Annotated in this window: 52 protein-coding genes (2 of these 52 running past the window's edge); 25 read left to right on the forward strand and 27 right to left on the reverse strand. The window is 72.1% G+C overall.

Translation table 11 applies throughout. The features are described 5' to 3' along the window. A protein-coding gene (locus AC29IT_RS12020) for an HAD-IIA family hydrolase (RefSeq protein ID WP_488218881.1) crosses the window boundary here: on the forward strand, positions 1-274 show its end. The gene continues 491 nt to the left of window position 1, outside the view; 274 of the gene's 765 nt are visible here — the last part of the coding sequence; its start codon lies off the left edge, out of view; its stop codon occupies positions 272-274. Positions 275-328: 54 nt separating this feature from the next. Here AC29IT_RS12020 and AC29IT_RS12025 read toward each other — a convergent pair whose 3' ends face one another. Continuing rightward, entirely contained in the window at positions 329-724 is a 396-nt protein-coding gene (locus tag AC29IT_RS12025; protein ID WP_488218742.1) for a YccF domain-containing protein, read from the reverse strand. Between the two features lie 63 nt (positions 725-787). After that, entirely contained in the window at positions 788-1564 is a 777-nt protein-coding gene (locus AC29IT_RS12030; RefSeq protein WP_358433951.1) for a PhzF family phenazine biosynthesis protein, read from the reverse strand. A 124-nt stretch (positions 1565-1688) separates the two neighbouring features. Here AC29IT_RS12030 and AC29IT_RS12035 point away from each other — a divergent pair, with 124 nt between their 5' ends. Further along, positions 1689-3368 carry an AMP-binding protein gene (locus AC29IT_RS12035; RefSeq protein WP_488218743.1) on the forward strand — a complete coding sequence of 560 codons (1680 nt, stop codon included), beginning with the start codon at positions 1689-1691 and terminating at the stop codon, positions 3366-3368. Positions 3369-3402: 34 nt separating this feature from the next. Here the strand turns inward: AC29IT_RS12035 and AC29IT_RS12040 are convergent, their stop codons facing one another. Beyond that, a complete protein-coding gene (locus tag AC29IT_RS12040; protein WP_488218744.1) occupies positions 3403-4365 on the reverse strand; it encodes a R2-like ligand-binding oxidase in 963 nt (320 codons plus the stop codon). A gap of 117 nt (positions 4366-4482) precedes the next feature. On the opposite strand from AC29IT_RS12040, the gene AC29IT_RS12045 reads away from it, so the two are divergent. Continuing rightward, positions 4483-5094 carry an HAD family hydrolase gene (locus tag AC29IT_RS12045; RefSeq protein ID WP_488218745.1) on the forward strand — a complete coding sequence of 204 codons (612 nt, stop codon included), beginning with the start codon at positions 4483-4485 and terminating at the stop codon, positions 5092-5094. 1 nt (position 5095) lies between these two features. Here the strand turns inward: AC29IT_RS12045 and AC29IT_RS12050 are convergent, their stop codons facing one another. Then, positions 5096-5302 (reverse strand): hypothetical protein, encoded by a 207-nt coding sequence (locus tag AC29IT_RS12050; RefSeq protein WP_358433962.1) that lies wholly within the window; start codon positions 5300-5302, stop codon positions 5096-5098. A 324-nt stretch (positions 5303-5626) separates the two neighbouring features. Here AC29IT_RS12050 and AC29IT_RS12055 point away from each other — a divergent pair, with 324 nt between their 5' ends. Continuing rightward, positions 5627-6019, forward strand: coding sequence for a cold-shock protein (locus AC29IT_RS12055; protein ID WP_358433965.1), 393 nt, complete (start codon positions 5627-5629; stop codon positions 6017-6019). Between the two features lie 61 nt (positions 6020-6080). Here AC29IT_RS12055 and AC29IT_RS12060 read toward each other — a convergent pair whose 3' ends face one another. From AC29IT_RS12060 to AC29IT_RS12070, 3 genes are all read right to left on the reverse strand, one after another. Next, positions 6081-6560: a DUF2771 family protein gene (locus tag AC29IT_RS12060; RefSeq protein WP_358433967.1), complete on the reverse strand. Its 480-nt coding sequence runs from the start codon at positions 6558-6560 to the stop codon at positions 6081-6083. 554 nt (positions 6561-7114) lie between these two features. Further along, the gene (locus AC29IT_RS12065) at positions 7115-8992 is read right to left on the reverse strand and encodes an MFS transporter (RefSeq protein WP_488218746.1); all 1878 of its coding nucleotides are present in this window, start codon (positions 8990-8992) and stop codon (positions 7115-7117) included. A gap of 163 nt (positions 8993-9155) precedes the next feature. Then, positions 9156-9866: a glutaminyl-peptide cyclotransferase gene (locus tag AC29IT_RS12070; RefSeq protein WP_488218882.1), complete on the reverse strand. Its 711-nt coding sequence runs from the start codon at positions 9864-9866 to the stop codon at positions 9156-9158. Positions 9867-10094: 228 nt separating this feature from the next. Here AC29IT_RS12070 and AC29IT_RS12075 point away from each other — a divergent pair, with 228 nt between their 5' ends. Next, positions 10095-10979, forward strand: a complete 885-nt coding sequence (locus AC29IT_RS12075) for a DUF3027 domain-containing protein (protein ID WP_358433975.1) — start codon at positions 10095-10097, stop codon at positions 10977-10979. Continuing rightward, positions 10976-13954, forward strand: a complete 2979-nt coding sequence (locus AC29IT_RS12080; protein ID WP_488218747.1) for a sacsin N-terminal ATP-binding-like domain-containing protein — start codon at positions 10976-10978, stop codon at positions 13952-13954. The genes AC29IT_RS12075 and AC29IT_RS12080 overlap by 4 nt, the downstream gene beginning before the upstream one ends. Before the next feature lie 56 nt (positions 13955-14010). Here the strand turns inward: AC29IT_RS12080 and AC29IT_RS12085 are convergent, their stop codons facing one another. From AC29IT_RS12085 to AC29IT_RS12095, 3 genes are all read right to left on the reverse strand, one after another. After that, positions 14011-14181: a DUF397 domain-containing protein gene (locus tag AC29IT_RS12085; protein WP_358434352.1), complete on the reverse strand. Its 171-nt coding sequence runs from the start codon at positions 14179-14181 to the stop codon at positions 14011-14013. 133 nt (positions 14182-14314) lie between these two features. After that, positions 14315-14500, reverse strand: a complete 186-nt coding sequence (locus AC29IT_RS12090; protein WP_358433981.1) for a DUF397 domain-containing protein — start codon at positions 14498-14500, stop codon at positions 14315-14317. After that, positions 14500-15348, reverse strand: a complete 849-nt coding sequence (locus AC29IT_RS12095; protein WP_358433984.1) for a helix-turn-helix domain-containing protein — start codon at positions 15346-15348, stop codon at positions 14500-14502. Before AC29IT_RS12095 ends, AC29IT_RS12090 begins: the two co-directional genes overlap by 1 nt. A gap of 111 nt (positions 15349-15459) precedes the next feature. Here AC29IT_RS12095 and AC29IT_RS12100 point away from each other — a divergent pair, with 111 nt between their 5' ends. From AC29IT_RS12100 to AC29IT_RS12110, 3 genes are all read left to right on the forward strand, one after another. Continuing rightward, positions 15460-15684: an HC3 family zinc finger protein gene (locus AC29IT_RS12100; protein WP_358433987.1), complete on the forward strand. Its 225-nt coding sequence runs from the start codon at positions 15460-15462 to the stop codon at positions 15682-15684. Between the two features lie 123 nt (positions 15685-15807). Continuing rightward, positions 15808-16029, forward strand: a complete 222-nt coding sequence (locus tag AC29IT_RS12105) for a hypothetical protein (RefSeq protein WP_358433990.1) — start codon at positions 15808-15810, stop codon at positions 16027-16029. Between the two features lie 118 nt (positions 16030-16147). Next, positions 16148-17416 (forward strand): hypothetical protein, encoded by a 1269-nt coding sequence (locus AC29IT_RS12110; RefSeq protein WP_488218748.1) that lies wholly within the window; start codon positions 16148-16150, stop codon positions 17414-17416. A gap of 42 nt (positions 17417-17458) precedes the next feature. Here the strand turns inward: AC29IT_RS12110 and AC29IT_RS12115 are convergent, their stop codons facing one another. From AC29IT_RS12115 to AC29IT_RS12140, 6 genes are all read right to left on the reverse strand, one after another. Beyond that, positions 17459-18025, reverse strand: a complete 567-nt coding sequence (locus AC29IT_RS12115; RefSeq protein ID WP_488218749.1) for a DUF3558 domain-containing protein — start codon at positions 18023-18025, stop codon at positions 17459-17461. A gap of 364 nt (positions 18026-18389) precedes the next feature. After that, positions 18390-19586, reverse strand: coding sequence for a PPE domain-containing protein (locus tag AC29IT_RS12120; RefSeq protein WP_488218750.1), 1197 nt, complete (start codon positions 19584-19586; stop codon positions 18390-18392). A gap of 76 nt (positions 19587-19662) precedes the next feature. Beyond that, a complete protein-coding gene (locus tag AC29IT_RS12125) occupies positions 19663-20238 on the reverse strand; it encodes a DUF3558 domain-containing protein (RefSeq protein WP_488218751.1) in 576 nt (191 codons plus the stop codon). Positions 20239-20250: 12 nt separating this feature from the next. Continuing rightward, entirely contained in the window at positions 20251-20601 is a 351-nt protein-coding gene (locus AC29IT_RS12130) for a hypothetical protein (protein ID WP_488218752.1), read from the reverse strand. 149 nt (positions 20602-20750) lie between these two features. Further along, positions 20751-21542 carry an ESX secretion-associated protein EspG gene (locus tag AC29IT_RS12135; protein WP_488218753.1) on the reverse strand — a complete coding sequence of 264 codons (792 nt, stop codon included), beginning with the start codon at positions 21540-21542 and terminating at the stop codon, positions 20751-20753. Positions 21543-21626: 84 nt separating this feature from the next. Further along, on the reverse strand, positions 21627-21932 hold the full coding sequence (locus AC29IT_RS12140) for a DUF2530 domain-containing protein (protein ID WP_358434010.1): 306 nt from the start codon (positions 21930-21932) through the stop codon (positions 21627-21629). Between the two features lie 236 nt (positions 21933-22168). Between AC29IT_RS12140 and AC29IT_RS12145 the strand changes: the two genes are divergently transcribed. The 3 genes from AC29IT_RS12145 to AC29IT_RS12155 all read left to right on the forward strand — a co-directional run bounded on the left by AC29IT_RS12145 (position 22169) and on the right by AC29IT_RS12155 (position 25933). After that, entirely contained in the window at positions 22169-23599 is a 1431-nt protein-coding gene (locus AC29IT_RS12145) for an NCS2 family permease (protein ID WP_488218883.1), read from the forward strand. A 404-nt stretch (positions 23600-24003) separates the two neighbouring features. Beyond that, a complete protein-coding gene (locus tag AC29IT_RS12150; RefSeq protein WP_358434013.1) occupies positions 24004-24438 on the forward strand; it encodes a MarR family winged helix-turn-helix transcriptional regulator in 435 nt (144 codons plus the stop codon). A 118-nt stretch (positions 24439-24556) separates the two neighbouring features. Then, on the forward strand, positions 24557-25933 hold the full coding sequence (locus tag AC29IT_RS12155) for an MFS transporter (protein WP_488218754.1): 1377 nt from the start codon (positions 24557-24559) through the stop codon (positions 25931-25933). Positions 25934-26242: 309 nt separating this feature from the next. On the opposite strand, the gene AC29IT_RS12160 is transcribed toward AC29IT_RS12155, so the two are convergent. From AC29IT_RS12160 to AC29IT_RS12170, 3 genes are all read right to left on the reverse strand, one after another. Continuing rightward, positions 26243-26872 (reverse strand): superoxide dismutase, encoded by a 630-nt coding sequence (locus AC29IT_RS12160; protein WP_224962331.1) that lies wholly within the window; start codon positions 26870-26872, stop codon positions 26243-26245. Between the two features lie 120 nt (positions 26873-26992). After that, positions 26993-28489, reverse strand: coding sequence for a glutamate-cysteine ligase family protein (locus tag AC29IT_RS12165; RefSeq protein WP_358434020.1), 1497 nt, complete (start codon positions 28487-28489; stop codon positions 26993-26995). 415 nt (positions 28490-28904) lie between these two features. Then, the gene (locus tag AC29IT_RS12170; RefSeq protein WP_488218755.1) at positions 28905-30212 is read right to left on the reverse strand and encodes a multidrug effflux MFS transporter; all 1308 of its coding nucleotides are present in this window, start codon (positions 30210-30212) and stop codon (positions 28905-28907) included. A gap of 343 nt (positions 30213-30555) precedes the next feature. Between AC29IT_RS12170 and AC29IT_RS12175 the strand changes: the two genes are divergently transcribed. Next, on the forward strand, positions 30556-31371 hold the full coding sequence (locus AC29IT_RS12175) for a TrmH family RNA methyltransferase (protein ID WP_488218756.1): 816 nt from the start codon (positions 30556-30558) through the stop codon (positions 31369-31371). Beyond that, on the forward strand, positions 31368-31976 hold the full coding sequence (locus AC29IT_RS12180) for a DUF2537 domain-containing protein (RefSeq protein ID WP_488218757.1): 609 nt from the start codon (positions 31368-31370) through the stop codon (positions 31974-31976). Before AC29IT_RS12175 ends, AC29IT_RS12180 begins: the two co-directional genes overlap by 4 nt. Before the next feature lie 67 nt (positions 31977-32043). On the opposite strand, the gene sepH is transcribed toward AC29IT_RS12180, so the two are convergent. The 3 genes from sepH to AC29IT_RS12195 all read right to left on the reverse strand — a co-directional run bounded on the left by sepH (position 32044) and on the right by AC29IT_RS12195 (position 35983). Then, positions 32044-32973, reverse strand: coding sequence for a septation protein SepH (gene sepH, locus AC29IT_RS12185; protein WP_358434031.1), 930 nt, complete (start codon positions 32971-32973; stop codon positions 32044-32046). A 263-nt stretch (positions 32974-33236) separates the two neighbouring features. Beyond that, positions 33237-34376 (reverse strand): phosphoserine transaminase, encoded by a 1140-nt coding sequence (gene serC / locus AC29IT_RS12190; protein ID WP_358434034.1) that lies wholly within the window; start codon positions 34374-34376, stop codon positions 33237-33239. A 470-nt stretch (positions 34377-34846) separates the two neighbouring features. Beyond that, positions 34847-35983 (reverse strand): citrate synthase 2, encoded by a 1137-nt coding sequence (locus AC29IT_RS12195; RefSeq protein ID WP_358434037.1) that lies wholly within the window; start codon positions 35981-35983, stop codon positions 34847-34849. A 661-nt stretch (positions 35984-36644) separates the two neighbouring features. Between AC29IT_RS12195 and pdxH the strand changes: the two genes are divergently transcribed. The 4 genes from pdxH (at position 36645) to AC29IT_RS12215 (ending at position 41528) form a co-directional block, all read left to right on the forward strand. Next, positions 36645-37304 carry a pyridoxamine 5'-phosphate oxidase gene (gene pdxH, locus AC29IT_RS12200; protein ID WP_358434040.1) on the forward strand — a complete coding sequence of 220 codons (660 nt, stop codon included), beginning with the start codon at positions 36645-36647 and terminating at the stop codon, positions 37302-37304. A 263-nt stretch (positions 37305-37567) separates the two neighbouring features. After that, a complete protein-coding gene (locus tag AC29IT_RS12205) occupies positions 37568-38863 on the forward strand; it encodes an MFS transporter (protein ID WP_358434043.1) in 1296 nt (431 codons plus the stop codon). Between the two features lie 247 nt (positions 38864-39110). Continuing rightward, a complete protein-coding gene (locus tag AC29IT_RS12210; protein WP_358434045.1) occupies positions 39111-40505 on the forward strand; it encodes an APC family permease in 1395 nt (464 codons plus the stop codon). Positions 40506-40607: 102 nt separating this feature from the next. After that, positions 40608-41528 carry an aldose 1-epimerase family protein gene (locus AC29IT_RS12215; RefSeq protein WP_225044309.1) on the forward strand — a complete coding sequence of 307 codons (921 nt, stop codon included), beginning with the start codon at positions 40608-40610 and terminating at the stop codon, positions 41526-41528. A gap of 39 nt (positions 41529-41567) precedes the next feature. Here the strand turns inward: AC29IT_RS12215 and AC29IT_RS12220 are convergent, their stop codons facing one another. Beyond that, the gene (locus AC29IT_RS12220; protein WP_488218758.1) at positions 41568-42713 is read right to left on the reverse strand and encodes an acyl-CoA dehydrogenase family protein; all 1146 of its coding nucleotides are present in this window, start codon (positions 42711-42713) and stop codon (positions 41568-41570) included. A gap of 163 nt (positions 42714-42876) precedes the next feature. Here AC29IT_RS12220 and AC29IT_RS12225 point away from each other — a divergent pair, with 163 nt between their 5' ends. From AC29IT_RS12225 to AC29IT_RS12240, 4 genes are all read left to right on the forward strand, one after another. Further along, positions 42877-43578, forward strand: coding sequence for a TetR/AcrR family transcriptional regulator (locus AC29IT_RS12225; RefSeq protein ID WP_488218759.1), 702 nt, complete (start codon positions 42877-42879; stop codon positions 43576-43578). Positions 43579-43669: 91 nt separating this feature from the next. Further along, positions 43670-44602: a carbohydrate kinase family protein gene (locus tag AC29IT_RS12230; RefSeq protein WP_358434054.1), complete on the forward strand. Its 933-nt coding sequence runs from the start codon at positions 43670-43672 to the stop codon at positions 44600-44602. 365 nt (positions 44603-44967) lie between these two features. Then, positions 44968-46272, forward strand: a complete 1305-nt coding sequence (locus AC29IT_RS12235) for a citrate synthase (RefSeq protein WP_358434057.1) — start codon at positions 44968-44970, stop codon at positions 46270-46272. A gap of 419 nt (positions 46273-46691) precedes the next feature. Continuing rightward, complete coding sequence (locus tag AC29IT_RS12240; protein WP_488218760.1) at positions 46692-48059, forward strand: cryptochrome/photolyase family protein; 1368 nt, start codon at positions 46692-46694, stop codon at positions 48057-48059. Positions 48060-48439: 380 nt separating this feature from the next. Here AC29IT_RS12240 and AC29IT_RS12245 read toward each other — a convergent pair whose 3' ends face one another. After that, entirely contained in the window at positions 48440-49174 is a 735-nt protein-coding gene (locus AC29IT_RS12245; protein WP_358434063.1) for a hypothetical protein, read from the reverse strand. Beyond that, a complete protein-coding gene (gene eccE, locus AC29IT_RS12250; protein ID WP_358434065.1) occupies positions 49171-50361 on the reverse strand; it encodes a type VII secretion protein EccE in 1191 nt (396 codons plus the stop codon). The genes AC29IT_RS12245 and eccE overlap by 4 nt, the downstream gene beginning before the upstream one ends. Before the next feature lie 279 nt (positions 50362-50640). Between eccE and eccB the strand changes: the two genes are divergently transcribed. The 3 genes from eccB to AC29IT_RS12265 all read left to right on the forward strand — a co-directional run bounded on the left by eccB (position 50641) and on the right by AC29IT_RS12265 (position 54021). Beyond that, entirely contained in the window at positions 50641-52227 is a 1587-nt protein-coding gene (gene eccB, locus AC29IT_RS12255; RefSeq protein ID WP_488218761.1) for a type VII secretion protein EccB, read from the forward strand. Positions 52228-52420: 193 nt separating this feature from the next. Then, complete coding sequence (locus tag AC29IT_RS12260; RefSeq protein WP_488218762.1) at positions 52421-52726, forward strand: hypothetical protein; 306 nt, start codon at positions 52421-52423, stop codon at positions 52724-52726. Further along, a complete protein-coding gene (locus AC29IT_RS12265; RefSeq protein WP_488218763.1) occupies positions 52726-54021 on the forward strand; it encodes a WXG100 family type VII secretion target in 1296 nt (431 codons plus the stop codon). The genes AC29IT_RS12260 and AC29IT_RS12265 overlap by 1 nt, the downstream gene beginning before the upstream one ends. 75 nt (positions 54022-54096) lie before the next feature. On the opposite strand, the gene mycP is transcribed toward AC29IT_RS12265, so the two are convergent. After that, positions 54097-55488 carry a type VII secretion-associated serine protease mycosin gene (mycP, locus tag AC29IT_RS12270; protein ID WP_488218764.1) on the reverse strand — a complete coding sequence of 464 codons (1392 nt, stop codon included), beginning with the start codon at positions 55486-55488 and terminating at the stop codon, positions 54097-54099. An 11-nt stretch (positions 55489-55499) separates the two neighbouring features. After that, positions 55500-56109: the final stretch of a type VII secretion integral membrane protein EccD gene (gene eccD / locus AC29IT_RS12275; protein WP_488218765.1), read on the reverse strand. 809 nt of this gene lie beyond the right edge of the window; the window shows 610 of its 1419 coding nt (coding positions 810-1419); its start codon lies beyond the right edge, outside the window; the stop codon is at positions 55500-55502.

The following is a 56109-nucleotide window of genomic DNA, read 5'->3' on the forward strand; positions in this document are numbered from 1 at the left end:
CGGGCGGGCGCCGTACTACGTGGGCAAGCCGAACCCGCTGATGATGCGGTCGGCGCTGCGGACGCTGGGTTCGCACTCGGAGAACACGCTGATGATCGGTGACCGGATGGACACCGACGTGCGCTCCGGGTTGGAGTCGGGCCTGCAGACGATCCTGGTGCTGACCGGGATCTCGGACGAGAACACCGCGGAGCTGTTCCCGTACCGCCCCACCAAGGTGATCAACTCGGTGGCGGACCTGGTAGGGCACACCGCGGACCCCTTCGGCGCCTGACGCCCCGGTGAGCGGCCTCTCCCACGGCGGGTGGGCCGCTCACCTCGGCGCGGGTCAGCCCCGGGTGGGCAGCCGGTCGTCGGAGTCGACGATCCGCTTGCCCAGCGGGAACAGCGAGACGGGCAGCAGCTTGAAGTTCGCGATGCCCAACGGGATCCCGATGATGGTGATGCACTGCAGGATGCCGGTGACGATGTGCCCGATGGCCAGCCACCAGCCGGCGAGCAGCAGCCACAGCACGTTCCCGATCGCGGAGAACGCGCCCGCGCCGGGCTCGTCGACGAGCCGCCGCCCGAACGGCCACAGCGCGAAGTTGGCCATCCGGAACGAGGCGATGGCGAACGGGATTCCGATGATCGTGATGCCCAGGACGATGCCGGCCACGGCGTAGCCCAGGGCCAGCCACAGCCCACCGAAGATCAACCAGATCACGTTCAGCAGCAATTGCATGTCTTCAGCGTGGCACGGCCGCTCGGGCGGGTGGTCAGGTGGTGACCCTGAGTTCTCCCCGAGCTAGACCCGCAGTTCGCCTTCGAGGACCGTGACGGCCCGCCCGCGCAGCGCCACCCGGTCGCCCAGCGGGGTGGCGCGGACGAACCCGCCGCGCGGCGACGCCTGCTCGCCGACCAGTTCCACGCCGGAACGCCCCAGCTCGGCGGCCCAGTAGGGGGCGAGCTGGCAGTGCGCCGACCCGGTCACCGGGTCCTCCGGGATGCCGGACGCGGGGGCGAAGAACCGGCTCACGAAGTCCACCCCGTCCCGGTCGCCCGAGGCGGTGACGACGACGCCCCGGTAGGGCCAGGCGGCGATCCGCGCCAGGTCCGGTTCGAGGGCGCGCACCTCGGCGGCCGTGGCGACCCGGACGAGCAGCCGCTGCGGAGTCTCGCGCACCGCTTCGACGGTGGTGCCGGGCAGCGCGGCGGCCAGGTCCGCGGGCGGCTCGGCGGGGCTGAGCGCGCTCGCCGGGAAGTCCATGCCGATCCAGCCGTCGCCGGAGCCGGTGCAGGTCAGCTCGCCGCTGCGGGTGGCGAACCGCTGGTCGCCGCCGAGGACGTGCGCGGCGGCGAGGGTCGCGTGCCCGCACAGGTCGACCTCGGTGGTGGGGGTGAACCAGCGCAGCGGCTTCGGCTCGGTGCCGTCCAGCACCACGAACGCGGTCTCGGCGTGCCGCATCTCGGCGGCGACCGACCGCATCCAGGGTTCGGGGGCGGGTGCGTCGAGCAGCACCACCCCGGCGGGGTTGCCGGTGAACGGGTTCTCGGTGAAGGAGTCCACGACGTAGATGCGCACCCCCGGAGCCTACGGCCGGACGCGGGGGCACGGTCCGGTGCCGAAAAGGGGTGGGGCCGAAAAGGGCCGGTGCCGAAAAGGAGTGGGGCCGAGCACTCGACTTTTCGCCGCGACGGGCGGAATCATGAGTGCCCTGCGTCACGTCGGCGTCGGGGAGGGCACTGTGGACACGGCAGGAACACCAGCACTCAGCTACGACTCCGGCACCTCCGGGGTGCCGCTGCTCGGCGACACCATCGGCGCCGACCTGGACCGCACCGCCGCCCGCGTCCCCGACTCGGACGCGCTCGTCGAGCACGCGGGCGGCCGCCGCTGGACCTACCGGGAGTTCGTGGCCGACGTGGACGCGCTGGCCCTCGGCCTGCTGGACGCGGGCATCGACAAGGGCGACCGGGTGGGCGTGTGGGCGCCGAACCGCGCCGAGTGGACGCTCACCCAGTACGCCACCGCGAAGATCGGCGCGGTCCTGGTCAACATCAACCCGTCGTACCGGCTGCACGAGCTGGAGTTCGTGCTCGGCCAGGCGGGGGTGCGGATGCTCGTCTCCGCGCAGCGGTTCAAGACCAGCGACTACACCGCGATGATCGAGCAGGTGCGGCCGAAGTGCCCCGGCCTGGAGCAGGTCGTGCTGCTCGACGACCCGAGCTGGGAGGAGCTGGTGGCGCGCGGCCGCGCGGGCGATCCGGCGCGGCTCGCGGCGGCGCAGGCGCGGCTCAGCGCCGATGATCCGATCAACATCCAGTACACCTCGGGCACCACCGGTTTCCCGAAGGGCGCGACGCTGTCGCACCACAACATCCTCAACAACGGGTTCTTCGTCGGCGAGCTGTGCGGGTATTCCGAAGTGGACCGGGTCGCGATCGTGCCGCCCTTCTACCACTGCTTCGGGATGGTGATGGGCAACCTGGCCTGCACCAGCCACGGCGCGGCGATGGTCATCCCGTCCGAGGGCTTCGACCCGGGCACCGCGCTGGCCGCGGTCGCCGCGGAGCGCTGCACCGCGCTGTACGGGGTGCCGACGATGTTCATCGCCGAGCTGGACCACCCGGACTTCGAGGGCTTCGACCTGGGCTCGCTGCGCACCGGCATCATGGCCGGATCGCCGTGCCCGGCGGAGGTGATGAAGCAGGTCATCGATCGGATGGGCATGGCCGAGGTCGCCATCTGCTACGGCATGACCGAGACCAGTCCCGTCTCCACCCAGACCCGCGCCGACGATTCGCTGGAGCGCCGGGTGTCCACCGTGGGCCGCGTCGGACCGCACCTGGAGGTGAAGGTCGTCGACCCCGCCACCGGGTTGACCGTGCCGCGCGGCGAGGCGGGCGAGCTGTGCACCCGCGGCTATTCGGTGATGCTCGGCTACTGGGACCAGCCGGACAAGACCGCGGAGGTCATCGACGCCGCCCGCTGGATGCACACCGGCGACCTCGCGGTGATGGACGAATCCGGGTACGTGAGCATCACCGGGCGGATCAAGGACATGGTGATCCGCGGCGGCGAGAACGTGTACCCGCGGGAGATCGAGGAATTCCTCTACACCCACCCCGACATCGTGGACGCGCAGGTCATCGGGGTCCCGGACGAGCGCTTCGGGGAGGAGCTGATGGTGTGGGCCCGGCTGCGCTCCGGAGCGCCCGAGCTCACCGCCGAGGCGCTGCGCGAGTTCTGCGCCGGGAAGCTCGCGCACTACAAGATCCCGCGCTACGTGCACGTCGTGGACGACTTCCCGATGACCGTCACCGGCAAGATCCGCAAGGTCGAGATGCGCCGCCAGGCCAAGGAGATCCTCGACCTGGGCGACTGAGGCGGGTGCCCCGGGCGGGCACCCGCCCGGGGCGTCAGGCCTTGGCGAGTTCGGCTGCGTCCTCCTCGCCGAACTGGTCCTCCAGGCGTTCGGGGGAGGCGTCCACGTCGATCTGCTCCAGCGGGGTGCCGCGGGCCGAGGAGATCGCGCCGAGGCGGCGTCCGGCGCGGTCGCTCGCGTAGCTCAGCAGTTCGTCGGTGTCGAGTTCGAACGGCCGCACCTCGGGCGCGTCGGCGGGTTGCCACTGGATGAGCTCCATGGCGGGCGGCAGCAGCTCCTGCATCATCTCCTCGACGTGGCCCCAGTTCGCCTCGTCGGCGGCGACGTGCCTGCGGCAGGTGAACGTGCCCCAGGCCATGTGCCTGCGCTCGTCGTCGCCGATGTGGCCGATGATCCGCTGCATGCCGGGGAACAGCCCGCGGCTGCGGCAGATCTTGTTCCACGCGTAGTAGCCGGTGAGCGCGAGCGAGCCCTCCACCACGTGGTTGTAGGTGACCGACGCCCGGATCTGGTTGCGCGGCCCCGGATCGGCGTCCAGCGCGTGCAGCACGGTCGGCAGGACGTCGTAGAAGATCGTGCGGTAGCCGGGGTTGTCCTCGACGAACTCGTTGAGGTTCTCGGTGAGGCCGACCGCGTCCATCCACAGCCGGAACGCCTGGGTGTGCTTGGCCTCTTCGTACATGAACTGGGTCAGGTACATCTCATCGCCGAAGCGGCCTTCGGCGGCCATGGCGGACAGGAACGGGCGCAGGTCCTGGGCGACGGCTTCCTCACCCGCGATGAATTCGGCGCACAGCCCCGCCACGCTGCGGCGTTCCTCGGCGGTGAGCCCGGCCATGTCGCGGGCGTCCTGCTCGAAGTCGATGTCGGCGGGGTTCCAGAACTTCGCGTTGCCCTTGCTGAACAGCCGCAGCGGCAGCGAGTCCCAGTTGAGGCCGCCGGGGCGCAGGGAGTGGAAGTCGTCGCGGTGCTTGCTGCTGTCCGTGGTGGTCGTCATCGGCCTGCTCCAGCTCGCCCGGGAGTGTGAGTCGCGTTACACCGACGATTTTCGGTACTGAAAAGTTCCGCGTCAAGGGCGGTCACTCGGCCGCGCGCGGCGGTTAGCCTCCAGGCCGTGACACCTGCGACCGTCGGCTTCGACCTGGACCTCACGCTCATCGACCCCCGGCCCGGCATGATCGACGTGTTCGAGCGGTTGCGCGAGGAGTTCCGCGTGCCGCTCGACGGCGAGCACTTCGCCGCCAACCTCGGCCCGCCGCTGCCCGACGTGCTGCGCACCTACGGGTTCGACGAACCGCTCGTCGCCCGCCTCGTGGACCGGTTCCGGGAGCTCTACCCCGAACTCGTCGTGCCGGTCACCCGGGCCATGCCCGGTGCCGCGGACGCGCTCGCGGCGGTGCGCGACCTCGGCGGCCGGGCGCTCGTCGTCACCGGGAAGTTCGAGCTCAACGCCCAGCGGCACCTCGACGCGCTGGACTGGAAGGTCGACCGGCTCGCCGGTGACGTGTTCGCCGCCGCCAAGGGCGACGTGCTGCTCGCCGAGGACGCCGCCATCTACGTCGGCGATCACCTCGGCGACGTGGTCGGCGCCAAGACCGCGGGCGCCGTCGCCGTCGGCGTCGCCACCGGTTCCTACCGGGCCGACGAACTACTGGAAGCGGGCGCCGACGTCGTCTTCGCGGACCTCACCGAGTTCCCCGCCTGGCTCGCCGCCCGCGGCGGGTGACTCAGCCGCGGCGGGTGCGCAGCACCGCGCCGACCACCCCGACGATCAGTCCGGCCGGCGCCAGCAGCGTCGCCAGGTTCAGCCACAGCGGCAGGTTCTCCACGCCCGCGGCGAACGACGCGAACACCGCGAGCACGGCGAGCAGGCCCGCGGCGAACAGCCCCACCGCGAGCGGGAGCACGGCGGAACGACGAGAAGCGGTGTCCATGTCGGCAGGGTAGGCGCCGCGCTCGCCGGGCCGGCCCCGATGTGGCCGGAACCTCCGCCGCGGAGGTGGGAAGCGCAGGTCAACGCGATGTCGGCACATCCCTCGCGAAAGGGGCGAAGGTGTTCCACCGCGGACGGGTACCCTTAAACTGACGCGTCCTGGGAACGCTCTGACAGCGTGGCGTTCCGGGGCGTTTTTGTTGTGCCAGGGCCGGAACGCTCCAGCACGACGGACGATGACGACAAGAAGGACCCGCTCGCTCCCGGCCTGACCAGGGTTGCGCGAGGAGTGCGGGCCGGGCATCGACAGGGAACGGTGAGGACAGTGCCGACCGGCAGGGTCAAGTGGTACGACGCGGACAAGGGCTTCGGCTTCGTGACCCAGGACGGTGGGGAGGACGTGTACGTGCGCTCCTCCGCGCTGCCGTCCGACGTCGACTCGCTCAAGACCGGCCAGCGCGTCGACTTCGACATGGCCCAGGGCCGCCGCGGCCCGCAGGCGCTGCGGATCCAGCTGCTGGACCCGCCGCCCTCCGTCGTCGAAGCGCGCCGCCGCCCCGCCGACGAACTGCACGGCATGGTCGACGACATGATCAAGCTGCTGGAGCTGAAGGTGCAGCCCGACCTGCGCCGCGGCAGGTATCCGGACCGCAAGGTGTCCAAGCGGATCGGCGAGGTCGTCCGCGCGGTCGCCCGGGAGCTCGACCCCGGCGCCTGATCCTTCCCGACGCCGGACGAGGGCGGGTGGCGGATCCTCCGCCGCCCGCCCTCGTCGCACGTCAGGTCGGGTCGATGACCCAGGTCGCGGCGATGGGGAAGTCCACGCCGCCGTCCTCGCCGAGGACGAGGAGGCCGGAGTACTGCTGGACCTCGACGTGCTCCAGGCGGGTGCCGTCCGGCGGGACGCGCAAGGTGTACGAGTGGCGCTCGTCCGGCCGGATCACGCCGGTGCGTCCCTCGATCTCCTGGCCGTCCACGCCCCGGTAGATGTACGAGACCTGCCACGGCGTCGCCGACACGTCGCCGGGCACCGAGATCTGCAGCGGTGACTTCTCCGGCACCCGCAGCTTCCCCACCGGGTCCTCGGCGGGCGGCGCGCAGTTCTCCCCGGTCGCGTCGCAGAACCGCGCGGGGGCGACCTCGATGGCCTCGCCGTGCGAGTAGAAGGTGACCTGCGGGGCGGAGGGTGCCGAGCACCCGGCCAGCGCGATGACGCCCAGCGGAGCCGCGAGCAGCAGCGACTTCAGTCCACGATGCACGACCGCGAGCCTACGACGCGGTGTCACCCGTCGGACCCACGGGCCGGGGTCGCCGGTCGGGCTGCGGTCCGGCGAGTCCGCCGGGTCTGCCGCTCGGGATCGCCGGTCGGCCTCGCGGTTCGGCGTTCGCCGGTCCGGCCCGGATCGGGTCTGCGGTCGGGTGTCGTCCACGGGACCTGCGATCCGGTGTCGTCCGCCGGACCTGCGGTCGGGGTCGCCGTCGGACCTGCGATCCGGCGCCGTCCGCTGGACCTGCGGTCGGGTGGCGCCGGTGGACCTGAGGTCCGGTGTCGTCCGGTGCGCCTCCGGTCGGGTGTCGTCCGGCGGACCTGGGAGCCGACGGACGTCCGTCGAATCTGCGGCCCGGGATCGCCGGTCGGGCCGACGGGCCGGTGGGACCTGCGGTCCGGCGCCGGTCGTCGGACGTGCGGTCCGGTGCCGCCGGTGGGTCTGCGGTCGGGTGTCGTCCGGCGGACCTGCGGTCGGGTGTCGTCCGGTGGACCTGCGGTCGGGTGTCGTCCAGTGGACCTGCGGTCGGGTGTCGTCCGGCGGACCTACGGTCCGGTGGCGACGCGCTCGGTGCCCGGTTCGGCCTCGCTCCGGCGGCGCGGCCGGGGGAGGAGCCCGCCGCCGCGTCCGACCAGGACGGTCTGCACCAGCACCAGGGCCAGCAGCGCGGCCGTCGTGGTGAACCCGATCCACCACACCGGCGGCAGCAGCACCCCCAGCGCCCCGCCGAACACCCAGCTCAGCTGCAACACCGTCTCGGAGCGGCCGAACGCGGAGGCCCGCGACTCCTCGGCCACGTCCCGCTGCACCACCGCGTCCAGGCACACCTTCGCGAGCGCGCTCGCGGTCGCGCCCACGAGTCCGACCGCGACCGCCACCGGCACCCCGGCCAGCACGGCCGCGCAGGCGGTGATCGCCAGCGCGGCGCCCAGGCAGCTCGCGATCAGCCGGTCCGGGTTGCCGAACCGCATCCGCGCGCCCGCCGCGTTGCCGAGGAAGCTGCCGAGCCCCGCGGCGCCGCCCACCGCGCCGAGCAGCACGACCTGCATCGCCGGGTCCTGCCGGGTGCTCTCCTTGATCACGAACGCGGCGAACAGCGTCAGGAACCCGGTCAGCACCCGGATTCCGGCGTTGCCCCACAGCGCGACGACCACGTGCGAGCTCAGCGGAGCCCGCCGCCGCTTCCCGGCCACGGCCCGCGCCTCGCCCGCCGAGCTCTCCACCCGCCGCGTGATGCGCAGGCACAGCCACGCCCCGCCTGCCGCGAGCGCCGCCATGAACCACAGCGCTCCCGGCGACCCCAGCAGCCACGCGAACCCGGAGGCCACCGCCCCGAACACGCCCCCGGCGGCCAGGCCGAACGTGGTCAGCCGGGAGTTGGCCCTGGTCAGGTCGATCGCCGCGGGCAGCACCCGCGGGGTCATCGCCGCCTTGAGCACGCCGAACGACTTGGACAGCACCATGCAGCCCAGCGCGGCCGGGTACAGCAGCCAGCCGTCGAAGTTCACCGCCATCACCGCCGCCAGCAGCACCCGGACGCCGAAGGAGACGGCGAGCGCGGTGCGCCTGCCCTGCCGCAGCCGGTCCAGCGCCGGGCCGATCACCGGGGCGATCACGGCGAACGGGGCGACGGTGATCAGCAGGTACAGCGCCACCTTGTCCCGGCTCTCGCCGGTGGCGGCGGAGAAGAACAGCGTGTTCGCGAGCGCCACGGCCATCGCCGCGTCGACCGCGTAGTTGAGCATCACCGCGTAGCTGAACCGGGCCAGTCCGGATTCGGCGGCGCCGTCGGCGTGCGCGGCGGAGAAGAACAGCCGCATCGCGCCACGGGTGAGCTGCCTGCCGCGCCAGGCGGCGACGCGGGTGACGGTGAGCTTGCGCGGGGGAGCGGTGGGGTCCCAGCGGCCGCGCGGGGTGTCCTCGGGAGCGTCGCCGGGTGCTCGGTCGTCCGGGGTGGAGTCCCGGTCCTGTTCGCGCCCGGCGTCGGTGTCGTGCCCCCGGTCGGGGTCGGGGCCGCGGCGGTGCTCGCCGTCCGAACCGGAGTCGCGGCGGGTCCCGGTGCTGCGGGGTGGTGCGGTGGCCGCGGCGTGCTCGTGCCCCGCGTGCTCGGTGCCCACCTGCTCGCCCGCCGCCGGCCCTGCCGTGCGGCCCTGCTCGCTCGCCGCGGGTCCGGCTGCGCGGTCTTGCTCGCCTGCCGCCGGCCTTGCCGTGCGGCTCCGTTCGCTCGCCGCGGGTCCGGCTGCGCGGCCCTGCTCGTCCGCCGTCGGTCCGGCAGCGCGGCCGGACCCGCCGTCGCGCTCCCGGTCGTCCCGCCGTTCGCCGAAGCCCTGCGGGATCCGCCCGCGCCTGCCGCGTCGACCGGCTCCCCAGCCGGGGCGGCCGGTCGGTTCCTGGTCGGTGCGCTGGTCGCGTCGGAGCCCCATGTGTTCATCCTGCCCCAGCCTCGGGCGCGGCCGCGTCCGCTCCGCCGCTGCTCAGCCGGGCGTGCCGCGGAGTTGTCCACAGTCGAGCCCCAGCTGTGGACAACTTGTGGAAATTTGCGAGATCAGGAGCGAGTTCTCCACAGCCGGGTGCGGCCGCTGTGGATCACTGCGGTGCGAACCGCACCCGGTACGCGTGCGGCCACAGCTTCCCGGTGAGCAGGAATTCGTCGGTCCCGGGCACCGCGGCGATCCCGTTCAGCACGTCCGCCCCCGCCTTCTCCCCGGCGGGCAGCAGCCCGGACGCGTCGACGACCGCGCCGACCACGCCGGTCGCCGGGTCGATGCGCACGATCTGATCGCTGCCCCACACGTTCGCCCACACCTGCCCGCCCGCGCATTCGAGCTCGTTGAGCTCCGGGACCGGCTTGCCCTCCAAGGTGACCTGGACGGAGCCGGTGGGCGCGAACGTCGCCGGGTCGCGGAAGGTGAGCTGCGCGCTGCCGTCGCTCATGACCAGCCGGGAGCCGTCGTGGCAGAGCCCCCAGCCCTCGCCGTCGTAGTCCACTCGGCGCAGTTCCCGCAGGCTCGTCCGATCACGTTCCAGCGCAACCCCTTCCTGCCAGGTGAGCTGCCAGATACGGTCACCGACGACGGTGATGCCTTCGCCGAAGAGGTCGGCGGGGAGACGTTCCTCCCCGAGCACGCGGCCGGTGTCCGGGTCCAGCGCCCGCAGCAGCGAGCGCCCGTACCGCCCGGTTCCTTCGTAGAGGGTTCCACCGGACAGTTCGAAGCCCTGGGTGAACGAGGAGCGGTCGTGCGGGAGCACGCGGGTCACCATCGCTCGAAGGTGTGGCACGCTGCCCGCGTGCCCAATGCTCTGATCGGTGTGCTCGCGATCCTCCTGGCCTTCGTGCTGAGCTGGTATGTACGACGAGCACGCGCCCAACGCCAGTCCGGACAGCAGGCTCGTGATGATCACGCCTGCGGACAGACGGTTGCCCAGCGCAGTTCGCCTGGGGAGATCTCCGGTTCGCACCCCGAAAGCCTGACACGGGCGGCGACCGCATCGACCGCGTACGGCACAATCGAGCACGTGACGCCTATGCCTGCTCCGACCACCGACCCGGACGCTCCGCTCGGAGTTCCCGGCGAGCCGAGCGGCGAGTCCACGGGGACCCAGCCTGAACCGGCCCAGTCCGAACCGGCCCGGCTCGACCCGACGCTGGCAGCGGCCGTGGAGACGGCCCGCGCCGCCGCCGAGGGCGAAGCGGGTCCGGCAGCCGACCCGATCGGTTCGCCGGTGCTCACGGTCGATGCGGCGGACGCCCCGGTCGGCGCGCACGTCGGGGTGGAGGCCGAGGGGCCGGACGCGGCGACGCACTACTTCGAATCGAACTACCCCGGGTACGTGGGCTGGCGCTGGGCGGTGACCGTCGCGATCGCCGGTCCGGGTGAGCCGGTCACGGTCAGCGAGGTCGTGCTGCTGCCGGGCCAGGACGCGCTGACCGCGCCGGCCTGGGTGCCGTGGAGCGAGCGCCTGCGTCCGGGCGACCTGGGTGCCGGTGATCTGCTGCCGAGCGCCCCGGGCGATCCGCGGCTGGCCGAGGGCTACCTGTCCGGTGCGGACCAGGGCGTGGAGTCGCTGGCGCACGAGGTGGGCCTGGGCCGCAAGCGGGTGCTGAGCCACGAGGGCCGGCTGGCGGCCGCGGAGCGCTGGCACCAGGGCGAGTTCGGCCCGGGCAGCGACATCGCGAAGCTGGCGCCCGGCGCGTGCGGCACCTGCGGTTTCTTCCTGCAGCTGGCGGGGTCGATGCAGGCCGCGTTCGGCGTGTGCGGCAACGAGATCGCCCCGGCGGACGGCCGCGTGGTGCACGTGGAGTTCGGTTGCGGCGCGCATTCGGAGGCCGAGGTGGACACGTCCTCGACGGTCCCGGTCGCCGAAGTCGTCTACGACGACACCACGCTGGACTTCGAGTCGCGCGGGTGACCGCGCAGGACGTGTTCGGCACGGCCGAGCTGCGGCGGGCCGTGCTGGAGTCCTGGGATTCCTCGCCGACGAGGTTCCGCGAGGACGCGAACGCCGAGGAGGATCTGCGCCTCGGCGGCTACCGGGACCGGCTGCTGGTGGAGCTGGCGCAGAACGCCGCGGACGCGGCGGGTGCGGACGGCGTGCTGCGGGTCCGGTTCGAGGACGGTGAGCTGCGGCTGGCGAACACCGGCGCGCCGCTGACCTCGGAGGGCGTGGCGGCGCTGGCCTCGCTGCGGGCGTCGGCGAAGCGCGAGGGCGCGACGGTCGGCCGGTTCGGCGTGGGTTTCGCCGCGGTGCTGGCGGTGACGGACGCGCCGCGCGTGGTGTCGACCTCGGGCGGGGTGGAGTTCTCCGCGGAGCGCACCCGGGCCGAGGCGGCGGCGCTGCCGGGCCCGGCGAAGGAACTCGAATCCCGCGACGGCGGCGTGCCGGTGCTGCGGCTCGCGTGGCCGTCGGACGAGCGGCCGCCGGAGGGCTTCAGCACTGAGGTGCGGCTGCCCGTCCGGTCCGATGTGGACGGTGATGCGCTGCTGGCGGGCTTCGCCGAGCGCGCCGCGGACCTGCTGCTGGCGCTGCCCGCGCTGCGCGAGGTCCAGGTCGGCCCGCGGTCGTGGCGCCGCGAGGACCAGGGTTCCTCCCGCGCGGTGGTGCACGGCCCGCAGCGCAGCGACCGCTGGCTGCTGCACCGGGTGTCCGGTGAGCTGGGCGAGTCGGCGTTGGAAGGCCTGGGTTCGGAGGCGAAGCGCGGCGCGAGCTGGTGGGCGTGCTGGGCGGTGCCGCTGGGCCCCGACGACGTGCCGATCCCGCTCGCCGAGGACGTGCTGCACGCCCCGACGCCCACCGAGGAGCGGCTGTCGCTGCCCGCCCGGCTGCTGGCCGGGTTGCCGGTGGAGGCGGACCGGCGGCGGGTCGCGGCGTCGCCCGCGGTCGACTCGGTGCTGACGTTCGCCGCGGAGAGCTACCCGGACCTGGTCGCGAAGGTCGCGCCGGAACACCGCACCGCGCTGGTGCCGCTGCCCGGCTTCCCGCTGTCCGATGTGGACGGAAAGCTGCGGCAGGCCGTGCTGGACCGGTTGCGGATCAGCGCGTGGCTGCCCGGTGGTGCCGGTGGCTCGGTGGCTCCGAGCGGGGCCGAGGTGCTGGACTACTACTCGCCGGAACTGGTGTCGCTGCTGGCGGACGTGGTGCCGGGCCTGCTGGCCGCGGACCTCTCGGACGCCCGGCAGCGGCGCGCGCTGAGCACCTTGGAGGTGCGGCGGCTCGGGTCGGCCGAGCTGGTCGCCGCGGTCGGCGGGCTGGAGCGCCCGCCGTCCTGGTGGCACCGGCTGTACGAGGCGCTGGCCCCGATCCAGCGCACCGATCTGCGCGCCCGCGAGGAGTTCGCGGCGCTGCCGGTGCCGCTGGCCGACGGCCGCACCGTCACCGGCGCCCGGGACGTGCTGCTCACCGATGGTGCCGCCGACTCCGGACCCGCCGCCGTGCTGTCCACGTTGGACATCAGCGGGCTGCGCATCGCGCACCCGGACGCGGCGCACCCGCTGCTGGAGCAGCTCGGCGCGCACCGCGCGGGACCCGCGGAACTGCTCGACGCCCCGCCGCTGGCGGAAGCCGTGCGCGGCAGCGTCGCCGAAGCCCGGGTGGGCGCCGACGTGCTGCCGCTGACCGAATCGGTGCTCGGCCTGGTCCGCGACTCGCACCCGCACGACTGGCTGGCCGCGCTGGCCATGCCGGACCGCGACGGCGAGATCCGCCGCGCCGACGAGCTGCTGCTGCCGGACGCGGCGCTGCTCGCCGTGCTCGACCCGGACGAGGTCGGGCCGGACGGTTCGCTGGGCGTGCTGGACGGCGCGTTCGCCGCGCGCTGGCCGCGCGATCTGCTGCGCTCCGTCGGAGTGCTGGACTCGTTCGCGCTGCACGTCGAGGACGACCCGATCGACCCGGACGAGCAGTTCGCCGACAGCGTCCGCTGGTGGCACGAGCAGGAGCACCTCGCGGGCGGTGCCTGGCCGCCCGCGCGGTTCACCGCGGTCCGCGACCTGGACCTGGTCGCCGACGACGCGTGGCCGCAGGCGATCCGGCTGCTCACCGACTCCCCGGACATCGCGCACGTCCTGGAGGACCCGCACAGCCACCCCGCGTGGTGGCTGTCCCGCTTCGCCGTCCTCGACGGCCGCGAACCCCGGTCCTGGCGGCTGCCGGAGGCCGAGGACATCGCGGGCATCTACGACCCGGTGCCGGACCTCGGCCTGGACTCGCGGCGGCTGCGGCTTGCCGGGGTGCGCGGCGAGCTGCGCGTCGACGACCCGGACGACGCCGCGGACCTGGTGGCCCGGCTCGGCGACCCGGACCGCGGCATCCGCGCGGGCACCGCGCTGCGCGCGCACCGCGAACTCGCGAACGCCGTCGTCGACGGCGTCATCCGCCCGGGTTTCGCCGGGCCGCCCGAATCGGTGCGGTCCCTGTCCGGCGCGGTCGTCAGCGCGGAGCGGGCCGTGGTGCTGGACGAGCCGTGGATGCTCGGCGTGCTGGAGGCGCCGCTGGTCGTCGCCGGTGGCGGCCCCGACCAGTTCGACGCCGAAGCGCTCGCCGAACTCCTGGACCTCCCGCTGGCCTCCGAGGAGAGCACCATGCGGGTGCTGTCCGACGGCCGCGCGCAGCAGTGGGCCGAGGTCGCGCGGGTGCCCGGCTCCTGCGAACTGCTGGGGCTCGCGGTGCCGAACGGCTCGGTGACCTTGCACGACGGGCTGCGCGTCAGCACCCGCGAGGGGGAGCGGCGCGTGCACTGGTGGGTCGACGCGACCGGTGCGGTGCACGCCGAGCGGACGCCCGACGGCCTGGCCCGCGCCCTCGCCTGGGCGGCCGGCTCGTGGGACACCCGCTTCGCCCTCGCCGCGCTGCTCGCCGACCCGGAAGCGGTCACCCTGCTCCGCTGACCCCACAGGTGAATGGCCCATTCGCCCAAGATGGTTGGGCGAATGGGCCATTCACCTCAGCGGATTTGCTTGAGCGTGTGCAGGAAGTGGTGCCAGGTGCGCCGGTGGAACAGCAGCGTGCCGCCGTCGCGGTCCTTGGTATCGCGGACGCCGACGGCGTCGGGGGAGGCGCCGACCTCGATGCAACTGCCGTTGGCTGCTGAGTGGCTTGACTTGCGCCACGTCATCTCTGGCACTCGGATCACTCCTCGCTGAGTTCGCGGGTTCGCCGGTCGGTCGAGCGGGGGTGTCCGGCTCGTCGTGCGCTCCCAGGTGAGTGGCCCATCCGCCCAACGTGGCTGGGCGAGTGGGCCATTCACCTCAGCGGGTCTGTTTGAGCGTGCGCAGGAAGCGGTGCCAGGCACGCGGGGCGAACAGCAAGGTGCCGCCGTCGCGGTCCTTGGTATCGCGGACGCCGACCGCGTCGGAAGAGACGCCGATCTCGACGCAGCTGCCGGATTGCCCGCTGTGGCTGGATTTCCGCCATTTCGCCGCGTCGCTCAGCATCAGGCTTCCTCCATCTCGGTGGCTATCGCTGCAATCAGACCCGCCGAGGCGTCAAGAGGCAAGGTCGAAGTGCGGATATCCACTACGGCTTGCTTGTAGGCAGCGACGTCCTTCGTCTCGAAGAGGAAGGCTGGAGCTCGGTAGTGCTCCAGCTGGACGATCGGTGGCGCCTTCGCGAACTCGTACAAGACGAACGCGCCTTCGTGCGCGGGAGTCCAGTGCGTCAAGTCGCTGGGCAGGACGGCCACCGTGATGTTGCTCTGTTCGCTGAGTCTCAGGATGTACCTGAGCTGTTCTGCCATGACCGCTGGACCGCCGAGCGGTTGACGCAGCGCGTGCTCGGCGATGATCGCGGTGAGCGGCTTCGCTGTTCTTCCCGACAGTACGTCTCGCCGAGCCATTCGGAGGCCGACTCGGATCTCCCTTTCAGGGTTGGGCAATCCGCGCATGATGGAGCGCGCGTAGTCGGCGGTCTGGAGGAGTCCCGGGATCACGGTGGGCGCCACGTCGGCGATCGAGCTGGCAGACCGCTCGAACTCGGCCAGCTCGACGAGATGCTTGTGCGGACCAGATGCGCTTCGGGCGAACGTGTTCTTGTCTCCAGCGTTCCTGGCGAACTCGATGAGCTCGTCATATCTGGTACCGGTAACTCTAAGTGTTCCCAGAATGCGGGCGACATCCTCCGGCCGGGGTGTGCGCGTGCCGGTTTCGTAGCGGGAGATGGTGACATGGCTGGTACCAAGCTGATGTGCCAGCTCACGAGTAGTGACGTTCGCCTGCTTGCGTAGTTCCCGTAGCTCGGCGCCCAGCAGGCGAGCCTTGGGCGTGTGTTCGCTGGTACCAGCCATGAAAACAGCTTAACCAATCCGTGTCGCCTTCATGATCCATCGATCGGGCACTAGCTATCTGGTGCCGGTAACAAGATACTTAAACCGGAAACGATATGGAGAGGAGCGATCATGTTGGCGGATGGGGCGAAGGTGGGGCGGTGGCAGCCGGTGAGCAGTGGACGGCACGCCTTCGGCCTGGACGCGCGCAGCTCCGAACCGGGTGGGCTGACCCGCGCGCTGTGCGGCGTCGTGGTGCGCACCGACGAGTTGCAGCGGGTCGCCGACGAGATCGACTGGATCCGCGAGCCGACCTGCATGGACTGCTGGCGCGAGCTGGCGGCCCGAGCGCGCTGAGCGCGCCCCCGAACGCGGCCCGGTCGTGGTGACCCCCGACCCCACACCGGTCCGCACGGGTGACCGGGCGGCGGCCACCCCTCCCCGACGCCGCCCGGTCGCCCTCCACCCGAGGAGATCCCCGTGGAACCGCACGACACGCCCGCCCGCTGCTGGGTGGCGTTCGGCTACCAGAACCACCTCGTCCCGGCCGCCCGCTCCGGTGAGATCGCCGGGAGCTGCGGGGTGCTCGCCGACCCCGTCGACCTCGAACCGCGCGACGGCCGCCCGACCTGCTCGGTCTGCGCCACCACCGCCCGCACCGGCGAACACGCCATCGTCCCGTTCAGCGGAACGATCGACTAGTAATAGCGGGATGGCGATTTCCGCCGCACACCTGCGAATTCAGGCATTTCCACTCCGGCGGCCTCGGGTGTCGTGCTGAGCTGATCACCGACCGCCACCCGCGAGATTCGGACTCGACATGACGCCGCCGCACCCACCGCACGGGAACCCGCCGCCCCCGCCGAACTGGCCCCCGCCCCCGCACTGGCAGCAGCCCCCGCTCCGGCCGCAGCCGCCGCGCCGCGGCAAGGCGCTGCCGGTCGTCCTCGTGCTCCTCGCCGTCGTCGTGCTGGCGCTGCTCGCCGCCGCCGTCGTCGCGCTGCACGGCGGATCGGACGCGGTCCGGCCGGAGCGGGATTCCGAACGGCTCCTCCAGCTCACGCCCGGCAACCCCGCCGTGCACTACGGCACGCCCGCCGCCTTCGACGCCTGTGCGGTGCTGCCGCCGGACGTCCTGGAACGGGCCGGGCTGACGATCTCGCCGAACCGGGAGCTGGAGCACTCCTACGCCAAGGAGGACGAACCGCCGGAACGCGCGTTCGCCGGGCAGGAGATGAGCGGCTGCGACTACCTGGTGCACTCCGACGTCCGCTCGGTCGACGTCGTCTCGCTGGAGCTCTACCAGCAGCCCCGCTCCGCCGAGAGCCGGCTGGAGATCGTCGCCGAACGCGCCGCCGACGCCTCCGCCGAGGTCCGCACCGACCGCGGGTTCCAGGTCGCCGCCTGGCGCGACCCCGACCGGGAAGGCGGCTGGCAGGTCACCGCCGTGCGCCCGGACGTCGCCGTCGACACCACCATCACCCTGAGCGACCCGCACTACCGCGGAAAACCCGCCGAGCAGGTCGTGCGCGAACTCGGCACCGGCCTCGTCGACGGGCTCGCCGCCGGACCGCGCGCCCTCGACATCGCCTACACCGGCCGCTACGCCGACACGCCGAACCCGTGCGACGTGCTGAACCCCGCCGCGCTCGAAGCCGCATTCCCCGGGACGGCCAGCGGCTGGGTGCAGGACGCCTACCTGCCGTCCGAACTGATGATGAACGGCGACGGATACCGGGTCGACACCTCCTGCACCCGCCGCATCGCCGCCGAGAAGGACATCTACGGCCCGTCGCCCGACGGCATCAGCGCCTCGTTCATGAACTGGGAAGCACCCGAACCCGGCGGTCGGTACCTGGCGGGCATCTGCGGCCACGCCATCCTCGGCAAAGCACCCGTGCGCTCCGATATCCGGATCGGCGACGGCGACACCTGCCTCACCGACCTCAACGGGGACTGGCAACTGGAGTTCCAGTCCGGGAAGACCACCGTCACCCTGCACACCACCCACGAACCGCCCGCCGACCCGCAGGAAGTCGCCCGCCTCCTCGAACCCGCCGCCCGGCAGATCATCCACAACCTCCCCTGAACACGAGAACGGCCGCGCACCTGCCGGACGAGGCGGTTCTCGCTACGCGGGCGGGATGTTCTGCAACGCCTCTGCGGCGATCTTGCGCGCGTACCCGCAGGTGTCCTCCATTTCGGGAGTGCCCCCGGAGATCACCGAGTAGAAGACGTGGAGGCTCTGGGTGTCCGACACGCCGACCGCCAGGTTGCAGAGGTTCTTGGAGAAGTTCACCTGCACCGCCGGATATCCGGCGACCTCGGCCGCTTCGAAGTTGTCGAAGTTGCTCCTTCGCTCGTGAGCAGCGGTCATGCCTCCAGAATTGGTGTTGATGTCGAGGGCGGCCGTGAAAGCGCTGCCGTCGTACTCGCAGGCCGGTTCCTTGAACTCGCTGTCTCGCTGGGCCGGAGCGCCTTCGATCTGCAGAGTCGTCCGCTGCTCTGGGGTGAGCAGCTGGCAGGCGTCCGTGACCCCCTTCAGGTCCTTCGGGTTCCGCACCGCCAACGCGGGGTCGATGTTCTCCGTGCTCGGCGCTGCTCGCGAGGGCTGTTCTCCGCCCTCGCCGAGCGCACACGAGGAGATCGCGGTCAACGCGACGAAAGATGCCGCGAGCAGGCCACAACGTCGTAACACGAGGAAAACCTCAAATCTGGTTCGAGAAACGGGTGGTCTCCCCACCGAACGGGGACCGCAGGACGGGGAATGTTCGGGTGACGTCGCTGTCGGGCCGTTTCGGGCTGTTCACCGGTGCCGGGTCTCCCGCACCTTGTGACGCGGGTGAGTTCTCGGGGGCGGCGGTTCGCCGCCGATGGGCCCGCGAACGAGCCGCCTCCCGCGGTGGCCGGGGAAGTCGCAGCCGTGATCGCGCGCCGAAGCACTGCTCTGCCGTCCTTGCGTTCGAGTCGGTGGGAAAGCAGGGCGCCGACTTCGGTGCCGCACGAGAACGGCCGCGCACCGGAGCCGGTGCGCGGCCGAGTTCTCGGTCAGGCGGGGATCGTCACTCGCCGAAGACCGGGGGAGCGGTGCGCGGCATGTCGTTCAGCCACACGTCGTCCTGCTCCTCCAGCCAGCTCTCGTGCTCCTGGTCCTCGTCCCCGGCACCCTTGGCGCCGCGACCGGCACCGGCACCCATGCCGCCCATGCCACCGCGACCCGCAGCACCCTTGGCGCCCGCACCCGCGGCACCACCGGCTCCGGCACCGGCACCCGGCGCACCGACACCGGCACGGCCACCCGCACCCGGCTGGTTCGCACCCGCACCCGCACCCGCACCACCGACGCCGGCACGGCCACCGGCACCGGCACCACCGGCCGCGCCACCTGAACCGCCGCCGATGCCCGGCACCATCCCCAGGCCCATGCCACCGGCCCCAGCGCCGCCACCCGCACCGACGCCACCGGCACCCGGCCCACCGGGGTTGAACGCGGGAAGCGGAGACGCGGAACCAGGAGCCCACGATGAACCGCTGCCCGACGGCGCGTCCGGCACGGTCGAACCACCAGGCCCGAACCCGGAACCGCTGCCGACACCACCGATGCCCTGGCCGCCGCCGTACGAACCCGGATTGCCGCCGCCACCCACGCCCATCGGCGAGTTGATCGCACCACTGCGGTCGAAGGAGCCCTGACCGCCCGGACCGTTCTGCGTCGGCGGCGGGTCGAACCGCGGGGGGTTCTGGACTTCCGCCTGGATGGTGTTGTCGTAGGTGTCGTAGGTGTGCTTCGCCGCTTCCGCGGCTTCAGTGGCCTCCCGCTCCTGCTTCTGCAGGTCGGTCTCGCTCCCGACGAGCCAGGCGCCGCCCTTCTCCAGGAGGTTGTCCGTCGCGTCGACGGGCTTCGGCTCCGGCATCGCGTTCCGGACGGTGAGGAAGCCCTCGACTTGGCGATCTACCGAGTCGCCCGCGCTCTGCGACGTCGTTTGGGCATTGGTGAGGAAGCTCGTCATCGGCTTCGTCGAATTGCCGAACTGCTCGGCGGCCTGTCCCTGCCAAGCGACGTTCGCCTCGCGGTTCGCTGTCTCGAGGAGCTCTTGCGCCTTCCCGAAATGTTCCTTGATGACCCCCTTCAGCGCGTCCGCCGCCCGCGTCATTTCTTGGGGGCCGGAGCCTTCGTGGATCTCCTTGTAGGTCTTGGGGTGGTCGAAACCGACCTTGTGCATGATCGCGTCGACGTTGCCGCTGTCGATCGGCGTCACCAGTGCTACGCCGATTGCGATGGGAACCGCAGGAACGACCATTACCGGTCCTCTTCTCCTGTGTGGCGGCTTGGTATCAAGCTGCGGGAATGTTCTTCAAGACTTCAGTCGTGATCTTCTTCGCGTAGCCGCAGGGGTCTTCCATCTCCGGTGTCCCGCCCGAGTTCTTCGCGTAGTAGACCTCCACCGACTGGTCATCGGCGACCCCGGTGAGGATCGTGCACAAGCTGCCTGCTGCATTGACCTGCGCGGCGGGGTAGCCGTCCACCTCAGTGGCTTCGAAGTTCTCGAAGTTGCTCGCCCGGGCGTTCGCGGCGGTCATGCCGCCGTGTTCGGTGTTGATGTCGATCGTGATCTTCAACGCGTCGCTCGAGATGTCGCAGCTGGGCTCTTGGTACTGCGGGTTCGTGGAAGGCTCGATCTCTGGCTCGCTGGCGCCGAGCTGGTTCAGCTGTTCCGGGGTCAGCAGTTGGCAGGCGTCGGTGATGCCTTTCAAGTTCTTCGGGGCATCGACCTTGAGAGCGGGATCTACCGCCTCTTGGGATCCGGAAGGTTCGGGCTGCTGCCCACCCCCGCTTTGCCCCACTGAACAGGCGGAAGCTGCGGCGAGGACGAGGAAAGATGCGGCGATCACACTGGCGCGGCGTAGCACGGCGAAGGTTCCTTACGCTTGAGTCGGCGTGGCTGCTTCATCGGCCGCGCGGTAGTCCTTCTGCGCAGCCTTCAGCTGGTCGATCTGTCCTTGGATGTGTTCACGGGCCGAAGAGACGACCGTCATGATTCCGCCTTCGCCGCCCATGAGCTGACTGATCGTATGAGCAGCGGTCTTGCTGACCTGGTCGTCGCCGGGCGGCTGGAGGAGCGCGAAGTCCTTCGCCGAGCCGAGGATCTCGTCCAGTTCGTCCCGGGCGTCCTCGTACTTGGCGATCATGCCCGGGATCGCGTCCGTGTCGACGGAGAACGACGCCCCAGACGTCACGCCCCCGTTGTTCACGGTGGTGTTGATGGTGGCCATGCTGTCTTACCCCCTAGTGTCACGTAGCTCCGTGATCGGCCAGTAGCTTGCCAGATCACGAGTGTGCGGTGCACTGATCCGACGGCGTTCGACCGTCGTTCGTTCCCGACGGGCGGGCCGGATCACGCGTTCGGCCCAACGTTGGGAGATCACCAAGCAGCGACCCGCTGCGCGTTCGAGATGAGGTCTCCCAGTACGCGGCGAAAGGTGGAGAGATCGGCGCCGGCGACCATGCGCTGGCGGCCGCTGTTGTAGATGGCGGTCCGGCCACCCTCCACGTCGATGACCTGCACGGTGTGCTCGCCGCGGAACTCCTTGCGTTGCGCGTTCCACACCGTGACGCCGATCTGACCGGCGCCGAGCTTCGTGCCGTCGAGCAGTTCGGTGGCTCGGCGGAAGCCGGAGACGTCGATCCCCCGGCTGCGCAGTCCTTGTTCGACGGCACGCGCGTCCGTGATCCCCTTCTTGGCCACGTCGGCCATCACGGTGCGCATCTCGGTGAGGTCGACGTTGACGGGTTTCATCTTCATCGGCTGGTGCTCGGGCAAGACCGAGATCAGCGCGGGGACCACGTCTTCGGGACGGACCCGTTCGAGCACGTACCGGTCGCCGTACACGACGGTGCGCAGTGCGACGTTGCCCGACTGGGAGATCGAGGCCCGCAGCTCGGTGCCCTTCTGCGCGGAGAACCGCAGGTCGTACTCGATGCTGGGGGCGGCATAAGCGGCGACGAGATCCCACACGGCGTCGTTGACCTTGTTCGACCGGTCGGCGAGGCCACGCTGCCTGACTCGAACAGCGGCGGCGTTCAGCTCCGCCCCCACGTCCTGCACGGGCGTGCCGTAATGGCTGTACTGCAAGACCGGCGGTATCCGCTTCAGCCCCGCCCAGCCGGTGAGGACGGCAAATTCCAGGCGATCGACATCGAGCTTGGATGCCACGCGCAACTCCCCAGTTGTCGGTACTTCGCGAGCAGCAGACTAGCGAACGGCCGAGTCGGGGAAGGTGACTTTCCGCTATCGGAGTCAGCCGTCGAGGCCGGACAAACCCTTCCACGCGCCGCGCGATCCGCGTCGTGACGCGGAGCGCTGCCAGCGGAACACCCCGTAGCCGGTGAGGCCGAGGGCGAATCCGGCGACGCAGGTCCAGAACTCGATGCCGCCGGGCGCGGTCGCGGCGAACAGCGCGACTCCCACGAGCCACAGCGCGGTCCCGGCCAGCACCACCGGTGTCGGCTGCGCCAGCCTGCGCGGCAGGGCGGGCACGGTGTGCGCCGGTTCGGGTGGTGTCGTCGCTGGTGAGGAGGGGGTGCGTGCGCTGTCTTCGGCCACGTCGGGCAGGCTACCCCGGTAGTCGTGAGCGGGGTGAGGTAGTGATGGCGGACAGGGAACCGGACGATTCGCGCGGTGCTGCGGAAGAGCCGTTGAAAAGTTCTGGTGAACCCGGTTCGGAGCCCGTTGCGGGCGCGGAACGCGATGTCGAGGATCGTCGCGTGAGTTCTGCGGGAACGGGTTCGAACGCGGCGGGGTCGGCGGGCAGTGGTGGCGCGGGACGGGCCACCGGCGCGCTGGACCGATTCTTCAAGATCAGTGAGCGCGGTTCTTCGCTGAGCCGGGAACTGCGCGGCGGGCTGGTCACCTTCGTCACCGTCGCCTACATCATCGTGCTGAACCCGTTGATCCTCGGCAGCTACTCGGCCGATTCGCCGACGGCGAAGCGGGACGTGCTCGGGCATGTGCTGACGGTGCCGCAGGTCGCCGCGAGCACGGCGCTCGTCGCGGGTGTGATGACGCTGCTGTTCGGGCTGGTCGCGAACTACCCGTTCGCGATCGCCGCGGGCCTCGGCATCAACACGCTGCTCGCGGTCACCATCGCCCAGCAGGTCAGCTGGCCGGAGGCGATGGGCCTGGTGGTGGTGGACGGCCTGGTGATCCTGGTGCTGGTCGCCACCGGGTTCCGCACCGCCGTGTTCAACGCGGTGCCACCGGAGCTGAAGGCGGCCATCGCGGTCGGCATCGGCCTGTTCATCAGCTTCGTCGGGCTCGTCGACGCCGGGTTCGTGCGCAGGCTGCCGGACGCGGCGAACACCACGGTGCCGGTGGGGCTGGGCATCGACGGGTCCATCGCGTCCTGGCCGACGGCGGTGTTCGCGTTCGGGCTGGTGCTCACCGGGATCCTGGTGGCGCGGAAGGTGCGGGGCGGCATCCTGATCGCCATCGTGGTCAACACGGTGGTGGCGATCGTCGTCGAGGCGCTGGTGCACGCGGGCCCGTCGGAGGGCACCGATCCGCACGGCTGGAACCTCGGCTACCCGGCGCCGCCCGCGGAGATCTTCGGGTTGCCGGACCTGTCGCTGGTGGGGGACATCTCGTTCGGCGCGTGGACGCGGCTGCCCGCGCTGGCCGCAGCGATGCTGGTGTTCACGCTGGTGCTGGCGAACTTCTTCGACGCGATGGGCACCATGACGGGCCTCGGCAAGGAGGCGGGCCTCGCCGACCGCAAGGGCAACCTGCCGGGCATCGGCAAGGCACTGGCCGTGGAGGGCGTGGGCGCCGTCGCGGGCGGGGTCGGTTCGGCCAGCTCCAACACGGTGTTCGTGGAATCCGCGTCCGGCATCGCGGAGGGCGCGCGCACCGGGCTGGCGAACGTGGTGACCGGGCTGCTGTTCCTCGCGGCCATGTTCTTCACCCCGCTCTACAGCGTGATCCCGGTGGAGGCGGCGGCGCCGGCGCTGGTCGTGGTGGGCGCGATGATGCTCGGGCAGATCCGGGACGTGGACCTGTCCGACTTCACCAAGGCGCTGCCCGCGTTCCTCACCATCGTCGTCATGCCGTTCACCTACTCGATCGCGAACGGCATCGGGGTCGGGTTCATCTGCTACGTGCTGCTGCAGTCCGCCACCGGCCGGGTCCGGCAGGTGCACCCGCTGATGTGGGTGGTGTCGGCCGCGTTCGTCCTCTACTTCGTCGCCGACCCGATCTCGGCGCTGTTCGCCTGACGCCTGTTCTCGCTGCTTCTGCCGCGTAGTGGTCGGGTGGCGGAACCTCAGCTGCTTCCTCGCTGCGGGATCGATTTCACCGGTGGCTCCGCTACAGGAGAAATCGCTGTCCTCGCGAGGAAGCAGCTGAGAACCCGCTGCGGTGCCGGTGTCTTGGGTGGTCGTCGGCTCAGCGGCTTCGCCGCTGACAGGAAACCGGCCCGCCGGGCAGGCTCAGGGACGGGCAGTGCAAGGTGCGCGGCCCGCTCGACCGCCGGGCGGGCTGCGGCCCTGGTCCTGCTGAAGATCGAAGATGGGGCGTTCGGGGGTCGTGCGGGGCGGGGGAGGCACTAAGCTCCGCGCATCGCGTCCGAAGACGGGGCGTATGACCGAAATGTCGTCAAATAGTTTGGTAGACTAACGACGTGTCCGAGATCGCTGAACGGGAGCGCACGCTGGCCACCCGGCTGCGGATGGCCTCCGTCCGACTCAACCGCAGGCTGCGGGCGCAGAGCACCGACTCCGTCGTCACGCTCTCCCAGCTGTCCGCGCTGTCCTGCCTCTACAAGGCCGGGGCGATGACGCCGGGCACCCTCGCGGCGAAGGAAGGCGTGCAGCCGCCCTCGATGACCAGGGTGATCGCGGCACTCGAAGGCCTCGGCCTGGTCGTGCGCACCCCGCACCCCACCGACGGGCGGCAGGCCGTCGTCGACCTCACCGACACGGGCCGCGCCCGCATCGAGGAGGAGATCTCCGCCCGCGAGCGCTGGCTGGACGTCCAGCTGGCCGAACTCACCAGGGAAGAACGCGCGACCTTGAGTCACGCGGCCGAGATCATGGAACGGATCTCGCAGCGCTAGGAGGGAGCTGAGCACGTCGGCGGCAGAGGAATCGCTGCACCCGTCGGGGCCCGACCCGGACGGTGCGAACCGCACACCCACCGGCGAGCTCGGCGCACCTCCGGGTGCGTCCGCGGACGTGCGCGCCGGTGAACCCGGCGGCCGCGCCGAGCGCGGAACCGGCGCCGACCCCGGCCCACCGGGCGATCGCGGGAGCGCCGCGCCGCACTCCGATCCCGGAACCCGCACCCCGCCGTCCGTCGCGGAGCCACCGGCCGCGACCGGCGGCATGTTCGGTTCGCTCCGGGTGCGCAACTACCGCTACTACGCGGCGGGCCAGGTCGTCTCGCTCACCGGCACCTGGATGCAGCGGGCCGCGCAGGACTGGCTGGTGCTGGAGCTCTCCGGCGGCAGCCCCGGCGCGCTCGGCGTGGCCGTGGCGCTGCAGTTCCTGCCGACGCTGCTGCTGACGTTGTGGGCGGGCACCGCCGCCGACCGGTTCGACAAGCGGCGGCTGCTGGTCGCCACCCAGACCGCGCTCGGCGCCTGCGGACTGCTGCTCGGCCTGCTCGACGTGTCCGGGGCGGCGCGGTTGTGGCAGGTGTACGCGCTGTGCTTCGTGCTCGGCTGCTTCGCGGCGGTCGATGCGCCGGTGCGGCAGTCGTTCGTCGTGGAGATGGTCGGTCCCGCGCAGCTCACCAACGCCGTCGCGCTGAACTCGATGACGTTCAACCTGGCGCGGATCGTCGGGCCCGCCATCGCCGGGCTGCTCATCACCGCGATCGGCACCGGGTGGGTGTTCATCGCCAACGGCATCAGCTCGGCGGCCGTGGTCGGCGGGTTGCTGCTGATGAACGCGGCGCAGCTGCACCGCGGCGAGCCCGTGCCGAAGGAGCGCGGCCAGGTGCGGGCCGGGCTGCGCTACGCGCTGCGGCGGCCCGACCTGGTCGCGGTGATGGTGCTGGTGTTCTGCGTCAGCACGTTCGGCATGAACTTCGAGAGCACCTTCGCGGTGATCGCCCGCAACGTCTTCGACCGGAACGCCGACGGCTACGGGCTGCTGATCACGATGCTCGCCGTCGGCACCCTGTCCGGCGCCACCCTCGCCGCCCGCCGCAGCAGGAATCCCGGTTCGCGGCTGCGGCTGATGGTGCTGGGGGCCGGCGCGTTCGGGCTGCTGGAGGCGGTCGGCTCGCTGATGCCGTCCTACTGGACGTTCGCGGTGATGCTGGTGCCGGTCGGGATCGCGGTGATGACCTTCACGACCAGCGCGAACTCCACGGTGCAGCTGGTGGTGGAGCCGTCGATGCGCGGGCGCGTGATGGGCCTGTACATGCTGCTGTTCCTCGGCGGGAAACCGCTGGGCGGGCTGGCGTCCGGGTGGCTGGCGGAGGTGCTGGGCCCGCGGTCGCCGCTGCTGCTGGGCGGGCTGGCGTCCTTGGCCGCAGCGGTGGCGTGCGGGGTGCTGCTGCGCCGCTGGAGATCGGGGGTTGCGGACCCTGGGAGGTTAGGCTAACCTAATACATGTCCGCTTCGTGGTGGGAGCGGCAGTCAGTTCGGGAACAGAGCGGGCCCCGTCTCCTCCGGGAGGCGGGGCTCGTTCGCGTTCGGGGTGGGTCGCGCACGCGCAGGTCGGGGCCGGACGGCACGCAGGCGGCCGGGCAGCGCTCGAGGGGCCGGACAGCGATCGAGGGCCTGGGCGGCGCTCAAGGGCCCGGACAGCACTTCGGGGCCCTCCCGTGGGAAGGCCCCGAAGTGTCGGCAGCTTCGCTTGTCGGAGCATCCACCGCCGGTCCGTGGTCCCGCGCGGCCGCGGGAAGGAAGATCAGGCGGTCGGCAGCCGCAGCCCGTTGTAGCCGGCACGGGCGTCGGCGAACCGCTTGCCGACCTCGTCCCAGTTCACGACGTTCCACAACTGCTTGACGTAGTCCGCCTTCACGTTCTTGTACTGCAGGTAGTAGGCGTGCTCCCAGATGTCGAACACCAGCAGCGGCGTGGTGGCGATCGACAGGTTCGAGTGGTGGTCCCGCAGCTGCTGCGTGATCAGCCGCTGGCCCACCGGGTCCCACGCCAGCACGCCCCAGCCGTTGCCCTGGATCGTGGTCGACACGGCCTCCAGCTGGGCGCGGAACTTGTCGAACGACCCGAAGTCCTGGTCGATGGCCGCCGCCAGCTCGCCGGTCGGCTTGTCCCCGCCGTTCGGCGAGAGGATCTTCCACCACACCAGGTGCAGCGAGTGCCCGGCCAGGTTGAACGCCAGCGTCGTCTCCAGGCCGACGATCGACCCGAAGTCGCCCTTGTCCCGCGCCTCGGCGATCTTCTCGATCGTGTCGTTGGCGCCCTTGACGTAGGTCGCGTGGTGCTTGCTGTGGTGCAGCTCGTTGATCTCACCCGAGATCGCGGGCTCCAGCGCCGAGTAGTCGTAGTCCAGCTCGGGCAGCACGTACTGAGCCATGGAGCTTCTCCCTGTGCGCGTATCGCTGTCAGCAGTCTCTAGCAATTGCAATCTAGTGGCAACAGCTGGACGGCTGCAGTCCGGCCCGGGTTGATCTCAGTCACCGGGACCGCGCGCGGCTCACTCCAGCGGCCAGGCGTGCACCGGCTCGCCCGAATCGGTCAGCTCCACGTAGCGGTGCAGCATCGCCGCCAGCGCCTCCGACCGGTCGTGACCGCGCTGCTCCAGCCGCGCCACCACGTCCCGCTGCCACGAGGAACCGGTCTGCTTGCGCAGGCAGCGGGACTCGATCACGCCCAGGGTGTGCTCCCGCGCCGCGTCCGACACCCCGCACAACCGCAGGCCCTCGTGCGCCATCGGCAGCAACCGGCGCAGCACCAGTTCGTCCGGGGTGATCCAGCCCGCGCCCGGCCAGTACAGGTGCGCGTCCATCCCGTGCCGGGCGCCGGTGTAGAAGTTCTCCTCCGCCGCCGCGAACGACATCTGCGTCCACACCGGCCGGTCCTGCTCGGTCAGCGCCCGCTGCACCCCGTAGAAGAACGCGGCGTTCGCCACCACGTCCGGCACGCTCGGCCCGGCGGGCAGCACCCGGTTCTCCACCCGCAGGTGCGGCACTCCGTCGACCAGGTCGTACACCGGCCGGTTCCAGCGCCAGATGGTGCCGTTGTGCAGCCGCAGCTCCGCCAAGGTCGGCGCGCGGCCGGCCTGCAGCGCGGCCACCGGGTCCTCCTCCTCCGGTTCCGGCAGCAGGGCGGGGAAGTAGCGCACGTTCTCCTCGAACAGGTCGAAGATCGAGGTGATCCACCGCTCGCCGAACCACACCCGCGGCCGCACGCCCTGGTTCTTCAGCTCCTGCGGCCGGGTGTCGGTGGCCTGCTGGAACAGCGGCACCCGCGTCTCGTGCCAGAGCGCCTTGCCGAGCAGGAACGGCGAGTTCGCGCCGATCGCCAGCTGCACCCCGGCCAGGCACTGCGCCGCGTTCCAGTGCGCGGCGAAGTCCTCCGGCGCCACCTGCAGGTGCAGCTGCACCGAAGTGCACGCCGATTCCGGCACGATCGAATCCGCGTAGCAGCGCAGCTGCTCCGGCCCGCCGTCGCCGAGCGGCGCACCCTCCATGTCCAGCAGCATCTCCTCGCCCTTGGCGGTGAAGATCTGCTCGTTCAGCAGCGAGTAGCGCGCGTCGTGCGAGAGCCAGCCCGGGTCGAAGTGGCCGCGCTGCAACGTGGGCAGCGTGCCGATCAGCACCAGCTTCGCGTTCGCGTCCTGCGCCTTGCCGTCCGCGCGGCGCAACGCCTTGCGCAGCTCGTGCTCCAGCTCCAGCGCGCCGTCCCCGGCCAGGGCGCGGGGCAGCACGTTGAGCTCGATGTTGTGCTGGCCCAGCTCGGTGGTGAACGACGGGTCGTTGATCTTCTCCAGGACCACCGAGTTCGACATCGACGGGTCCATCCGCTCGTCGACGAGGCTCAGCTCCATCTCCAGCCCCATCTGCTGGTGCGGGAAGGAGAAGTTGCCCTCGGCGAGCATCCGGGCCAGCGCGTCGAGCCCGCGTTGCATCTTGTCCCGATAGCGCTGCCGGTCCACAGGAGTGAAAGCCCGACTGGTCACGTGCTTTCCCATGCCGTCTCCCCGCTCGTCGGCCAGCACGCCGGCTTAGGTGGACACCAACGGTGACACATCGGTACCCGGTGGACCAGCGTCCAAAACGGTGTTCGATCGAACACCCGAATACCTCTTGTGACCAGCGGGAAAAGCGACTTTCGCGACCCGTTCCGGGCCGGTTCGAACGGGGCCGGACCGGCGGTGCCCTGGTTGATCGGGCCCGCGGCGGGCGCCGAGGTGATCACCGTCGGTGTGCGGGCCGGCCCGCACGCTGCGTTGCGCCCTGCGCCGATGCGGTGAGGTTCGCGGGGGCCGCCGGGCGGGGCCGACTACGCGCGGCAGCCGGGAATCCCGTTGCGCCGCGCGGAAGTCCGGGCGGGACGAGACCGGGCGGCGCGGTGCCGGTTCCGCGCCGCGCCGCCCGGTGGGGAGATCAGCGCTCCGAGCGGCTCTCCGCGGGGCTCTCCGCCGGGTCCTCCGCGGGCCGCTCGGCGGAGCTGGCGACCACCTCGCTGCGCGCCGCGCCACGCCGCCCCAGCGACAGGAACATCACCGCGGAGGCGACCACCACGCCGAACATCACCGTCGCCATCGGCACCGCCGAGCCGGTACCGCCCAGCCCGACCAGCGGCGCGGCCAGCGCGCCCACGATGAACTGGCAGACGCCCAGCAGCGCCGACGCGCTCCCGGACACCTCGCGGTTGTCCGCCAGCGCCAGCATCGTCGTGTTCGGCATGACGAAGCCCAGCGCCGAGACCATCACGAACAGCGCACCCAGCAGGAACGGCAGCGGCAGGTCCAGCACCGCCGACGCCAGCAGCACCGCGCCCGCCACCGACGAGGTCAGCAGCGCGCCCACCAGCAACTGCGCCTCGGTGGCCACCCGGCCCACCAGCCGCGCGTTGATCTGCCCGGCCAGCACCAGCCCGATCGCGTTCGCCCCGAACGCGAAGCTGTAGGTCTGCGGCGACATCCCGTAGATGTTCTGCAGCACGAACGACGACCCGGAGATGTAGGCGAACATCGCCGCCATGCCCAGCCCGCCGGTCAGCGCGTTGCCCAGGAACGACGGCGTCGACAGCAGCGAACCGAAGGTGCGGAAGGTGCTGCCCAGCCGCGCGGGCTGCCGCCACTGCTGCGGCTTCGTCTCCGGCAGCAGGAACGCGGCCACCAGCAGCAGCACCGTGCCGAACGCGGTCAGCACCGCGAACACCCCGCGCCACGTGGTGTGCGCGAGCACCTGGCCGCCGATCACCGGCGCCAGGATCGGCGCCAGCCCGGTCACCAGCATCAGCGAGGAGAAGAACCGCGCGGCCTCCACCCCGGAGTACAGGTCGCGGACCGCGGCCCGCGCGATGACCATGCCCGCCGCGGCCCCCGCGCCCTGCAGCGCGCGCAGCGCGGCCAGCGCGTAGATCGAGCCGGACAGCGCGCACAGCACGGACGCGACGATGTAGACGGCGAGCCCGATCAGCAGCGGACGCCGCCTGCCGACCGAATCGCTGATCGGCCCCGCGATCAGCTGGCCCAGCGCCAACCCCAGCAGCACCGCGGTCAGCGTCAGCTGCGCCTGCGACTCCGAAGCCCCCAGCTCCGTGGTCAGCTGCGGCAGCGCGGGCAGGTACATGTCGATGGACAGCGGCCCGAAGGCCGTCAGCCCACCGAGGATCAGTGCGAACTTGGTCTTGCTCCCCAACCGGCGCTGCGCGCCGTCGATCGTGGCCTCCTCGGCGGTGGACATGCTTCTCCTCATCGCTGGCCGCCGCCGCGTGCGCGCGGCGGCGGTTGTCGGTGCGGGTGGCCGGTGAACCCCAGGTGCGGTCGTCGTCGTGCGGGTGCCGGGGATCCGGGTCCCGGCGCCGCGGCTCCCGCATCCGGTGGCCCGGCCAGGTCCGGATCGTGGCGGCCGGTCCGGATCGTGGTGCGGGTCCGGATCGTGGTGGGAGACGACAACAGCTTGCTCTCTACAACTAACAATGCGGAAGTACCCGTTATGCCCGCGGTGCACGCCTGCGGCTGTGACCTGGGTCATCGTGCGGCGAGATCTTGACATGCTGCCGATCGGAGCAACGCCGAATGCGAAGATGCGTCCCGTGGCACGCGTGCACCAGGTGACCGACGTCGACGACCCGCGCGTCGACGACTTCCGGGACCTCGCCACCGCCGACCGCCGCCCGGACCGGCCAGGGGGGCGCGGTCTCGTCATCGCCGAAGGCGTGGTCGTCGTCGAGCGGTTGCTGGCCTCCCCGTACCCGGTGCGCGCGCTGCTGGGCGCCCGCCGCCGCATCGACGCGCTCGACGAGCAGCTCGCCGGGGTGGACGTGCCCGCGTACGCGGTGGAGCCGGACGTGATGAGCGCCGTCGTCGGCTTCCACCTCAACCGGGGCGTGCTCGCCGTCGCCGACCGCGCGCCCGCCGTCACCGCCGACGACCTCATCGCCCGCTCCCGGCGACTCGCCGTGCTGGAAGGCGTCGGCGACCACGAGAACCTGGGCGCGCTGTTCCGCAACGCCGCCGCGCTCGGCATCGACGGCGTCCTGCTGGGGGCGGGCTGCTCCGACCCGCTGTACCGGCGGAGCATTCGGGTCTCGATGGGGCACGTGCTGCGGGTGCCGTTCGCGACCTTCGACGACTGGCCCGGCGGGCTGGCGCTGCTCGGGGAGCACGGCTTCCGGACCGCGGCGTTGACCCCGCGCGCCACCGCGACTCCGCTGGCCGCGGCCGGCCTCGACGAGGGCAAGGTCGCCGTGCTGCTCGGCTCCGAAGGCCCGGGCCTGGCCGAGGACACCATCGCCGCGACCGACGTGCCGGTGCGGATCCCGATGAACCCCGACGTGGACTCGCTCAACGTCGCCACCGCGGCGGCGATCGCGTTCCACGCGATGAGCGGGGCGAGATGATCGGGACCGCCCAGCGCCCCAGGTGGGAACTGCGGGTGCGGCGAGGACGCGCCGTCCTCGTCGACCGGCCGGAGCGCGTCGGGGAACGGCCGATCCGCGAATACGACCCCGCCCAGCTCGCGCTGCCCCCCGAACTCGTCGAGGACCTGCACGAGTGGGCGCACGTGGTGGAGGCGGTGGCGCCGGACCAGGACATCGCGGGGGAGAGCTCGGCGACCCTGATGGCCCGCCGCGGCCGCCAGCTCGCCGCGCGGCTGGCCGCCGAGACCGGTGGCGACGTCGGCTACTGGGACCCGGCGCGCGGCCGGATGAACCGGGTGCGCCGCGCCGCCCCCGCGGTGCCGGAACCCACGCCGTGGGCCACCGGCAGCGCCATCGCCGTCGTCATCGCCGCGCTCGTCACCGTCTCGCTGGTGGTGGTGAGCCGCGGGCTCGGCGAGGTGAACCTGCTGCTGGCGGTGCTGGTGAACGTGGTGGTGGTCGGCGGGTTCGCGCCGTCGATCTGGATCGGGCGCCGGTTGCCGGTGTGGCGCTGGGTCGCGTTCGGCGCGGCGGCCGGCGTGGTCCTCGCCTGGCTGTCGCTCCTGCTGTCCCTGCTCGGCTGACCTCGCCCGGACGTGCGACGGCCCCTCGGGCGTCGTGCCGGAGGGGCCGTCGGAGGCGTTTCGGTGGTCAGCGGTGCGAGCGGACTCCCAGCAGGACGTCCTCCCAGGACGGGACCATCGGGTGGTTCTTGCGGCGGCGGGCCGGTTCGGTCTTGCGGGCCGCGTCGTCCTCCACCGCTTCCAGGTCGTCCTCGCCCGCCTGCTCGGCCAGCGGCGCGGACGGCTCCGGTTCGGCCGGTGCCGACGGGGTGGTGTCCAGGTCCAGCGCGGGGATCGCCGGGGTGGACGGCTTCGGCGGCGCGGGCGGCGGCGCGGTGTCCTCCGCTTCCGCTTCGACCGGGGTCTCCTCGGACTCGTCCAGCTCCAGCGCTTCCCTGGCCAGCGCGGTCACCGGGCGCACGGTCCGCAGCGGCCGGTTCGGCGACGGGTCCAGCAGGTCGACCGCGTGGTCGTCGAGCGGGGCGACGGTGCCGCCGTGCGCGCCCGGGTGGAACACCCAGTGCGCCCGGTTCTCGGAGCGCCCGGCCTGCCACTGCAGCCGGACGACCCACTTGCCGTCCTCGCCGCGCCACGCGTCCCATTCGGCGTCGGTGAAGTCGTGGCCGCGCATCCCGAAGGTGTGCGCGATGACCTCGCCGAGGGTCTGCACGTCCGGACCGTCCTCGCGGACGGGGTGGGCGCGCTGCGAGCGCTCGGCGATCTGCGCGCGTTCCAGCAGGACCGGGTAGGCGTAGCGCTCCACCCGCTGCTCGGGGATGCCTGCTGCGGCGGCGACGTCCTGGACCGAGGCACCGCCGCGGACCCGGGCCTGGATCTCGCGGGGGCGCATCTGCGCCTCCATCTCGATCTGCACCTGGCCGAGCCGGGTCAGGTCGCCACGGGCTGCCGCCCGCAGCCGCTCGTCGGCGGGCACGGAAAAGCGGTCGCCGTTCTCCGGGTCCTCGCAGATGACGGTCTCACCGTCCTCATCAAGCCCGACAACCCGCAGCGCGCGCATACGCCAGCCTCCCCGGTCGTTGTCACCAAGCTGTGACCGTAACCCGGCGTGCCCCCTTGACGGGGGAGGCACGCCGGGTTCGGTGTCGCTTCGTGACCATCCTCTCCCTACCCGATCTTGCCTGAACAGCGGTCGACATGCGAACACTTGGCGAAATCCGCCGCAAGTCCGATCACAGCAAGTGATCAAGAGCCAGTTCGGGTGACACGGATGTGCCGGTCGCCATGGTGCGGTGGCGACCAGGGCGGACGGGGGCGCCGCGCTCAGGACAGCTGCGAGACCACCCAGTCGATGGACCCGGTGAGCTTGGTGACGTCATCCGGCTCGACCGCCGGGAACGTACCGACGCGCAGCTGGTTGCGGCCCAGCTTCCGGTACGGCTCGGTGTCCACGACGCCGTTCGCGCGCAGCGCCTTGGCGATCGCGGCCGCGTCGATCGAGTCGTCGAAGTCCAGCGTGACCACGACCTGCGAGCGCTTCGCCGGGTCCTGCACGAACGGCGTCGCGAAGCTCGAGGCCTCCGCCCACTGGTACAGCCGCTGCGAGGACTCGCGGGTCCGCGCCGAGCACCAGTCCAGCCCGCCGTTGCCGTTCATCCAGTCGATCTGGTCGGCCAGCAGGAACAGCGTCGCCACCGCGGGCGTGTTGTAGGTCTGGTCCTTGCGGGAGTTGTCCAGCGCCGTCGGCAGCGACAGGAACTCCGGGACCCAGCGGCCCGAGGCGCCGATCTCGCCGATCCGCTCGATCGCGGCCGGGCTCATCGCGGCCAGCCACAGCCCGCCGTCGGAGGCGAAGGACTTCTGCGGCGCGAAGTAGTAGACGTCCACGTCGGACGCGTCGAACGGCAGCCCGCCCGCACCGGAGGTCGCATCCACCGCGATCAGCGCCTGCTCCGAGCCCGCCGGGCGGGTCGGGGGCAGCATCACGCCGGTGGAGGTCTCGTTGTGCGCCCAGCCGATCAGGTCGACGCTCGGGTCCGACACCGGCTCGGGGGCGTCGCCCGGCTCGGCGGAGACCACGACCGGGTCGCCGAGGAACGGGGCGGCCTTGGCGGCCTTCGCGAACTTCTGCGAGAACTCGCCGTAGGTCAGGTGCAGCGACTTCTCCCGCACCAGGCCGAACGTCGCGGCGTCCCAGAACGCGGTGGTGCCGCCGACGCCCAGCACGACCTCGTAGCCCTCGGGCAGCGAGAACAGCTGGCCCAGGCCTTCGCGGACCCGGCCGACCAGGGACTTCACCGGCTTCTGCCGGTGCGAGGTGCCCATCACCGCGGCGCCTTCGGAGGCCAGCCGCGCCAGCTGCTCCGGGCGGACCTTGGACGGGCCGCAGCCGAAGCGGCCGTCGGACGGCAGGAGCTCGGCGGGCAGCTTCAAGGTGGTCGGGTCGGTTTCGGCCTGCGTCATTCCGGCGCCTCCGGGAGTTGTCGAATCGGCTTGCCCCGCGGCTGCCGCGCCCAGGCCGGGCGGGCCCGCGGGTGGACGACGGGGTTCGGCGGACCCCGGGTCGCCTCGGGTGGACCGGCGCCGTTGCCGGGTCCGGGCTCGGTGCGTGGTGCGGCTACGGGTCGGAACGGTGAAATCCCGGCGCGCCGCGGTTGCCGGAGCCGTGGGGCAACTTACTGCGCGGGCGGCTCTTTGGCCAGCAACCGGACCGCGCTGTGATCGAAATCAGTGCCTGTGACCAGGTGTTTCGCCGGGAGTCGACGAGGTGGCCTGCCGTGCTCTCCCGGTCGCGGAGCGTCGCCGCCCGGGAGTGCGCCGCCGTTCCCGCCCCGCCCGCGCCACCTTACCGAGGCGGACACGTTGCGTGATCGCGGGTGCGGTTTCCGGTCACGCGGGGTGGCCCGCGCGGGCGGCGCCGCGCGGGCCCCGGCTCAGACCGCGGCGACCGGCAGCGCCGAGACGGAGTCCCAGCCCTCGACCTGCTGCGGGGAGCGCGGGTCCGGGCCGACGTACTGCGCGGACGGGCGCACCAGTCGGCCGGTGCGCTTCTGCTCCAGCACGTGCGCCGACCATCCCGCGGTGCGGGCGCAGGTGAACATCGCGGGCATCATCGAGGTCGGGACCTCGGCGAAGTCCAGGATGACCGCGGCCCAGAACTCCACGTTCGTCTCGATCTGCCGGTCCGGGCGGCGCTCCCGCAGCACCGACAGCGCGGCCCGCTCCAGCTCGGCGGCGGCCTCGAAGCGCGGCGCGCCGAGCTGCTCGCAGGTGCTGCGCAGCACCCGCGCCCGCGGGTCCTCCGCGCGGTACACGCGGTGGCCGAAGCCCATCAGCCGGTCCCCGCCGTCCAAGATGGACTCGACGACGCGGCGGGCGTCGCCGGTGCGCTCGGCCTCGGCCAGCATCGGCAGCACCCGGGCGGGCGCCCCGCCGTGCAGCGGACCGGACATGGCGCCGACCGCGCCGGACAGGCTCGCGGCCACGTCGGCGCCGGTGGAGGCGATGACGCGGGCGGTGAAGGTGGAGGCGTTCAGGCCGTGCTCGGCGGCCGACACCCAGTAGGCGTCCAGCGCCTGCACGTGCGCCGGGTCCGGTTCGCCGCGCCAGCGGGTCAGGAACGCCTCGGTGAGCGTGGTGGCCTCCGCGATCCGCTCGGCGGGGACCGCGGGCAGTTCGGTGCCGCGCGCCGACTGGGCCACGTAGGACAGCCCGAGCACGGTCGCCAGCGCGAGCTGGTCGCGCGCGGCGTCCGCGGTGATGTCCAGCAGCGGTTCGAAGCCGTGCGCGGGGGCGAGCATCGCGATCGCGGCCTGCGCGTCGGTGCGGACGTCGCCGGTGCGCACCGGCAGCGGTGCCGCGCCCGCGTCGGGCAGGCCGCGGCCGAAGGCGCCGTCGACCAGCAGCTGCCACACGTCGCCGAACGAGACCTTGCCCGCGAGGTCCTCGATGTCCACGCCGCGGTAGCGCAGCGCGCCGCCGTCCCGGTCCGGTTCGGCGATCTCGGTCTGGAAGGCGACCACGCCCTCCAGGCCGGGGCGGAATTCGGTGCCGTCGGTGCTGGTGCCCATGGTTGCCTCGTCTCCTCGTTGAGTCGTTCCGGTTGCCGCGCGCCCGGGGGCGTGCGGCGGACGTGGCGGGGTGCATGAGCACGAGTGCGATCGGTCGCCGCCTGTGCTGCGCGGGTAACAGTGCACCCGCGCCGCGGCCGCGGGCAATCGGTTCGGGACGCCGCGATGGCGAAGATCACACGGCCGAACGGGCCCGATTCCCGCGACGCTCCGGGGAATCCGGTGCCTGCCGGGAGCAATTCCCGTGCGGCGGGCACCTGGGGTGGCCTGCCGGACCGGTGCGCGACCGGCCGGTGCGCACCTGGTTCGCGCGCCGCACCCCGTGGCCGCGGAGCGGCACCGCAACACCACCCGGAAGCACCAGCCGGCCACTCGGAAGCGTTGACGGCCCCTCCGCACGGCGACCCGCCGACGGCGGCCGTCGGCCGAACCGGACGAACCGGCCGGGTCTCCGCGGCCATTCGAGTGTGCCCGCGGTCACTGCATCGTTTGCGGAATCGATCGTGGCGTCCCCGTTGGTTCGGCCCGGGTTCCCACTCCGTTTACCGTCGTAGCGGTGCCGTGGCGCAGTCCGCGGCGACCGCGTCGACCGGGCGGGCTCGCCTCCTCCGGCGCCGTCGATGAACAGCAGCACCAGTCGGGTCAGGGAGGAAGGGAACGGATGTCCGAAAGCACCGTGAGCACCGGCACTTTGTCGTCCATGCGGGTGTCCTACGAGGCGGGTTCGCTGCACGAGGCGGTGCTCGCCGAGACCTGGCACGAACAGCTCCGGATCTGGTTCGACGAGGCCGTCCGGGCGGAGGTGCAGGAACCGAACGCGATGGTGCTGGCGACCGCGGACGCCGACGGGTACCCGTCCTCGCGGACCGTGCTGTGCAAGGGGTTCGACGAGCGCGGCCTCGTGTTCTTCACCAACTACACCTCCGCGAAGAGCCACGACCTCACCGCGACCCGGGTGGCCGCGGCGACGTTCCCGTGGCTGGCGCTGCAGCGGCAGGTCAACGTGCGCGGCACCGTCGAGAAGGTGCGCGCCGAGGAGACCGCCGACTACTGGGCGGTGCGCCCGCGCGGCTCGCAGCTCGGCGCCTGGGCCTCCCCGCAGTCCCGGGTGGTCACCGGCCGGGAGGCGCTGCAGTCCGCGCTCAACGGCATCGAACGCCGCTTCGGCGACAACGAGAAGGTGCCGGTACCGCCGCACTGGGGCGGCTGGCGGATCGTGCCGGAGTCCGTCGAGTTCTGGCAGGGCCGCCCGGACCGGCTGCACGACCGGCTGCGGTTCCGGCGCGGCGACGGCTGGTCCGTGGAGCGGCTGGCGCCCTGATCCCCGCCGGTCCGCGGCGGACCGGACGACTCCTGGTTCGGCGGAGGCGGTGCGGAGTTCCCGCGCCGCCTCCGCCGTCGTTCGCGGGGGTGGGGCCGGTCGTTCTCGGGCCGGAAGCGGGGCGAGCCCGGGGCGCAAGCGGGGCGTTCTCGGACCGGAACCGGTCGAAGGGGACGTTCCCGCACGTGATCGCCGCCGTGCCCGGTCGGCTGCGTCACACGACCCGGGTTCCTTAGCCAGGCTCATGGCTAGGCTGGCTCCTCGTGGACCAGCAGAGCGGCCGCGCGGAGCGGGAGCGAACCCGGCGATCCTGGCGGTCGCTGCTCGGCAAGGTCGTGCTCGACACCCGGCCGCTCGGCTACCCCGCCTACCGGCGGCTGTGGATCTCCAGCATCGTCACCGCGGTCGGTGCCCAGTTCAGCGCCGTCGCCGTGCCCAAGCAGCTCTACGACCTCACCGGGAGTTCCGCGTACGTCGGGCTCGCCGGGATCTTCGGACTGGTGCCGCTGCTGGTGTTCGGGCTCTGGGGCGGTGCGGTCGCCGACACCGTGGACCGGCGGAAGCTGCTGCTGGTCACCAACACCGGGCTCGCCGTCACCTCGGTGCTGCTGTGGCTGGTGGCCGCGGCGGGCATCGGCTCGGTGTGGCTGGTGCTGGTGCTGTTCGCGCTGCAGCAGACCTGCTTCGCGGTGAACATGCCCGCCCGCAGCGCCGCCATCGCGCGGCTCATCCCGGCGCCGCTGCTGCCCTCGGCGCAGGCGCTGGGGTCCACCGTGTTCCAGCTCGGCGCGGTCCTCGGGCCGCTGCTGGCCGGGGTGCTGCTGCCGGTGCTGGGCCTGTCGGTGCTGTACCTGGTGGACGCGGTGGCGCTGTCCACCGCGGTCTGGGCCGTGTTCCGGTTGCCCGCGCTGCCGCCGCTGGCGGGGGCGCCGACGAAGGCCGGGCTGCGTTCGGTGATCGACGGCTTCCGCTACCTGGGCACGCACCCGGTGCTGCTGACCTCGTTCCTGATGGACATCATCGCGATGGTGTTCGGCATGCCGCGGGCGCTGTTCCCGGAGCTCGCCGAGCGCGTCTACGGCGACCCGGCGGGTGGCGGCGCCGCGCTGGGCTGGCTGTACGCGGCGATCCCGCTGGGCGCGTTCGTGTTCGGCGTGCTGTCCGGGTGGCTGCACCGGATCCTGCGCCACGGCGTCGGCGTCACCATCGGCGTCGTCGTGTGGGGCGTGGCGATCGCCGGGTTCGGGCTGTCCGACTCGCTGTGGCTGGGCGTGGTGTTCCTCGCGATCGGCGGCGGCGCCGACCTGGTGAGCATGGTCTACCGCAGCTCGATGCTGCAGGCGGCGGCGACCGACGAGATGCGCGGCCGCATCCAGGGCGTGTTCACCGTCGTCGTCGCGGGCGGCCCGCGGCTCGCCGACGTGCTGCACGGCTCGGGCGGCGCGGCGATCGGCGCGCAGCCCGCGATCGCGATCGGCGGCGTGCTGGTGGTCGTGTTCGCGCTGGCCGCCGCGGCGCTCACGCCGTCGTTCTGGCGCTACCGCGCGCCGTCCGAGTGAGCACCGCGCGCGGACTTCACTGGAACGGATCAGTGCCCCCGCGGGAGTGCGGGAGCCGGTGACGATCCGGCACCGGCGGTCGACCGAGCGTGCCCGGGAGCTGCCGTTCAGCTCAACGCGGTTGGGCCGACGAGCGGTTCCCGATCGGTCCCGGGTGCGCTCCGCGCGCCTGGCGCCGACGCCTCCGCAACCGCTCTACCAGGGGTGCCCCAAGATCACGTAAAACCACCCTGCACACTTTCCTGCCATGGCCAACGACACGACCACGAACGACGACGCGCCCGACGGTGCGCAGCCCGGCCTCAAGAAGGTCATGGGGCCGAAACTGCTCTTGTTCTTCGTAGTCGGCGACATCCTCGGGACCACGGTGTACTCCCTCACCGGCAAGGTCGCGGGCAAGGTCGGCGGCGCGTTGTGGATCCCGTTCGTGGTCGCGTTCGTGGTCGCGTTCCTCACCGCATGCAGCTACCTGGAACTGGTGGGCAAGTACCCGAAGGCCGGTGGCGCGCCGCTGTACGTGCACCGCGCGTTCGGCATCCACTTCATCACCTTCATCATCGCGTTCGCCGTGATGTGCTCCGGCATCACCTCGGCGGCCTCGGCCGCGCAGGCGTTCAGCGGCAACTACCTGGAGGAGATCTTCCCCGGTGTGGGGCCGGTCGCCATCGTGGTGGCGCTGGCGTTCCTGGTGCTGCTCGCCCTGATCAACTTCCGGGGCGTGGGCGAGTCCGTGAAGATGAACGTGGTGCTGACCTGCGTGGAGCTCGGCGGGCTGCTCATCGTCATCCTGTTCGGCGTCGCCGCCCTGATCAGCGGCAGCAAGGACCCGGCGGTGGCGCCGGACCCGAGCCGGCTGCTCCAGTTCAACCCGGAGTCCAGCCCGCTGCTCGCGGTCACCTCGGCGACCGCGCTGGCGTTCTTCGCGATGGTCGGCTTCGAGGACTCGGTGAACATGGCCGAGGAGACCCGGAACCCGGCGAAGGTGTTCCCGCGCGCGCTGCTGCTGGGCCTGTCCATCACCGCGGGCATCTACCTGATCATCGCGGTGATCACCTCGACGCTGGTGCCGACCGATGAGCTGGCCGCCACCGACGCGCCGCTGCTGCTGGTCGTCAAGGCCGCCGCACCGTGGTTCCCGCCGGTCCTGTTCTCCATCATCGCGCTGTTCGCGGTCACCAACACCGCGCTGATCAACATGCTGATGGCCAGCCGCCTCGTGTACGGCATGTCGAACGAGCGGATCATCCCGTCCGTGTTCGGCCGCGTGCACCGCTCCCGGCAGACCCCGTGGGTCGCGATCCTGTTCACCAGCGTGCTGGCCGTGGTGCTGGTGAGCCTGCTGGACATCGAGGACCTGGGCAGCACCACATCGCTGCTGCTGCTGGTCGTGTTCGCCATCGTCAACATCGCGGTGCTGGTGCTGCGCAAGGACGTGGTGGAGCACAAGCACTTCAAGGCCCCCACCTGGGTGCCCGTGCTGGGCGCGGTGCTGTGCCTGTTCTTCGCGAGCCCGCTGTCGGGCCGTCCCGTCGCCGAGTACCTGGTCGCCGCGGGCCTGCTGCTCATCGGCGTCGTGTTCTGGGGCGTGAACCGGGTGATCGCCGGCCGCGTCGACTTCGACCCGGACAAGCTCGCCAAGTAGTCGCCGGACCGGAACCCCGTCCCCGCGGTGCGGAAGCACCCGTGGGGGCGGGGTTCTTCCGCGTCCGCACCGGGGTCGCCGGGCACGCTCTAGAGTGGCGGTGTGAATGATCTGGTCGCCGCCACCGGCAGGCAGTTCGAGATCGTCAGCGGCAGTGCGCGCGCCGTCGTCACCGAGGTCGGTGCGGCGCTGCGCCTGTTCGAAGTGGACGGGATCGCGTACTCCGAGACCTACGACGCCGACCAGCGGCCACCGGGCGGCGCCGGCGCGGTGCTGGTGCCGTGGCCGAACCGGGTCGCCGACGGCCGCTGGACCCTGGAGCGGGAGCCGCAGCAGCTGGCGCTCACCGAACCGGACCGGCACAACGCGATCCACGGCCTGCTCCGGCACACCCCGTGGACCGTGGTCGAGCACGCCGAGTCGACGATCGTGCTGCACGCGATGGTGCCGGTGCAGCCGGGCTGGCCGGTGCCGCTGCTCACCTCCATCGGCTACTCGCTGGACGCGACCGGGCTGACCGTCACGCACACCGTGGAGAACCTCGGCAAGCGCGCCGTGCCGTTCGGCGTGGGCGTGCACCCGTACCCGCGCGCCGGGCTCGCCGAGACCGACGACTGCACGCTGCGGCTCGCGGCGTCCTCGGTGCTGCCGGTCGACCCGGAACGGCTGCTGCCGGTGCGGCCGCCGCGCGCGCTGGAGGGCGACGAGCAGGACTTCCGCCGCGGCCGCCGCCTCGCCGGGGTGCTGCTGGACACCGCGTTCGGCGGTGCCGCTCCCGAGCCGGGGGATTCGCTGGTCCGGCACTCGCTGACCGACCCGGCCGGGCACGGCGTGGAGCTGTGGGCCGATCCGGTGTTCGCGTGGGTGCAGGTGTACACCAACGACGAGTTCCCCGGTCGCGGCCGGGCCGTCGCCATCGAGCCGATGACCTGCCCGCCGGACGCCCTGAACTCCGGCACCGACCTGATCACCCTCCCGCCGGGGGAGGACTGGATCGCCCAGTGGGGTCTCCGCCCGTTCTGATCGGGCGCCCGCCGCGCTCCCCTCGAACGGGCCGGGCGGTCAGCCCTTGGCCAGGTTGCGGGCGATGACCATGCGCTGGATCTGGTTGGTGCCTTCGAAGATCTGCAGCACCTTCGCTTCCCGGAAGTACCGCTCGGCGGGGAAGTCGCGGGTGTAGCCGGCGCCGCCGAGGACCTGCACGGCGTCCGTGGTCACCTTCATCGCGGCGTCGGTGGCGACCAGCTTCGCCACCGAGGCCTGCGTCCCGAACGGCTTGCCCGCGTCGCGGCGCCGCGCCCCGTCCAGGTAGGCGGCGCGGGCGGACTGCACCGCGGCGGCCATGTCGGCGAGCAGGAACTCGACGCCCTGGAACCGGATGATCGGCCGCCCGAACTGCTCGCGGCCCTTGGCGTAGTCGACGGCCAGGTCCAGCGCGGCCTGCGCGAGGCCGACGGCGCAGGCGGCGATGCCGAGCCGCCCGGAGTCGAGCGCGTTGAGCGCGATGGCCAGCCCGTGCCCTTCGCCGCCGAGCAGCCGGTCCGCGGGCACCCGCGCGTCCTCGAAGCGCAGTTCGGTGGTGGGGGAGCCGGTGAGGCCCATCTTGCGTTCGGGCGGTGCCGCCGACAGCCCCGGCGTCGCGCCGTCCACCAGCAGGCAGCTGATGCCGCGCGGCCCGTCGTCGGAGGTGCGGGCCATCAGCGCGTAGAAGTCGGCGGTCCCGCCGTGCGTGATCCACGACTTGGTACCGGTGACCCGGTACTCGTCGCCGTCCCGTTCGGCGCGGGTGCGCAGCGCGGCGGCGTCCGACCCGGCGTGCGCTTCGGACAGCGCGTAGCCGCCGAGCAGCTCGCCGCCGATCAGGTCCGGCAGCCACCGGTCGCGCTGCTCGTCGGTGCCGTACCGGGCGAGCGGGTAGCAGGACATGGTGTGCACCGAGAGGCCGACGCCGACGGTCATCCACGCGCTGCTGAGCTCTTCGAGCACCTGCAGGTAGACCTCGTAGGGCTGGCCGCCGCCACCGTGCTCCACCGGGTACGGCAGTCCGAGCAGGCCGGCGGAGCCGAGCAGCCGGAAGGCCTTGCGGGGGAAGAGCTGCTGCTCCTCGGCTTCCGCGGCGGCGGGGGCGAGTTCGTCGCGGGCGATCTCCGCGGTCAGCGCGAGCAGGTCGCTGGCTTCCTGGCTGGGCAGCAGTCGGTCGACGGCCATGTGGTGGTGCTCCTGCGTGCTGTGGTGGGCGGACCGGGATTTCCGAGCGGAACACGTCAGTACTGAAATGAGTACTGGAGGACTCATCAGAGTACTGACGCGGTGTTCCGCGCGCCAGGCCCGCCGACCTCGGCCGATCCCGAGCTGTGGCAGTCTCACCGGCATGACTCCTCCCGACCCGGACGCCGACGAGGCGAACGCGTCGCCGGTCCGCCGCCGGAGCGCGGGATCGCCGGAGCAGCGCCGCGCCGACCTGCTCGACCGGTTGTGCGCGCTGTTCCTCGCGGAGGGGTTCGCCCACTTCACCCTCGACGAGCTCGCCGCCCGGCTGCACTGCTCGAAGTCGACGCTCTACACGCTCGCCGGCAGCAAGGAGCAGCTCGCGGTCGCCGTCGTCGCCCGCTTCTTCAAGAACGCCACCGCCGACGTGGAGCGCGCCGTCGCCGAGGTCGACGACGTGCGCGCCCGGATGCGCACCTACCTCGACGCCGCCGCGGCCGGACTGCGCCCCGCCTCCCGGCGGTTCATGGCCGACCTGGCCGCCAACCCGGCCACCCGCGCCACCTACCAGGCCAACGCCCGCGCCGCCGCCGAGAACATGCGCGGCTACATCCGCGACGGCGTCCGCGAAGGCGTGTTCCGCGAGGTGCACGCCGCGTTCGTCGCCGAGGTGGTCAGCGGCACCATCGGCGCCATCCAGCGCGGCGAGATCGCCGAGCGCACCGGGCTGTCGGACGCGGAGGCCTTCGCCGAGCTGTCCCAGTTCCTGCTCGGCGGCCTGTTCGACCCGCCCGCGGAAGGTTCGCGGATCGCCCCACTCCCGGCGGAGCACACTGGTGCCCGCCCCCAGACCGCCCGGCCATAGCCGTCCGGCGCGGCACCCGGCCCCGAACCGCACGCCGGACCAGGCGCGGGGCCGAGCAAGTCAGCACGTCGAGCACCAGCACGGAGGAATCGTGATCGTCATCGGTGGAGAGGCCCTCGTCGACCTCGTCCCGGACTCCGCCACGCCAGGGGGCGAACTCGGCCCGCTGCACCCCCGCCTCGGCGGCGGCCCGTACAACGTGGCGATCGCGCTGGGCCGGTTGGACGTGCCCGCCGGTTTCCACGCCACGCTCTCGACCGACCAGTTCGGCGACAAGCTGCTGGCACGCCTCGTCGAATCCGGGGTGGACACCGGCCTGGTGGGCCGCGCCCCGCAGCCGACGACGCTGGCCGTGGTCGGCCTCGCCGAGGACGGGTCGGCCCGCTACAGCTTCCACACCGAAGGCACCGCCGCGCGCTTCGTCGCCGACCCCGGCCCGCTGCCGGACGAGGTCACCGCCGTCTCCTTCGGCACCCTCGGCATGGTGCTCGAACCCGGGGCCACCGCGTACGAGGCGGTGCTGTTCCGCGAGGCCGAGCGCGGCCGGTTCGTCGCGCTGGACCCGAACATCCGCGCCGACCTGATCGCCGACCCGGCGGCCTACCGCGCGCGGTTCGAGTCCTGGCTGCCCTCGGTGCACCTGCTGAAGCTGTCGGTGGAGGATGCCGAGTGGCTGGCCGGGGACGAGGACGTGGACGTCGCGCTGCGCCGCTGGCAGCAGGCGGGCCCGGCGGGCCTGGTGCTCACCCGCGGCGCCGACGGGCTGGCCGCGCTGGTCGGCGACGGCGAACTCGTCGAGGTGCCGGGGGTGCGCGCGCAGGTCGCCGACACCATCGGCGCGGGCGACACGGTGCACGGGGCGCTGCTGGCCTGGCTGCACCGCAACGATGCGCTGTCCCCGGCGGCGGTGCGCGCGCTGACCCACGACCAGTGGCGCGAGGCCCTCGGCTTCGCGGCCGCGGCCGCCGCCATCACGGTGTCCCGGCCCGGCGCCGAGCCGCCCACCACCGCCGAACTCGGCTGACCGGCCCGGCTTCCGGGAGCATCCGCGCCGGTCCGGGCATTCCGGACGTTCCCGGGCCGGCGCGGCTCCGGTCCGGGAACGCGCCGCGATCGGTTGCGGCAACCGGGCGCCGGGCACGTGGCGTCCGGCCTGATCGACGATGTGATCGTGGTCCCACCTGCCCAAAAGGGCTAACACGATTGCTGCGCGAGGGGCCTGGAGCGGTCTAGCGTGGCACCTGACAGGACCCCAACGGGGTGGTGCTGCGGCGGTCCGGAAACCCCGACCGGCGCACGCGCGCGACCGACCTCGCCGCCCGAACACCACGGGAAGTGCGCCGTCGTCGGCGGAAGCGCCGCCCCTTCACGAGCGCGAGAGGTTCCCGAATGCCCGACGACGCGACCGCCAAACGTACCGTCGCGCTGCGCTACGACGGCGGCGAGCACGAAATGCAGGTGACGGAGCCCACCGAGGGTTCCGCCGGTGTTGATCTCGGGAAGCTGCTGGCCCAGACCGGTTTGGTGACGCTGGACCCGGGTTTCGTCAACACCGCCGCCTGCAAGTCCGACATCACCTACATCGACGGTGACGCGGGCATCCTGCGCTACCGCGGCTACCCCATCGAGGAGCTGGCCGCCAAGTCCAACTTCATCGAGGTCAGCTACCTGCTGATCTACGGCGAGCTGCCCACCCAGGCGCAGTACGACGACTTCGCCGACCGGATCCAGCGGCACACCCTGCTGCACGAGGACCTCAAGCAGTTCTTCGACGGCTTCCCCCGCGACGCGCACCCGATGCCGGTGCTGTCGTCGGCGGTCTCCGCCCTGTCGACCTTCTACCAGGACAGCCTGGACCCGTTCGACCAGAACCAGGTCGAGCTGTCCACGGTGCGCCTGCTGGCGAAGCTGCCCACGATCGCGGCCTACGCCTACAAGAAGTCCGTCGGGCAGCCGTTCCTGTACCCGGACAACTCGCTGGGCCTGGTGGAGAACTTCCTGCGGATGACCTTCGGGTTCCCCGCCGAGCCCTACGAGGTCGACCCGGCGCTGACCCGCGCCCTCGACCTGCTGTTCATCCTGCACGCCGACCACGAGCAGAACTGCTCCACGTCCACGGTGCGCATGGTGGGCTCCTCCGAGGCGAACCTGTTCGCCTCGATCTCCGCGGGCATCAACGCCCTGTTCGGCCCGCTGCACGGCGGCGCGAACAGCGCGGTGCTGGAGATGCTGGAGGGCATCCACGCCAACGGCGACGACGTCGACTCGTTCGTCAACCGGGTCAAGAACAAGGAGCCCGGCGTCAAGCTGATGGGCTTCGGGCACCGGGTCTACAAGAACTACGACCCGCGCGCGGCGATCATCAAGAAGACCGCCGATGAGGTGCTCGGCAAGCTCGGCGCGAACGACCCGCTGCTGGAGATCGCGCTCAAGCTGGAGGAGAAGGCGCTGGCCGACGACTACTTCGTCGAGCGCAAGCTCTACCCGAACGTCGACTTCTACACCGGCCTGATCTACAAGGCGATGGGCTTCCCGACGAAGTACTTCACCGTCCTGTTCGCGCTCGGCCGCCTTCCCGGCTGGATCGCGCACTGGCGGGAGATGCTGGAGGACCCGGCCCGCAAGATCAGCCGTCCGCGCCAGGTGTACACCGGTGCGGCGGAGCGCTCCTACCGGAGCATCGGCGAGCGCTGAGCCCGCACCGCCGCAGGCACCCGATGAGCTGTGCGGGCTCGACGGGACCCGTCCGCGGCGGAACTGAATCGAACGCTGAATCGACCTAGCGGCTCCGGCCGCGGCGGGTATCGGCCCGTCGTCCCGCCCAGGCCCCGGTGTCCGGCTCCTCGCCGGCCCCGGGGCCGACTCGTGTCCGGGGTTCGTCGCCGGCGGGGCACCGGAGCGGGCGGGTTTCCGGGTGAGCGCGGTGCCGGGTTCCTTCGGGGAGTGCGGTGGCGGCTCGGGATTCGGCGGGCTGCGCGGAGACCGGCTCCGGGTTCGGCTCGTGCCGGGATTCGGCGGGCGGTGCGGCTCCGGCTCGTGCCGGTTCCCTCGACGGGGGCCGCGCCGGACCGGTGCCCGGCCTCCCGCGCGCGCGGTGCGTAGGGTCGCCGGGCATGAGCGCACCTGCCCTCCTGTGGTTCCGGCGCGACCTGCGGGTCCGCGACCACCCGGCGCTGGCCGCCGCCGCGCGCGACGGCCGTCGGGTGATCGGCGTGTTCGTGCTGGACGAATCGCTGCTGGCGCCCGCGGGCGCGCCCCGGCGCACCTTCCTGTACCGCTGCCTGCGGGAACTCGACGCGAGCCTCGGCGGCAGGCTGCTGGTGCTGCGCGGCGATCCGGCGCGGGTGCTGCCGGAGCTCGTCGCCGAGGTCGGCGCCGGCTCGGTGCACGTCTCCGCCGACACCGGCCCCTACGGGCGGGAGCGGGACGAGCGGGTCCGGGAGGCGCTCGGCGAGCGGGTCGAGTGGGTCGCCACCGGGTCGCCGTACGCGGTCACCCCGGGCCGGATCACCAAGCGGGACGGCACCGCCTACCAGGTGTTCACCCCCTTCCGGCGCGCCTGGGACGAGCACGGCGCGCCCGCCCCCGCGGACACCGGCGCCGCCACCGCGGACTGGATGCTGCCGCGGAAGGTGCGCGCCGCGGGCATCCCGGCGGACGAGGACCTGGGCGGCGTCGAGCTGCCACCGGCGGGGGAGCGGGCCGGGCTGGAGCGCTGGGACGACTTCCGCGACGCGACGCTCACCGACTACGAGCAGGACCGGAACCGGCCGGACCGGGCGGGCACCAGCCGGATGTCGCCCTACCTGAAGTGGGGCTGCGTGCACCCGCGCACCCTGCTCGCCGACCTGGACGGGCTGTCCGGGGACGGCGCGAGCAGCTACCGGAACGAGCTGGCGTTCCGCGAGTTCTACGCGGACGTGCTGTGGCACCGGCCTGCCAGCGCGCGGCACAACTTCGACACCCGCTTCGACCGGATCCGGCTGGACACCGACGCGGACGCCTGGGACCGGTTCGGCGAGTGGTGCGCGGGCCGCACCGGGTTCCCGCTCGTGGACGCGGGGATGCGGCAGCTGCTCGCCGAGGGCTGGATGCACAACCGGGTGCGGATGGTGGTGGCGAGCTTCCTGGTGAAGGACCTGCACCTGCCGTGGTGGTGGGGCGCCCGGCACTTCATGCGGCACCTGGTCGACGGCGACCTCGCCTCGAACCAGCACGGCTGGCAGTGGGCCGCGGGGTCCGGCACCGACGCGGCGCCCTACTTCCGGATCTTCAACCCGATCACCCAGAGCTCCCGGTTCGACCCCGACGGGGCCTACGTCCGCAGGTACGTCCCCGAGTTGCGCGGCCTCGACGCGAAGAGCACCCACCGGCCGTGGACCCTGCCGGACGGCCCGCCGAACGGCTACCCGCCGCCGATCGTCGAGCACGGCGTCGAACGGCAGGAGGCCCTCGCCCGCTACGGCGAGATCAAGAGCTGACTGACTGTTCCGCTACTTCTGCTACTTCTGTTGCGTAGTGCCCGGGTGGCGGAACCTCAGCGGCTTCCTCGCTGCGGGATCGATTTCTGATGTATGTCCAACACACGGCGACATCGCTGTCCTCGCGAGGAAGCCGCTGAGAACCCGCGGCGGTGCCGGTGTCTTGGGTGGTCGTCGGCTCAGCGGCTTCGCCGCTGACAGGAGACCGACAAGACAAGACCCGCCGGGCAGGTTCATAGACAGGCAGTGACGCTTCGCAACGCGGAACGGCCCGCACCCCGATGAAGGGGCGCGGGCCGTTCTGAAATCGATCCCGCAGCGAGGGCACCGCTGAGGTTCCGCCACCCGAGCTCCTCGCAAGTCCGAAGAGAGCGATCCCGTCAGTCGCCGCGGCGGATGGGGCCGAGGATCTCCCGTTCCTTGGCGCCGGTGACCAGCGTGATCGGTTCCCACAGGTTGTCGCCCAGGGCGATCACCCCGTCGTCCTTGAGCTGCGTGAGGTGCTGGACCTGCGGCTGCCCGAAGTACCAGAACCGCGCCGCCAGCTGGGCCTGCTGCAGCGGCAGCCGCTGCAGCAGGATCAGGTCGGCGGTGTTGGTGGCCGCACCGCTGCCCGCCTGCGGGTGCAGGTAGGGCAGCACGTACATGGTGGTCTGCCACGGAACGCGCGGCGGGAACATCTCCTGCGGCACCGCGCCACCGTCGTGGATCAGCAGCAGCGGCGATTCCTCGGTCACCCGGGGAACGTCGTAGGGGGCCAGCTTGCGCAGGTTCACCACCGGAACCGGCTTGCCGTCGGGAGTGAGGCCCGCGGCCCGCTCCAGCACCCGCCACGCACCGGGCCGGCCGGTGACGATGTGCACCCAGGCGCCTGCCGCCATGGCGCGCAGCGCGATCTGCCGGGCCAGGTACAGGCCGCCGACGGTGACCATGCGGGTCGGTTCGGGCCGCAGGATCGACGCGGTCAGCGGCTCCCCGTTCGGCCCGGCGCCGATGATCATGCCGCCGCGGTCGCCGGGCGGGCTCACCAGGTCCAGCATTTCCGGCCGCACCAGGAATTCCGGGGCGGTGCCGGTGCTGTTGCCCGGGGTGTCGAGGGTTCGCGTCCGGCTCATGCCGCACCTCCCAGGGGCAGCGTCCCGGTCAGCCCCGCCAGCTGCATCCCGCGCAGCGGGGTGAGCGTCAGGTTGAGCTTGTTGCTGATGTTGCGCAGCTGGTGGTCCGCGGAGTTCAGCGCCTCCGGGGTGCGTCCGCTGATCCGCACCAGGCCGCGCAGCCCCACCTCGCCGTCCTCACCGGACGGTGCGATGGACAGCGCGATGCTGATGGACCGGCCGCGGACGTTGGTGAGCGCGTTGATGCTGTCGGTCATCCGGTTCGGCCAGCCGGTGATGGCGTAGCTGGCGTGCCGGTAGTTGTCGGCGATGACGCCGCTCCACCGCTCCCGCAGCCCGATGGGCCGCTGCGAACCCAGCGCGTCCTGGAGCTCGGCGGAGGAGATGCCGGCCTGCAACAGCTCGTCCGGGTCCAGCGGTCGCGCCGAAATCCCTTGGCTGGCCAGGGCGTTGCGCACCCGGGACAGCGCGCCGATCAGCGCCCGGTGCGCGCCGACGACCCCGCCGCCGCGCTCGCCGACGGCCTTCGCGCAGGTCTGCGGGTCCAGCCGCACCGCCACCCAGGTGGTGCGGCGGGCGGCGGCCGAGGAGGTGCCGAGCAGCTCCAGGTACGAGTTCAGCGCGGGCGAATCCGGCAGCAGCGCGGCACTTCCCGGGTAGCAGTGCCAGATCACCTGGATCGCGTCGAGCACCACGCCGCGGTCCTCCAGGCACGGCGTCAGCACGCCCAGCGGCAGGTTCGTCGCCTTGTCCGGGTTGCTGATCAGCGGCGGCGTCGGGTCCACCATGAGCACCGCGGTCCACTTGCCGTTGTGCCAGGACAATCCGACGGGGTTGCGGTCGTGGTCCTGGCCGCGGGCGACGACGAGGTCCTCCACCAGGATGCGCAGCAGCGCCACCCGGTGGTTCTCGTCCGGCCCGATGATGCCGTCACCGTTGCGGTCCTCGACGAACTCGCTGACGTCCTCGGACGGCGGGACGGAACGGCGGATGTGGCTGCGCGTCCGGTATTCCAGGACGAGCCCGAACCACTGGGTGAACCAGCGGCCGCGCCTGCGCAGCAGCGCGATGATCAGCGCGAGCGCGACGACGCCCGCGGACACCGGCCACAGCATCTCGTTGAGCAGCAGGAGGATCAGGCCGAGTGCCAGACCGACCTCGATGACGACGATGTTGGCCACCGGCATCGCCCCGAGGCTGGCACCGACCGTGCGACGCCGCGCTCGGATGCGCGTGCGAGCACCGCCGGTACCGGAGGCGTTCGGCTGGGCCGGATGTTGCGTACTGACGGACATCCGTTCGGTCTCTTCCCCTCGCAGGTAGTGCGCGCCCGAGCGCGCCAACCAGGTCGTTCGGCAGCCGTTCCAAGAGTTTGCGGAAGGGTTCCGTCGAACCGGACCCGTGCGGCGCCCCTCTCCGGCTATCCTGCGGAACCGTACCTCGGACGGGAGAGCTGTAGGCGAAGAATGGCATCAACACCCACAACGAAGTCACAGGTTCAGGCGTACCAGTTCGTCCTTCGCCGGATGGAATCGGCGTTGGTGCGCAAAGACGCGGTGATGCTGCACGACCCGATGGGCTCGCACAAGCGCGCCACCATCGCGGGTGCCATCCTCGCCTGCATCGGTCTGATCGGGTTCCTCGTCTGGGGCTTGTTCGGCGGGAAGGGGTCGATCCCCGAGCCGGGGTCCATCGTCATCGGCAAGGACAGCGGCAGCGTGTACGTCGTCACCGCCGACGAAGCCGCCCAGAAGCGGCTGATCCCGATGCTGAACATGGCGTCGGCGAAGCTGCTGGTGATGGCGCAGTCCCAAGGCCAGGGCGGCCAGCCGGTGCAGGCGACCACGGTGAAGGAGTCGGCGCTGGCGGAGTTCCCGCGCGGCCCGCGCACCGGAATGGTCAACGCCCCCAACTACTTGCCCGCGGCGAACGACGTCGCCGAACCCGCGTGGGCGATCTGCGACGTCGGGCAGGTCCGGGACAACCTCGGCAGCGAGGACCGGACGCAGCGCGCGACGAAGGTGGAGACCACGGTCATCGGCGGCGACGCGGACCACGGCGTCGAGCTCAAGCCCGACGAATCGCTGTTCGTGCAGGACCAGAGCTCCGGGCAGGAGTACCTGATCTACCGGGTCGAGCTGGAGGACCGTCCGCACACCAAGGTCGTCAAGGCCCAGGTGGACCGCTCCGAGCAGGCCGTGATGGACCTCTACGGCCTCAACGGAGTGGTTCCGCGCACCATCACCACCAACATGCTGAACTCGGTGCCGGACGCGCCGCCACTGCGCATCCCGGACCTGCCGAGCGGTCAGGTCACCTACATGTTGAACCCGTACGAATCGGGTGACGTGGTGAAGCGGAGCGTGCCCGGCGCGCCGGAGGAGAACCAGTACTACGCGCTGCTCCCCGAGGGCAAGCAGGAGATCAGCTACGGCGCCGCGGCCGTGCTGCACGCCAGCAAGAGCAAGAGCCGGGAGATCCCGGACTCCAGCGGCACCATCACGACGGCGCCGGACGCGAAGAACGAGAAGATCGACATGGCCGCGTTCCCGACGGACGTGCCCAAGCCGCTGTCCTTCCAGACAGCGCCCACGTCCTGCCTGAGCTGGCACAACATCGGCGGCGAGCACCACGTCACGGTCACGGTCGGCAAGGACGCCCCCACGAAGACCGCCCCGGTGAAGCTGGCCCAGTTCGACGGGACCGGCCCGAAGGTGGACTACTTCTACATGCCCGCCGGGAAGGCGTCCGTGGTGCGGGGCGCGTCCAACGAGGCCGGTGCCGGCTCGGCCCCGATCTACCTGGTGACCGACCAGGGCGTGATCTACGGGATCAAGGACGGGAAGACCGCGCAGGGACTCGGCGTGGTGAACAACCCGAGCCTGCTGGAAGCCGGGCCGTCCGGGATCCTGCGCTCGCTGCCGAAGGGCGATCTGCTCGACCCGGCGCAGGCCAGCTACGTGTACGACTCCGTCCCGGTCCCGCCGGGCGGCGTCAACCGGCCGCCGCCGAATCCGCAGGCGCAACAGCAGTCCGGTAGTACCGGCGGCTGACGGCTCTTCCCGCGAGGTCCACGGCCCGCTCGACCACTCCGGTCGGGCGGGCCGTGTCGCGTTTCCCGCCCAGTGGCGGGGAACCGTTGCTCCACCGGGCACGTCGCAGGGATGGTGTGCTCGCGCCGGGTCGCGCGGCGCATCCGCCGGTCCGCTGGGGTGACCGGTGTCGTCGACTACCGGGAGGTGCCGGATGGCGGGGATCCGGATCGAGACCGACGAGCTGGCGCGGCGCGCGGACGCGGTGCGCGCCGCCGGGGAGCTCGTGGGCGAAGTGGGGCGGGAACTGGGGAACGCGCCCGGTGGCGCGGAGTTCGGGTCCTGGGGCGAGGTGGCCGCCGAGTCGTACGACGGGCTGGCGGTGGCGCTGCGGGAGCGGATCTTCGCCCTCGGGCACGCGGTCGCGGACGCGGGCGGTGAGCTCGCCGCGGTCGCCGAACGGCACGCGGCCGAGGACGCCGAGCACGCCGCCGGGTTCGGCGGGGAAGGCGCGGCGTGATGGCGGACGAGGGCGGGATGTTGCAGGCCAACGACCTGCGGACGGTGCGCGCGGCCAGCGCGGCGGAGGCGGAGCGGCGGTCGGCGCCGGACGCTCCGGCGGCGGGGACCGAAGCCGGGACCGCCGCAGCGGAATCCGGTGCCGCCGCACGGGAGACCGGGAGTGCGGCACCGGAAAACGGAACCGCCGCAGCGGGAACCGGAACCGCCGCACGGGAAACCGGCTTCGCCGCACCGGAATCCGGCTTCGGCGCAGCGGGACCGGAGCCGGTCGCACCGGAATCCGGGACCGTCGCACCGGATTCCGCGCCGAGCCCGCCGGACACCTCGCCCGCCGCGTTCGACCCCGAGCGGGCCGAGCCCCCGGTGCAGCTGGACTTCCTGCGCCAGTCCGCCGAGGTGCTGGAAGTTCCCGACCCGTTCGCCCCCGAGTTCGCCGTCGCCGGCGGGGAGTGGCGGTCGCTGCGGCCCGCCGCCGCGTTCTGGCGCGCCGCCGCGGACGCGCTGCGCGACGGCACCTCGGCGGCCGCGGGCGAGGTGAGCGGCATCGAGGCGAGCTGGGACGGCGCGGCCGCCGACGGGTTCATCGCCGGGCTGCGCCGGATCGGCGCGAGCGGCGGTGCGCTCGCCGAGGCGGCGGACGCGCTGGCCGCGGCGCTGGACGCGGCCGCCGACGCGCTGCACGAGATCGCGGGGGACATGCGGCGGTTCCTCACCGAGGTCGCCGCGGGAGTGCACGCGGCGCTGCGCGAACCGGGCGCCGACCTGCCCGCCGCCCGCGAGCACCTGATGCGCGCCCGGCGCCCGGCGGCCGGGCTGGCCGAATCGGTGCACGAGGTGATGGCCCGGTTGCAGCGGTCCTGCGCCGAGCAGCGGGACGTGCTGCCGCCGGTGCCCACCGTCACCGCGGACGGTCCGAAGAATCCGTTGTGGACGGAGCTGGCGAGCGGCGCGGAACGGGCCGCCGGTGGACCGCCGGACGGTGCGCACCGCGCGGATCCCGGGGCGACCGGAGCCGCGTCGACCACCCCCGCCCAGGCCGAACCCGGCGAGCACGACACCGCCGAGCACGGCACCGACGACTCCGCGGGCACCACCGGTGCCCTGCTCGGCGGCGGGATGGTCGGGGGCATGATGCCGCTCGCCGGGATGGCGGGCCTGGCCGGGGCGGGCGGCGCCGCGGGCCGTCGCGGGCAGCGGCGGCCGCGCCCGAAGGCCGACCCGGCGGAGCTGTTCGGCGTCCCGCCCGCCGTGGAACCGGTGCTCGGCGACGCGAAGAAGAAGCGCCCGGAGTGATCGCGCGCTGATGGAAGAGGCCCGGTGGAGTCCGAAGTGGACTCCACCGGGCCTCGTCGTCGGCCGGTGCCGGGATCAGTCGTCGTCGGTGCCCGCGCTGCGCGCCCGGGCCGTGCGCCGCGCGTTGATCAGGAACGCCGTGAACAGCACCGCCCCGATCCCGCCGAGCGCCCCGCCGAACGCGACGGTCAGCGCCGCCCAGTCGGCCTGCGGGATGACGTCCGCGCTGAGCCGGGCGGGCTTCGCCGGAGCGGGCTGCACGCCGTGCTCCGCGGGCACCACGTCGCTCAACGCCGCCATCGGGTCGATCATGCCGTGCCCGAGGATGTCGTTGCGCCCGTTCGGCCCGCCGGGGCTCAGCGAGGTCTGCTCGATCCGGTCCATCACCTGCTTCGCGGTGAGCTCCGGGAACTTCTCCTTGATCAGCACCGCCAGCCCCGACACGTAGGGGGCGGCGAAGCTGGTGCCCTGGATCGGTCCCGGCTCGCCCTGCTGCCCGGTCGCGATCTGGTTGACCACGCCGGTGCCGCCGCTGCCCGGGTCGAGCGCCGTGAGGTCCTCGCCCGGTGCGGCGACGTCGACCCACGGCCCGGGGACGGTGAACTCGGAGGCCTGGCCCTGCTGCCCGACCGAGGCGACGGTCAGCACGTACTCGTCGAACCAGGCGGGCAGCACCGCGGTGACCGGGTTGCCGGGCGGGTTCTTCTGGCAGCTGTCCTGTGTGTTGCCCGCCGCGGCGACCACGACGACGCCCTGGTCGGAGGCGTTCTTCACCGCGTTGTACAGCCGGTTGTTGTACCCGCCGCCGTCGGCCATCGCCGCGGCCATCGTCTGGCAGGACGACTGCGAGATGTTGATGACGTCGACGCCCCGGTCCGTGGCGTACTGCACGGCCTGCGCCATCGTCTGCGTGTCGCCGATCGTCTTGTTCTGCTGCTTGTCCTGGTACACCGCGGACGACTGCCGGATCGACATGATCGTGGCGTCCGGGGCGACCCCGACGAACCCGCTGTCCGAGGACTGCTGCGCCGCGATGATCCCGGCCACCACGGTGCCGTGGCCGTCGCAGTCCTGGTTCGGTCCGCCGCCCGGCACGGCGCTGCCGCCGCCGTCGTTCAGCTTCAGGCGCGGGTGCTCGTTGACGCCGGTGTCGATGACCGCGACGGTCGATCCCTGACCGGTGAGCCCTTCGGCGTGGGCGCGTTCGAACCCGAGGGTGAGCTGGCTCCACGGCTTCTCCTCGACGGAGGTGCCGCTGTTGTTCGCCTGCATGCAGCCCTGGGTGGGCTCGAAGTTGCCGGAGGGGCTGAGCGGCCCGCTCCCGGGCGCGGCCGGGACCAGCGGGGGCGGCTGGAACTCGATCTCGTCCGCCAGCGCGGGCTGCGCCGCGCCGAGCCCGGTGATCCCCAGGACGGCGACCAGCGCCACGCCCCGCCGCAGCGCACCGTTCCGCGAGTTGAAAACCATCTCGACGGTCCTCAGAAGAAGTTGAGGTTGAGGTCGCGGATCGTCATGTACAGGTCCATGACGCCCAGCGCGAGCGGCAGCACCAGTGCGATCAGCACCGCTTCCAGGATGTCCACCATGCGCCGCTGCACCGGCGAGAACCGGCGGTTCGGGAACACCACGCCGAACACGAGCGAGCCGACGCTGAGCAGCAGCAGCGGCGGGAAGACCCACGCGACGGCCATCGGCATCAGCGCGGTCTGCACGAGCAGCCCGGCGGCCACGCCGACTGCGGCGAGCAGCCCGCTGACCAGCAGCGCCACCGCCTGGCTGCCGTTGGCGTAGTTGCGGCCGCGCAGCAGCAGCACCGCGGAGACCACGATCGCGAACAGGGCGCCGAAGACGCCGCCGTTGGCCAGCGTGATGGCGAGGATCGCGCCGAGCGCGGCGGTGAGCCCGCAGCCGATGATCAGGCCGGTCATGTACTGGTGGGCGAGGCCGGTGCGGCGCTCGATCATCAGGTAGTCCGGGAAGCCCTCGTCCTCCTTGAGGTCGTCGGCGTTGCCCGGCACGTGCGGCAGCGGCAGCTTCGCCAGCTGGATGGTCAGCCGCGGCAGCAGCGAGATCCCGGCGAGCCCGATG

This window comes from Saccharopolyspora sp. MMCC62 (assembly GCF_057736575.1).

Excerpts from the sequence above, each read along its gene's own strand:
- AC29IT_RS12025 (WP_488218742.1), bottom strand. The coding sequence starts at position 724 with ATGCAATTGCTGCTGAACGTGATCTGGTTGATCTTCGGTGGGCTGTGG.
- AC29IT_RS12035 (WP_488218743.1), top strand. The coding sequence starts at position 1,689 with ATGAGTGCCCTGCGTCACGTCGGCGTCGGGGAGGGCACTGTGGACACG.
- AC29IT_RS12040 (WP_488218744.1), bottom strand. The coding sequence starts at position 4,365 with ATGACGACCACCACGGACAGCAGCAAGCACCGCGACGACTTCCACTCC.
- AC29IT_RS12050 (WP_358433962.1), bottom strand. The coding sequence starts at position 5,302 with ATGGACACCGCTTCTCGTCGTTCCGCCGTGCTCCCGCTCGCGGTGGGG.
- AC29IT_RS12065 (WP_488218746.1), bottom strand. The coding sequence starts at position 8,992 with ATGGGGCTCCGACGCGACCAGCGCACCGACCAGGAACCGACCGGCCGC.
- AC29IT_RS12075 (WP_358433975.1), top strand. The coding sequence starts at position 10,095 with ATGCCTGCTCCGACCACCGACCCGGACGCTCCGCTCGGAGTTCCCGGC.
- AC29IT_RS12085 (WP_358434352.1), bottom strand. The coding sequence starts at position 14,181 with ATGACGTGGCGCAAGTCAAGCCACTCAGCAGCCAACGGCAGTTGCATC.
- AC29IT_RS12090 (WP_358433981.1), bottom strand. The coding sequence starts at position 14,500 with ATGCTGAGCGACGCGGCGAAATGGCGGAAATCCAGCCACAGCGGGCAA.
- AC29IT_RS12095 (WP_358433984.1), bottom strand. The coding sequence starts at position 15,348 with ATGGCTGGTACCAGCGAACACACGCCCAAGGCTCGCCTGCTGGGCGCC.
- AC29IT_RS12100 (WP_358433987.1), top strand. The coding sequence starts at position 15,460 with ATGTTGGCGGATGGGGCGAAGGTGGGGCGGTGGCAGCCGGTGAGCAGT.
- AC29IT_RS12110 (WP_488218748.1), top strand. The coding sequence starts at position 16,148 with ATGACGCCGCCGCACCCACCGCACGGGAACCCGCCGCCCCCGCCGAAC.
- AC29IT_RS12130 (WP_488218752.1), bottom strand. The coding sequence starts at position 20,601 with ATGGCCACCATCAACACCACCGTGAACAACGGGGGCGTGACGTCTGGG.
- AC29IT_RS12160 (WP_224962331.1), bottom strand. The coding sequence starts at position 26,872 with ATGGCTCAGTACGTGCTGCCCGAGCTGGACTACGACTACTCGGCGCTG.
- AC29IT_RS12165 (WP_358434020.1), bottom strand. The coding sequence starts at position 28,489 with ATGGGAAAGCACGTGACCAGTCGGGCTTTCACTCCTGTGGACCGGCAG.
- AC29IT_RS12170 (WP_488218755.1), bottom strand. The coding sequence starts at position 30,212 with ATGTCCACCGCCGAGGAGGCCACGATCGACGGCGCGCAGCGCCGGTTG.
- AC29IT_RS12175 (WP_488218756.1), top strand. The coding sequence starts at position 30,556 with ATGCGTCCCGTGGCACGCGTGCACCAGGTGACCGACGTCGACGACCCG.
- AC29IT_RS12180 (WP_488218757.1), top strand. The coding sequence starts at position 31,368 with ATGATCGGGACCGCCCAGCGCCCCAGGTGGGAACTGCGGGTGCGGCGA.
- sepH (WP_358434031.1), bottom strand. The coding sequence starts at position 32,973 with ATGCGCGCGCTGCGGGTTGTCGGGCTTGATGAGGACGGTGAGACCGTC.
- serC (WP_358434034.1), bottom strand. The coding sequence starts at position 34,376 with ATGACGCAGGCCGAAACCGACCCGACCACCTTGAAGCTGCCCGCCGAG.
- AC29IT_RS12195 (WP_358434037.1), bottom strand. The coding sequence starts at position 35,983 with ATGGGCACCAGCACCGACGGCACCGAATTCCGCCCCGGCCTGGAGGGC.
- pdxH (WP_358434040.1), top strand. The coding sequence starts at position 36,645 with ATGTCCGAAAGCACCGTGAGCACCGGCACTTTGTCGTCCATGCGGGTG.
- AC29IT_RS12210 (WP_358434045.1), top strand. The coding sequence starts at position 39,111 with ATGGCCAACGACACGACCACGAACGACGACGCGCCCGACGGTGCGCAG.
- AC29IT_RS12220 (WP_488218758.1), bottom strand. The coding sequence starts at position 42,713 with ATGGCCGTCGACCGACTGCTGCCCAGCCAGGAAGCCAGCGACCTGCTC.
- AC29IT_RS12225 (WP_488218759.1), top strand. The coding sequence starts at position 42,877 with ATGACTCCTCCCGACCCGGACGCCGACGAGGCGAACGCGTCGCCGGTC.
- AC29IT_RS12235 (WP_358434057.1), top strand. The coding sequence starts at position 44,968 with ATGCCCGACGACGCGACCGCCAAACGTACCGTCGCGCTGCGCTACGAC.
- AC29IT_RS12240 (WP_488218760.1), top strand. The coding sequence starts at position 46,692 with ATGAGCGCACCTGCCCTCCTGTGGTTCCGGCGCGACCTGCGGGTCCGC.
- AC29IT_RS12245 (WP_358434063.1), bottom strand. The coding sequence starts at position 49,174 with ATGAGCCGGACGCGAACCCTCGACACCCCGGGCAACAGCACCGGCACC.
- eccE (WP_358434065.1), bottom strand. The coding sequence starts at position 50,361 with ATGCCGGTGGCCAACATCGTCGTCATCGAGGTCGGTCTGGCACTCGGC.
- eccB (WP_488218761.1), top strand. The coding sequence starts at position 50,641 with ATGGCATCAACACCCACAACGAAGTCACAGGTTCAGGCGTACCAGTTC.
- AC29IT_RS12260 (WP_488218762.1), top strand. The coding sequence starts at position 52,421 with ATGGCGGGGATCCGGATCGAGACCGACGAGCTGGCGCGGCGCGCGGAC.
- AC29IT_RS12265 (WP_488218763.1), top strand. The coding sequence starts at position 52,726 with ATGGCGGACGAGGGCGGGATGTTGCAGGCCAACGACCTGCGGACGGTG.
- mycP (WP_488218764.1), bottom strand. The coding sequence starts at position 55,488 with ATGGTTTTCAACTCGCGGAACGGTGCGCTGCGGCGGGGCGTGGCGCTG.